Raw genomic sequence first — 49,859 nt, 5'->3', positions numbered from 1 at the left:
TCGGGTTCGGCAGGCCCTCGAGCCGCTGGGTCTGCTTGTAACACGCTGTTCGTAGGACTATCCGGTCGTTCTGATAGGGCGAGTAGTCCTACGAACGACGTGTTACATCAGGGGCGTCGCGGGATCAGGCAGCTCTCGAACGACGTACGCGGAACCGCTCCAGGTCTGAGATGTCGGTGCCGAAGGCTCGGCAGGTGGCTAGGTACTCCCGATCCAGGCGGTCCTTGAGGTAGTCGCGCTGCCGGCCGAAGAGATCGGCCCATTCGACCCGTGACATGCCGAGATGAAAGCCGTGGGCCCAGTCCTGTCGGGTCTTCTCCTCGGCGAGGATGTGGTCGATGGACCGGAGCGCCAGGCCGCCATCTGCGGTGGGCACATACTTGCTCCGGCCGTCGAACTCGAAGATGTGACGGCCCACCCGGAGATCGAACCGAGCAGTACGTACGCCATCCGTGATCTCGAACTGGGTCTCGATGCCGGTCAGCCCGAGCTCTTCGAGTACGTCCCGGGTGAGTGACTCCCCAACCGACTCGGCCCCGGCGTACGAGAGTTCGATGGCCTCCCGGGCCAGACGGCGGTTGGGCCAATGTTTCATGTGCTCGAGGACTTCCCAGAGCTCGTCGACGGATACGCCCATCCGCCGGGCGGAGTCGACGGCGACGACCCCGTACGGCCGGCCGTGCTCGCGAGCGATGTCGATCGCCGTCCGGGCAGGACCGAGCACGTTGAATCCGTTCGCCTCCACGACCTGATCCTCGGAGTAGGGCGCAAGGTGGTGCTTCACGCCCCACTTGTTGTGGGTGCCGACCACGGGCTGGCGAGTGACATGGGTCTGGGCCTTCACGGGTAGGAGGATGCCCATCTCGAGCTCGAGGGCCGCCGTTTCGTGGCTTCGTACGAACGGGACTGTGATGGCCGCGCAGGCTGCCCGATCGAGGAGGCGCCGCCTGTCTGTGGGCAAGGTGATGCCCTCGACGTAGGTGCGTTCGGCGTAGACGCCGCGGCGTACGGCCGTCCATGTGCCGCTTTCGACGAGTCGATGGAGCGTGTCGAGATCGAGGCCGGATGAAAGTGCCTGGCTGCGAGTGATGAGGCCGTGGTTGGCCGCCATGATCGCTTGGGTACGCGGGTTCATAGCCACAGCCTGTGGCGCGGATCCGACACTCGCCGGCGCTCAACGGCGCCCTGTGGATAACCCTGATACGAGGTGAGCCTGTGGAGAGCGAGTGGCCCGAGGTCGCGGACGGTCGCGTGTAACACGCTGTTCGTAGGACTATCCGGTCGTTCTGATAGGGCGAGTAGTCCTACGAACGACGTGTTACACCGAAACGGCCCCCGCGAGCAGCCACCTCCGGAGCGGCTACGCCGGCGCGGGGACGGGCTGGGTCCGACGGGCAAGGTAGCGCTCGGCGGCGCGGGCGGAGGGGTGGACGCCGAGCGCGGCGATGACGATGATCCCCGCGATGATCGCCCAGCCGAGGTGGCCGAGCTCCATGGCGAGGAAGGTGTACGCCGCAGGGGCCCAGACGGTGCCGAGGGTGTGGCCGACCTGGGCGGCGCCCTGGTAGTCGCCGCGGTGCTCCGGGTCGGAGAGGTCGGCGATCAGGCCCCATTCGCCGGCGGACTGGAAGAGCTCGGCGCCGGTGACGGTCACGTGGCCGATCCAGACGAGGGCGATCGTGATCAGGCCGACGGTGTCGTGGGTGACCGCGATGATGGCGCAGGAGGCGAGGAAGCAGAGAGCACCACGGCGCTGCGCCTTGAGCGACGTCGCCACGTCGGTCACCCCGCGGGCGGTGATCACCTGCAGCCCGACCGCCATGACGGTGTTCGTGCCGAACAGCCACGCCAGCAGCACCCGTGGGGCGTCGGTCTCCTGGACCAGCCACAGCGGGATGACGACGTTGAGCAGGACCTGGTGGGTGCCGAGCACGCCGTCGAAGAAGGTTGTCGCGAGGAACGCGCGGTTGCGCAGAGCGCCGAGGCGGTCGCGTACGTCCGGCTTCAGGTCGCCGGGCGAGGCAGCGGTGGCGAGGCGGGGGAGGCGCGAGATCCAGTAGGCGTTGACCAGCAGCACCACGGCGGTCAGCACCGGGACGGCCTTGATCAGGGTGTTCGAGTCGGCGGTCAGGGCCAGACCGCTGGCCAGGGCGCCGAGCGTGAAGCCGACGTTGCGGGCGGCACGCATGTAGGCGAACGAGCGAACCCGGGTCGCCGCGGGGAAGACCGAGATCCGGTAGGCGTCGCGACCCGACCGCTGCCAGGAGGAGGCGAGCGCGAGGAGCACCTCGACGGCGACGTACGCGGCGAAGTTGCCGACCAGCACCCATGCGCCGAACAGCAGCGCCTGAAGGACGGCACCGGCGATCCAGCTGAACCGGGTGCCCAGACGATCCGCGAGTCGGCCCAGGGGGACGGCGAACAAGAAGGTTGCGACGCCCGCGATCGTGAGACCGAGGCCGACCTGTGCGGCGGAGAGGCCGACGATCTGGGTGAAGAAGACCGCCGAGCCGGTGAGAAAGGTGCCTTCGGCGAAGGCCGACAACACCGACTGGTACGACATCGCCCGGATGAGCGGGTCGTCTGAGAGGACCTTGTCCCTCAACCGGATGAAGTGAGGGGACAAGACGACTCCAAACTATCTTGACATCGAGACAAGCGCAGTCTTGTCATCGCGGTGTTCGACGTCAAACAGTTATCTGTGCTGATCGGTCCCCAAACCGGGCAGCGAGAAAAAAGGAGTCCATCGCGCCGACGCCCGTGCGTCGGCGTACGTTGCGGTCGAGGTCAGCGGGTGGAGCCCTCGATGGTGCCGATCACGCCGCCGAAGACGTCGGTGGTGACGCCCCAGATGCCGCCGGCGATAGCGGAGATCGTGCTGGTCAGCCCTTGCGGATCGGTGAACAGCCAGAACCCGACGAACAGGGCGCCGATGACGATGAAGATCTTCTTCTTGTCCATGTGAGCTCGTCCTCCCGAGAAATCCGATTGAATGTGGAGTGAATTCGCGAATCCAGACGCAAGCGCGCGAAACTCGCGAGGTTGCCCCGGGATATAGATTCCCTGAAGTTAGCCTCCCCTCGCAAGAATTCGGCGAAGGAGACCACTGAGCGGGACAGTGTCGCGCCCAGCGGTCCAGTGTGCGGCATGACGGCTGTTGAGGCGAGTCCGACGTGCGCACCTACGCGCGCGGTGTGCACGTGTCGTCAGGTGGAACGAGGTGCGCTACGGCGGTCTGGCGACTACGCTCGTCTCACATGGCGGTGGCGTTTGTCCAGAATGCCGATGCCCGGGAGTTTGCGTCAGCCCGCGGGAGGGGCAAGGCGCCCCCACCCACCGGTGCCGCATGGGGCTGCGCCGGGCGGGACAACCGAATACTTCCGGACGTATCTGGCAATCACACCTCACCTCGGGAAAGGGAGCAGAACAATGGCACCGCACCAGCTGATTCAAAGTACGACTCAAGCCGCCGAGTATGGCACCGGCGGCCTGGCCGAGTGGATCACCGACAACATCATCACGCTCGTCGTCCTGATCTTGGGCGTCACGGTCTTGTGGGCTGCCCGCAGCGGCAACATCTCCAAGGCCGTCACGATCGTGGGTGGCCTGATCATCGGTCTCGGCGTCCTCGGCCTGGCCGTGGGTAACAACGCCACGGACCTGGGTCAGTGGATGGCTGGTCTCTTCAAGGGGTGAACTCGGTCCCGTTAGCTAACCCAGGGAGGGATCTCGGGGATGAGGCTGCCTGACGACGACGAGCTGTACGAGGTCGACCAGACCTATCTCGGTCCCCCTCGTCGCTACATCGGGGAGATGCGTTATCGCACCATCTTCCTCTTTCTGGTGATCGCACCATTGACGCTTGTGCTGCTCCGCAAGCTCGGGATGCCGGTGACGCTGCTCAGCATGGGGCTGTGGCTGATCGGCGCCTCCTACCTCTCGATGAAGGCCTCCGACTACATCAGTTCGGAGAGCTCGGCCGGCGCCTGGCTGATGACCTTCTGGCACGAGCTGACCACGCCGCGCGTGGAGACCAGCGCCCAGTACGCAGGCGGCGCGGCTGTCGCCTTCCGGCACGCCACGAGCCCACGGGGTGGCTGGGCGAAGGCCATGCGACGACCCGGCCGGCGGTTCGCGCAGCAGCCGGGCGCAACCCCCTCGCCGAGGATGCTGCAGGCGACGGTCGTGACCTCGACCCCGAGCGTCCAGAGCCAGCCCGTGCGCGGCAAGGCCGCCCCCGTGCGGCCCGTGATCGAGGCGAAGGTCGTCGAGGAGCCGCTCCCGGCCCACCTCTCGGTCCAGCCCGAGGCCCAGCCTGCGAGGCAGCAGCACCCCACTGGCGTACGTCCGGCAAAGGGCGGCTGGTCGAGCCGGCCGTCCTCCTCGCCGCGTGAGCCCCGCGACGTACCGTGGAAGGGTGGCGCGCCGTGGCAGGCCCGGCAGGAGCCGGAGCAGCCCGCGCCGCCCGCGCCCCCGGCTCCGGCCGCAGAGACCGCCGCCTCCGCAGCACCGCCGCCTCCGCCGAAAGCCCAGCAGGCCCCGCCCACTGCGCCACCCCCGCCTCCTCCTCCGCCACCGCCCTCGCCGGCCCCGGCGGCCCAGCAGCCTGCCCCGCAGGCCGCACCGAAGCCCGCCCCTGAGCAGCCCGCGCCTGAGCCCGCGCCCAAGCCGGCTCGGCAGCCGCTCTCGCACGCGGTCAGGCCGGCCGTGGTGATCGCGCCGGAGCCGACGTTCGACGACGGCGACGAATGGGACGACGCCGAAGGATGGGACGACTTCGACGATGCGCCCTCGGGACGTACGCGTCCCAGGGACAATCAGGACGAGCAGGGGATGCCTGACCAGCGTCCGCAGAGTGTGGATGACTACCGCAAGCGCCTCAACGGCGACGACGCACCCAACGACGGAGGAACCGCATGAGGCGGCCGCGAGCGGAGCGGGCCTACGGGCCTGGCTTCGAGAAGCCCAAGCCGGGACGCAAGAGCGTCTTCGGCCGGGGCGGCGACGACTCGAAGGGCGCCCGTGAGCCCAGAGGCGACAACTGGGCGCTGGAGGAGGTGCGCGGTCACCTGACCTTCACCAGCGACCGCATCATCGCCTGGTACCTCGCCGAGCCGCAGACCTGGTCGTTCCGCGCCCACTCCGACCTCGAGGCCCTGATTACCGACCAGGCGAGCCAGTTGGCCGACCTGGTCGGCAACACGATCCACGGCCGGGTCACCACCCGCCCCTATCCCGTACGTCACTGGGCGCATGCCGCGTTCGCCAACGCTCCCCACCCGCAGCCCGGGTTCGAGGAGATGATGGCGCGCAACCAGGCCCACATGGCCGCGCACAGCCAGGCCGACAAGCTCGTCTACTACGGCGTCGACCTCGGCCGGCGTGATGCGACGGTGCGGACCCTGGCGAAGTTCTCCGCGAGCGCGGCCGAGCGCGAGATGGCCGCGATCAGCGAGCGCCTCGACACGGTCAACCGAGTGATGTCGCGTCCGGGCTTCTCAGCCCGGCCGGCGCTCGGTCACGACATGGAGTGGATGATCGCCCGTTCGCTCTCCCTGGGCGCCAAGATCCCTGTGCCCGAGCCGGGCGAGGCCCAGCAGAACTTCCTCGACACCGACGACATGGCCGAGTGGTTCGAGTCGGTCGGCTGGTCGGCCGAGCCGCTGGCGCCGACGGTGCAGGTCACCAGCAGCATCGGCGGCCGCCAGGAGACCAGCCATGTGTGCGTGCTGACGGTCTCCCGGATCGGCGACATCGAGGTCCCGGAGACCCATGCGCCGTGGATGGCGAAGACCGACGCGCTCGGCTTCCCGGTGGAGTGGTCGTTCCGGGTCGAGCCCCGCTCGCCGGAGGACGTCTCCCGCGAGATGGCGTCCCTGACCCGCCGCATCGACGGCCAGGTCAGCCACTGGTCCGAGGACCACGGCAAGCGCCCTCCCAAGCAGCTCTCCCGCCAGGCCGGCCGAGCCGCCGACGTCGAGGACGAGATGCGCTCGGAGTTCACGGGCCTGTCCACCCGCACCAGGGGCTGGTACCGGATCGCCGTCACCGGCCGCACCGAGGCGGAGGCACTCGACAAGGCGCAGAAGGTCGTCGACCTCTACCGGCCGCAGATCAAGATCACCCGCCAGCTGGGGCAGTATCACCTGGCTCGCGAGTTCGTCCCGGGCGAGCCGCTCGCCTCGACCGCCCACGCCCGGAAGTTCCCGGTCCTCAAGGTCGCCGCCGGGCTCCCGGCGGTCACGGCGGAGGTCGGCGACAAGCGCGGCTTCTACCTCGGCGAGACCTCCGCGATGGCGTCGAGGGCTGTGCTGATGGACCCGTGGTACCTCACCGAGGTCATGGAGCAGGCGGGCCTGATCCCGCTCGTCGGCACGCCCGGTTCTGGAAAGTCGACCCTGATGGGCGTCGTCATCTACATGTCGATCCTGTCCGGCATCCACGGCGTCGCCATGGACCCGGCCGGCCGGCTGCAGCGGCTGATGACCCTGCCCGAGATCGGCGGCGGCGTCTTCAACGGCCGGCAGGTGCCGGCCCGCGCCCGCAGCGTGGACGTCCTCGGCGGTCGGCCGGGAAGCCTGTCGCCGTACGCCGTCGTGCCCGACCCCAACCCGGAACTGATCCGCGCCGAGGCGATGTCGGACCACGAGTTCGCCGAGCGGCTCCACCGGGAGCGGTCGGCCGCCGTACAGCAGCGCCGCGACCTGACCGTCTCGGTGCTCCGTGCCTGCCTCCCGGTCGGACTGGCCAACAACGAAGAGGTGCTCAAGCGCATCCGCGCCCGCGTGATGGAGGCGCAGGCCGACCGTGGCGCCGACACCTCGACGATCGTGAAGATGCTCTTCGAGGGCGACGGCGGTGACCACGAGATCGGCCGCGAGCTCGCCGCCGCCCGTGAGCGCGAGCTCGGCCGCCTCTTCTTCGGCAACGACTTCCTCCAGTCCGACGAGGAGCTGAAGGGCACGCCGTTCACCTTCTACAACCTCAAGGGACTCACCACCCCGCCCGAGCACGTGCCGCGCGAGGAGTGGAGCGCCGAGGAGCAGATGGCGCGCCCGATCATGACCCTCGCCGCCTGGTCCGCGCTGCACCTGATCTACCGCAGCGACCCCAACGATCGAAAGCTGTTCGCGCTCGACGAGGCCCACGAGATCACCCAGGCCTCGGGCGGCACGGGTCGCGCCCTCGTCCACAAGCTCTCCAGCGACTCCCGCAAGAACAACTGTGCCGCGCTGGTCTCCACCCAGAACGCCTCCGCGATCCTGGGCTCCGACATCAACAACTTCGTCGGGGCGGCCTTCGTGGGACGTACGCAGGACGAGTCCGCCCAGCGCGACGCGCTCAAGCTGCTCGGCAAGCCCGAGGGACTGGGCTACGAGTCGATCCTGGCGCGGCTCTCGCCGCGCACCAGGCGCGGCGACGAGCAGCTCGGCTACCGCGAGTTCATCTACCGCGACGGCCTCGGTGGCGACACCGGTCACGGCGGCATGGAGATCATCAAGGTCACCCTCAACCATCACCCGGGTCTGCAGGAGGCGCTCAACACCACCGCCGACCCCACCCGCCGCGTCAGCCGAGCCATCGGCGGCGACCCGACCGACCTTCCCAAGACCGAGCTTTCCGGGGATGGGATCGGCTGATGCCGCCGCGCCCCGCTCACCACAGGACAGCCCTGCGCCGTAGGGCGGCTGCCCTGGTCGTACTCGTAGTGGCTCTTCTGTCCGTCGCCGGACCGGCGGCGGCTGCGGGGCCGAGGGGGATCGACATTCCGATCCCGTTCGATCCGACGGGTGGGCTCTCGGGTGTGAGCGATGCGTGCAACAACCTGGATGCGCCGATGCCGGCTTCTCCGTATGGGGACGGCAGCTTCATCGTGCGGATGACGGCGTTGGGTGCGGCGTCGAAGGCGGGCACGCAGCTGAACGACCCGGAGGAGATCAACGACGAGCTGGATCCGTTCCGTAACAAGGACGAGGTCTCGTTGGAGTCGGCCTACGGGACCACGCCGCAGTGGTGGACCTATGACAACGGGTGCACGGGGCAGTTCATCGCGGGGGCGGGGACCTCGATCGGCAACATCATGTTGGAGATCTCGGGGATCCTGCCGAACTGGTCGCATGCGTTGTTGAACGCGGTGATCGGGGAGAACTCCTTCCTCAAGGCGTTGGACGATCCGATCGTGGCGGCCTCGGAGGCGGTCACCGATGGGGTGTGGGCGCCGTGGGTGAGCGTGGTGCTGCTGCTCGTGGCGGCGACGGTGATGATCCGGGCGCGTGATGGCCGGTTCGCGCGGGCGGTCACAGCGGCGGGTTGGGCGCTGGGTGTGCTGGTGGTGACCTCGTGGCTGATCCAGTATCCGGTGGAGTCGACCAAGCTGGTCGATGACGGGGTCCGGTCGGCGACGGGGATGATCGCGACCGGGTTCAACGACGGCCGTACGGTGCCCGGCGTCAACGACGACAAGTTCGGTGAGACCGATGCGGTCAAGGCGGTGGACGGTCAGATGGATGAGGTGGTGCGGTCGACGCAGTACCGCACCTGGCTGGCCGGGGCGTTCGGTGATCCGGACTCGGCCACCGCGAAGACGTACGGGCCGCGGGTGTTCCGGTCGACGCACTTCTCCTGGCAGGAGTACGACACCTACCGCAAGGACCCCAACGGCGAGGGCAAGAAGGTCCTGGAGGCCAAGCAGGACGCGTTCAAGGAGCATGCGGAGGCGGTCAAGAAGTCCGATCCGGTCGCGTACGAGTACTTCAAGGGCGAGCACTGGTCCCAGCGGGCGACCACGGCGCTGGTGAACCTGGTCGTGGTCGTGGTGGTGTGTGGGTTCCTGCTGGTGGCCGGGTTGGCGATCCTGTTGTCGTTCGCGCTGATCCGGTTGATCGTGCCGTTCGCGCCGGCCGCGGGGGTCTTGTTCATGCTGGACCACACCCGAGACGCGGCGGTGGCGATGCTGAAGCGGGTGGTTGGGCCGTTGGTGATGGGCCCGATCTACTTCCTGGTCGCGCTGTTGCTGCTGCGGCTGGACTCGGCGATCTTGACCTCGACGATGTGGTTCGTGCTGAAGCTGGGGCTGATCGCGGTGCTGACCGTGCTGGCCTGGCGCCTGACCCGACCCGCCGCCTACGGGATTCCGCTGCCGGGCATGGGCCGGCTCACCTCGATGCTCTCCTCGTACGTCGGCACCCGGACTGGCGCCGAGGCCGGGGTCCGCGACGCGGCCGGCGACCGGCCGCCTGTCCCGGGCGGTGGCCCGGCGGGCACCGGATCGGTCTCGAGTCCCGGCGGCGTCTACATGCCCGGCCACGAGCTGACCGGCAGCCGTCCGACAATGGTCGCCGAGCAGGTGCCCAACCAGGGGCCGGTCACGGCCGCCGGAGCGCTGGGTGCCGGGGCGAGTGCGAGCAGCACACCGACGTACGCCTTGGGGTCCTCGATGAGCGGTGAGGAGAGCGAGCGGGTGGCCGGCCAGTGGTTTGACTCGCGCTCCGTCGAGCGCGACGAGCCGGCCTCCCGCGACGAGGCGCGCCCAGGGTTCGCCGCCGGGCAGGTCTACAACAACGACCGCCCCGAGGCGCCGAGCCCGGTCGACTACACCTCCGGCTCCTACGCCGACCGCGAGCCGGAGCCGCCGCGACAGTCGCCGGTGGCGGAGGCCAACGTGGACTACGACGCCGACGGCAACGCGGTCTTCGTCATCTACTCACCGAACGGGAACCGCTCGGTGCCCGTCGACAACGGTCCGAGCTGGTCTGAAGGAGGAGCCCGGTAGTGCGGTCGACAACGACGCGTGGTGTGCTGTGGGAGGTCATCGCGCCGGTGCTGAGGTGGCCCATGAGGTCGCCGTTCCGGTTCTTCTCGGTGGTTGTCGGCATCGTCTTCGTCATCTGGCTCATCGCCCAGTGGAGCGACGCTCCCGACGCCGAGCCGGCCGCGCAGCCCGAGCGGGGTTCCGCGTCGGCACAGCAGAGCGCCTCCGCGTCCGGCTCGCCGGCGCCCGTCCCGGACCCGACTCCTCTGGCGGTCAAGTTCGTCGCCGCCTGGGCCCGTCCCGATCTGACCACGGACGAGTGGTGGGCCGGGATCAACGCCGCCCGCCCCGACGAGTCGCTGGCCCAGGCCCTGGGCACCACCGACCCCGCGACCGTGCCGGCGACCAAGGTGGTCGGCGCCGCGAAGGTGCTCGAGCAGACCGACGGGGAGGCACGCGTCGAGGTCACCACCGATGGTCCCAAGGTCATCGTCTACCTGACGTTGGTCGACAACGTCTGGTACGTCGCGAACATTCTTCCGGGGGGATAAGACCGTGCCTATCGACACGAAGGCGCCGGCTGCGCGGCGCTCCAGCACGCACCTGGCGGCGTTGTCGTCGGTCACCGGCCAACCCCGGGCCGTCTCCCTCCTCCGCCTTGCCAGGCACGCACCGGAGCGCCGCTCGCTCGGCGTCGTATCGATAGGCACGGTCTGACATGTGGATCTTCAAGGCGCGTCTGATCTGGGGGATCGTGGCCGGCGCGGCCACGCTCGTCCTGGTGGTCACGGGCGCCTTGGTGATCCTCATCGGTGGTTTGGCGAGCACCGAGCAGAGCACCCAGGACCAGGCCGAGTCGGGCTGCGTCGGCGGCACCAACGCGGTCCAGACGGGCAACCTGGGACCGGACGGTGAGATCCCCGAGGGCAGCATCGCCGGGTTCAACACCGAGCAGATCCAGAACGCCCGGACCATCGTGGCAGTCGGCAAGCAGTCCGGCGTACCCGCCTACGGGTGGGTGATCGCGCTCGCGACCGCGATGCAGGAGAGCACCCTGCGCAACCTCGACTACGGCGACCGCGACTCGGTCGGCCTCTTCCAGCAGCGCCCGGTCTCCGGGTGGGGTTCGGTCGCCGACATCATGAACCCGGTCAAGTCCGCCCAGGCGTTCTACGGCGTGGCCGCCCACACCGGCAACACCGGGCTCCTGGACATCGCGGGCTGGCGCAAGATGCAGGTCACCGCGGCGGCGCAGGCGGTGCAGCGATCGGCGTTCCCGCTGGCGTATGCCCAGCACGAGGACGAGGCGCGGGCGCTCGTCGCCGCCCTCGCCGACGGGGTCTCCGCCGCCGATCTGTCGGCCACCGCGACCGACGTGTCGTGCACGATCGGCATGGCCGGGATCAGCACCAGCGTCGTACGTCCCATCCAGGCCGGCCTCGCGGTCGACAACGACAACTACGGCAACTCCGGCTCCAACTGGGCCAACATGCACACCGGCAACGACTACTCCTCGCCGTGCGGCACGCCCGTGCAGGCGGCCCACGGCGGCACCATCGTGCTCGAGTCGGGCGGCAGCTGGGGCTGGTCGGGACGCTGGCTGGTGAAGGTGCAGACCGCGCCCGGCAACCTGACCACGTGGTACGGCCACATGCAGTCGCTCTCGGTGGCCGCAGGCCAGACGGTGAAGGCCGGACAGGTCATCGGGCAGGTCGGCAGCGAGGGCAACTCGACCGGCTGCCACCTCCACTTCGAGGTGCACCCGCACGGCGGCGGCTACCTGCAGGACCAGGTCGACCCCGCGGCCTGGCTGAAGAAGAACATCGGCAAGACCCTCGAGGGGACCAGGCAGGTCGGCGCGCTGCCCGGCGCGGGTCAGCCCGGCGCCTCCCCGGCCGCCGTCTCCGGCCCGCAGGTGCGTCTGGCGCAGGCCAACATCAAGGTCTCGCTGTCCCGCTCGAGATACCGCTCCGACCTGGCCAAGGTCATGAAGCACGGGCCGGACTTCGTGTCCCTGAACGAGGCCCAGTCACGGTCGGTCTCCGACCTCTCGGTGCGTGGCTACGGCACCTACCGCGCCTCGGCGGACGAGTACGGCACCCGCAGCCAGGCCCTCAGTCCTGTCGTCATGTGGCGCACCGACCGCTGGGTGGCGGTCGACAAGGGCACCGTCCAGCTCACCAAGCCGGTCACCGGCGTCAAGAACGACAACAGGTACGCCACCTGGGTGGTCCTCGCCAGCAGCGACGGCTCCGGGCGCATCTCGGTGATCTCGACCCACACGATGACCTCGCCCGCCAACAGCCCGCAGGCGCGTCAGGACGAGGCCCAGCGTGGCTTCGCGAAGCTGGCCGGACTGGCGCAGGGGCTGCAGAAGTACGGCCCGGTCCTCGTCGCCGGTGACCTCAACTCGCCCTACCCGCGCAACGGCGGCAGTGGGGATCCGTGGGGCCCGAAACCGTTGATGACCAAGGCCGGGATGACCTCCTCCTTCGAGACCCTCGGCGCGCCCCCGCAGGGCTGGGCCACCCACGACGGCGGCGGCACCATCGACTGGCTCCTCGGCTCGAGCTCCACCGCCACCTCCACCCGTCACGCGACCTTCAGGCTGGAGTCCGACCACCACGGCCTGGTCGGCGACTTCAACATCCGCGGCCAGTAGCGCCTGCGCAGCGTGTACGGACCCACCAGCCCGCCGCGAACCCACCTACCGCAGGGGATAGCGTTGACCTCATGAACGACGCGGTGGAACGGGCTGAGAGCACCGTCGCCGCGATGGCCGAGTGGCTCGCCGGAGGCGGGCCGGAGCACTGGGTTGTGGAGACCTCGGGGTCCACGGGCAAGCCCAAGCGGGTGATGCTCTCGCGGGAGGCAGTGAAGGCGTCGGCGGCGGCGTCGGCGCGACGCGTTGGGGCTAGCGGGCAGTGGTTGCTGACGCTGCCCGAGTCGTACGTCGCCGGGGCCAACGTGATCGCCCGCTCGCTGCTCGCGGGGTTCGAGCCGGTGATCGCCGCCGCCCACGAGTCCTTCGCCGAGGCAGCGGGGACGATGAAAGACGGGCCTCGGTTCGTCTCGATGGTGCCGACCCAGCTGCACCGGATCATCGAGTCGGGCGGGGACGACCTCGCCGCGCTGGCCGGCTTCCACACGCTCCTGCTCGGCGGCGGCCCGATCGATCCGTCGCTACGCGCCCGCGCCGAAGCGGCCGGGATCAACGTCGTCGCCACCTATGGCTCGGCCGAGACCTGTGGCGGGTGCGTCTACGACGCGATGCCGCTGGACGGGGTCGGGATCGCGATCGGCACCGACGGCCGGGTACGGATCAGCGGCCCGACGCTCTTCGACGGCTATCAGGACGACCCCGAGCAGACGGCGAGCTCCCTGGTGGACGGGTGGTTCCTCACCTCCGACGCCGGCACGCTGGACGAGGACGGCCGGCTCCGGATCCTCGGCCGGGTCGACGACATGGTGATCACCGGCGGCGTGAAGGTGCCTGCCGCGCTCGTCGCCAGAAGGCTCCGCGAGCACCCGGCGGTCGAGGCCGCGGAGGCCCTCGGCGTCCCCGATGAGGAGTGGGGCCAGCGGTTGGTCGCCTTCGTCGTCGGCGACATCGACGCCGCGGAAGCCCGCGACTGGGTCGCGGCGGAACATCCGCGCTCCTGGGCGCCACGACAGCTCGTCGCGCTCGACGAGATCCCGCTCCTCAGCAACGGAAAGCCCGACCGGCAGGCCCTGCTCGCGCTGGCCGCGACCAACGAGGCGGAGATCCGATGACCGACCAGCCGCACGTCTTCGCCCTCCCGATGACGACCCGCTTCCGCGGGATCGCCGAGCGTGAGGGCCTCGTCTTCGCGGGCGCAGGCGGGTGGGGCGAGTGGTCGCCGTTCCTCGACTACGACACCCCCGAGATCGAGCCCTGGCTGCGCTGCGCCGAGGAGGCGGCCGCGGGGGACTGGCCGGCGCCCGTGCGCGAGACCGTGCCCGTCAACGCCACGGTGCCGGCGGTCGGTCCAGACCGCGCCCACGAGATCGTGACCCGCTCCGGCTGCGCGACCGCGAAGGTCAAGGTCGCCGACCCGGGCCAGAGCCTGGCCGACGACATCGCCCGCGTCGAGGCGGTTCGGGACGCCCTCGGCCCCGCCGGCAAGGTGCGGATCGACGTCAACGGGCTCTGGACGGTCGACGAGGCGCTCGCCGCGATCGGGGTCCTCGACCGGGCCGCAGGCGGGCTCGAGTACGTCGAGCAGCCCTGCCCCACGGTCGAGGAGCTCGCCGACGTACGCCGCAAGGTCGATGTCCCGATCGCCGCGGACGAGTCGATCCGGCGGGCCGCGGACCCCTATCGCGTACGCGACCTCGAGGCTGCCGATGTGGCGGTGCTGAAGGTGCAGCCGCTGGGCGGCGTACGCGCCTGTCTGCGGATCGCCGAGGACATCGGGCTGCCCTGCGTGGTCTCCTCTGCGCTGGAGACCTCGGTAGGGATGGCCGCCGGGATCGCGCTCGCGGCAGCGCTGCCTGAGCTGCCGTACGCCTGCGGGCTGGGCACGGTCTCGATGCTCACCGAGGACATCGCCGCCACCCGGCTCCTTCCATCCGGCGGGTTCCTGCCGGTGCTCCCGGCCTCGCCCGTGCCCGAGCGCCTGCTCGCCGACCCGGCGCTGAGCGCCTCCCCGGAACGTACGGAATTCTGGCGCAGGCGTCTGGCCGATGTTCTCGCGTACCGAGAGACCCTCCGATGAAGAGAGCACGCATGGCCACCGCAACTGAGCTTGCCCGAGCGGTCGTCGCCGCGCTCCTCGAGGCGCGGGTCACCGACATCGTCATCGCGCCCGGATCACGCAACGCACCGTTGTCGTTCGCCGTCCTCGACGCGTCGCGAGCGGGGCTCGTACGCCTGCACACCCGGATCGACGAGCGCTCCGCCGGCTTCTTCGCACTCGGCCTGACCAAGGTCGGCTCGCGCGCGGCGGTGATGTGCACGTCCGGCACCGCGGTCGCCAACCTGCACCCGTCGGTGCTCGAGGCCGCTCACGCCGGAGTGCCGTTAGCAATCGTCACGGCCGACCGACCGGCGCGGCTCCGCGAGACCGGCGCCAACCAGGTCACCGACCAGGTCGGCATCTTCGGCCGCCTCGTGGAGACCATCGACCTGGCCGGGGCGCCCGACGAGAACGACGTCGCCGCCCTCGACTCCGCACGCGGCCCCGTCCACTGGAACCTCCAGCTCGACGACCCGCTGACCCCGCCCGACCGCTGGCAGCCGGGGAAGATCGAGGTCCGCCCGGCCCCGGTACGTCCGGAGCTGCTGATCCACGAGTCGATCGCGGCCGGCGCCGGGACGCCGCACACGGTCGTCATCGCCGGTGACGACGCCGGCCCGCCCTCCCGGGTCCTCGCCCAGGACGGCGGCTGGCCGCTGCTCGCCGAGCCCTCCTCGGGCGCCCGCACCGGCGACAACGCTCTGCGCTCCTACCGGCTGCTGCTCGAGTCACCGCTCGCCGAGCGGATCGAGCGCGTCGTCGTCTACGGCCACCCGACCCTCTCCCGACCGGTCACCAACCTGCTCGCCCGCGCCGACATCGAGGTCATCGCGGCCCCGGTCGACGGTGTCTGGCCCGCACGCCCGTTCCGGGTCGACCGCACGATCCGCACCCGGCTCCACGTCGAGGGCGAACCCGATCCGTTGTGGCTGGAGGAGTGGCGCGAGGCCGACCGCGACCTCGGTCGACGAGTGGACCGGCTGCTCCACGAGCAGCAGGAGATGACGGCGTACGACGTCGCCGGCTGTGTCGCCCGCGCCCTGCCCGACGGCGGGCTGCTGATGCTCGGCCCCTCCAATCCCGTACGCGACCTGGACCTGATGATGCGGCCCAACCGCGTCGGCGGGCGACGGAAGGTGCTGGCCAACCGCGGCCTGGCGGGCATCGACGGCATCGTCTCCACCGCGATCGGTGCCGCCGCCGGCCGCGAGTCGTCGACCCGCGCGCTCGCGCTGATGGGCGACGTCACCTTCCTGCACGACGCCGGCGGCCTCCTGCTCGGTCCCGAGGAGGTCCGCCCGGACCTCACCATCGTCGTCGCCAACGACGACGGCGGCTCGATCTTCGCCTCCCTCGAGCAGGGCGCCGACGACTACGCCGACAGCTTCGAGCGCCTCTTCGGCACCCCGCACGGGACATCACTGGAAGCGCTCTGCGCCGCCCACCGCATCCCGCACCTCGCGGTCACCAACGTGCCCGAGCTCGAGGCCGCCCTCGCCTCCCCGAACGGCGGCATCGAGGTCGTCGAGGCCGTGGTCTCCCGAGACGGCCGCCGGGAGCTCGACCTGGCCATCCGCGCCCTCGCCCGTTCCTGAGTCGTGGACCGAGCGCGACGTGGCACAGTGAGCGCGTGAGCGAACAGGCGCAGCCGCAATGGCCGACCGTGGTGCCGTACGTGGAGTCCTACTCGGGTGCGACGCGGGTGATGACTCTGGAGATGGCATCCACGGCCAAGGAGAAGTTCATCGCGACGATGCCGCCGATCGTAGCGATCGACGGGCGTGACTATTGGGTCTATTGGGGCCAGGTCAGCTTCGAGATCCCCGCTGAGCGTGCTTGCCATGTCAGCGTGCGATGCGAGGGCGGACAGAGCGGCGGACAGTATTCGCAGGATCTCGGATTCCGCGTCGCCTCTGCGCTGCTCCCGCCCGGCGCGGAGCCCGTGCGGATGCAGTACCTGTGCCACTTCGCTTCCGGCGTCGGATCGATCACCATGTCCTGATCAGCGTTCGTCGACCTGGAGCAGGTCGCCGGGCTGACATTCGAGTACGTCGCAGATGGCGGTGAGCGTCGAGAAGCGAATCGCGCGCGCACGGCCGTTCTTGAGGATCGAGGCGTTCGCCAGGGTGATCCCGATCCGGTCGGCAAGTTCGGTGAGCGTCATGCCGCGCTCCTCGAGGAGCGCGTCGAGGTGCACGGTGACGCGATGGTCGTCGGTCATATGGTCAGTGCCGCCTCGTCCTGCAGCACCACGCCGCGGCGCATCACGCGGCTGAACGTGAGCGCGGAGATGCCCAGGATGAACGGCGCCCAGTCCGGGCCGCCGATGCTGGCGACTTCCAAGGTCCACATCAGGTCGAGCATGGGCGCAGCGGCTGAAGCGATGAAGATCCCGTTGCCGATATCGCTGCCGATCGGGCCGATGATCGCCATCGCGATCAGAAACCAGCCGAGCGTACGCAGCATCCGGGCCGGTTCTGCTGTGAAGATGCCGTCCCGGCGGGCGGCCTGGATGGCCCGGCGAGCGAGCAGGCACCCTCCACCCAGGAGTATCAGGCCGAGGATCGGCCCGATCGATGCAGCCCATTGCATCGCCCAGCTCGGATGAGTGGTGCAGAACATCGTTCCCGACGACTGAACGCTGGAGCCTGGCTTGGCGAGGGGTTCACCGGTTGCATCGCCGTCCGAGCCTGTCATGAACGAGTCGGACTCGACGCACACATGGTCGGAGAACCGGAGCACCCCCGCGTTCTCGGCCTTCCCGAACAGATGAAGGACCGTGATCACCACGCAGAAGAGGGCGAACGCGACGGTCAGCGCGAAGAGGGCGTCGACCAGGACACTCAGGGGTGCGAGGGGTTCGCGTTCGCGCGTTGGTTTCGAACCATGCAGGGCCTGCGACATCTCACGCCTTATCGTTTCTCGATACTATCGAGAAACGATAAGGCATGGTGCTGCTGAATGTCACGGTTTCCAGTACGGGTCTCGGCCGATGAAGCCGAGGAGCTGCTCCTGCGGGGTGGCGTCGGCCGGGACCTTGACCCTGGGACCGAACTGGCCGGAGGCACGCATCGCGTCCTCCATAGCCGCAGCGCCGGCCAGCATCGCCGCGGCACGCTCGGCGCCGAGGTCGTAGTCGCGGGCCAAGGCGCGGGACAGGTCCCAGGAGTGCATCCAGATGTCGGGCGTGTAGATCTCGGATAGCGCCACGTCGAGCGGCTTGTCGCCCATGTGCGGGTTGGAGATCATCCGGCCGGCGGGGTCGTCGAAGAGCCCCTGGATGTCGGCGGTGTGCGTCTTCCAGGCGGCGACCGGGTCCGCGGCGATGTCGATCGGCGCCAGATCCATACCCGCCGACCCGCGGAGGAAGTCGCGTGGCCACTCGATCAGGTGGGTGACGACGTCGAGGGCCGTCCAAGCCGCCACCGGGCTGGGGCGACCCCAGTCCTCGCCGGCGGCGGAGCCGACGAGCTCGGCGAACCGGGCCGCGTCGTACGCGTGCTGCTCGCTGCTGCTCAGGGCCGCGGCGTTCACGAGAGCTCCGCGAGGAGCTCGTCGAGCTGCTCGTAACCCTGGAGGACGCCCTTCTCCATGCCGCTGGCCATGATCGCGGCCTGGGTCTCGAAGGACTCCACGACGCTGAGGCCGGTCAGCCGGGTGCGGCCGCCGGGGAGCGGCTCGAGGGTGAGGAACTCCAGCGAGGCCCCGTCGGGTGCGCCGCGCCAGGTGAAGGTCTGCACGATGCGCTCGTTCTCTCGCACCTCGTGGAAGCTGCCGAAGAACTGGGTGAACTCGTCACCGTCGCGCTCGGCGGAGTAGGCCCAGGAGCCGCCGGTGCGGAAGTCCCACTCGGTGATGGTCATGTCGATGTCGCGCGGGCCGAGCCACTTGGCGTACAGCTCCTTCTCGGCGTGGGCGCGGAAGACGAGCTCCGGGGGAGCGTCGAACTCGCGGACGATGGTGATCGTCGGGGTCTCCTTGGAGGCCTCGATCGTGGTCTCGTGCTTAGTGGTGGTCATGATGCGTCCTCTGCTCGTGATGATTGTCGCGATGGAGTGCTTTCCTGCATCTCGGCGAGGAGTGCGTCCAAGCGCTGGTAGCGCTCCTCGGCCTGCTGTTGATATCTCTCGATCCACTTGGTCATGAGGTCGAACACCTCCGCTTCGAGACGTACGGGCGCGCGGCGCGACTCGCGGCTCACCAGGCCGGCGTCCTCGAGCACCTTCAGGTGCTTGGAGACGGCCTGGAGGCTGACGTCATAGGGTGCCGCCAGCTCGCCGACCGTCGCGTCCGCGGACGAGAGCCGGGCGACCAGGTCGCGCCGGGTCGGGTCCGCCAGTGCCGCAAAGACTCGGGAGAGTCTGTCCTCGCTCATCTCGTACTCCTCAACCATTCGGTTGATAACGAGGCTAGGCCGCCGTCCCGAAGTTTGTCAACCATCAGGTTGAGTAACTTGCTTACCGGAAAGCATTCCCCGGGGGACATCGGTTGCGGCACCATGTCTGTCAGTGCAAGTCTCCTCCTCGGGAAAGGCCTAGCCCCCATGAGTCCTTCGCGCCGTAGATCCATGAGAGCGACCGCTGTAGCAGCCGGTCTCCTCCTTGCCATCTCCCTCTCCCCGACCCAGTCCGCCGGCGCCGCCGAGAAGGACGATCGCCGTCTCACCCAGACGGCGAGGGCCCACGGCGTCACGTCGGAGCACGGCGCGTACGTCGGCTGGTCGACGCCCGGCTCGAAGGCCACGGGCGGTACCGCCAACGACACCCCGATCACCGCGCAGGCTTCGGTGTCCGGCATCGACGTCTCCGGCCACCAGGGCAACGTCGACTGGGCCTACTGGTGGGGTCAGGGGAAGCGGTTCGCCTACATCAAGGCGACCGAGGGCACCTACTACCGCAACAGCACCTACTTCCCGCAGCAGTACAACGGCTCCTACAACCAGGGCTTCATCCGCGGGGCCTACCACTTCGCCAACCCCTCCGATTCGGGCGGCGCGGCGCAGGCCGACTACTTCGTCAACAACGGCGGCGGCTGGTCGGCCGACGGGAAGACCCTCCCGGGCGTGCTCGACATCGAGTACAACCCCTACAGCGGCGGCACCTGCTACGGCCTTTCCCAAGCCTCGATGCGTTCCTGGATTGCGGCGTTCCTGGACCGCTACCGCGCCCGCACCGGCCGCGACGCGGTCATCTACACGACCACCGACTGGTGGACGACCTGCACCGGCAACACCTCGCAGTTCGCAGCCGCCCACCCGCTGTGGATCGCGCGCTACGCCAGCTCGCCGGGCACCCTGCCCGCCGGCTGGGGCTACTACACCTTTTGGCAGTACACCTCGTCACCGCTGGACCAGAACACCTTCAACGGCGCGTACGACCGCCTGCAGGCGCTCGCGCGCGGCTGATCCGTTTCGGGGTGGACCCCGGTCCTCACAGACCCAGCTGGGTCTTCCAAGAACCGAGGGCCGGGGTCCACTCGAAGACCCGACGCTCCGCGATCAGCCCGACCGCGAGGAACGGGTCGTCGTCCAGAGCCTTCTCGACCGCGTCGACCTCGCCCTCGAAGACGAGCAGGCCGGAGCCGTCGGAGGTGGGGCCGGAGAGCAGCAGGTTGGGCTGGCTCGCCAGGAACTCCCGGTGGGCGCCGAGGTGCTCGGCGCGTACGTCGGGGAGGTCGTTGTAGGCGTACAGAACCACGACGAGGGCCATCAGAGGTCAGCCCCGTCCGCGAGACGTACGTAGCCGCGCTCGGCCGGGATCAGGTTGCCGGCCTGGGTGTCGAAGACCCCGGAGCCGAACTCGGAGTAGACCCGGTCATGGATCGCGACCGTCTTTGAGGCGCCGACGGAGCGGGCGAAGTCGATCAGCTCGGCCGAGCGAGCCCACGGCGCGGAGACCGGCAGGAAGAGTACGTCCACGGCCTGGCCGGGGCCGTCGAGCGCGTCGCCCGGGTGGAAGATCTTCGTGTCGCCGGCCTGGATCAGGTAGCCCGAGTTGTCGAAGTGGGGCAGGTCGGCGTGGATGACCGCGTGCTTCTCGTTGATCGCGGTGACCGGGAGTCCGGCGTCGAACGACTCGCCCGGCTTCACCACCGTGGTCCGCTCGTGGACCGCGGGAGCGCCCTTCTGGATCTGCGCCGCGACCGCGCCGATGGTGTAGATCGGGGCGTCGCTGCCCTCCAGAAGGGCGGGGTTGTAGTGGTCGGGGTGCTCGTGGGTGATCAGTACCGCCGTCGCGCCGTCCAGCGCCTCGGGCTCGGCGAACACGCCCGGGTCGACGACCACCACCGCCCCGTCGTGCTCGATCCGGACACAGGAATGGCCGAACTTCGTGATCCTCATGCCGCCGAATCTATCGCGGGTGGGTTAGACGTCGGAGCGGACCATGTTGGCGAGCCACAGGCCGAGGAAGAACGGAAGGAGTACGCCCCAGCCCATCTGCACCGCGGAGTCCTCCGGCAGCGCGACCACGCCGATCATGGCGATGGCGCTCGGCAGCGCTCCGGACACGATCGCGATGCTCGTCTCGACGGCGGGGTGGTTGCTCCGGGAGTAGGCGAGATAGAGGCCCATCGCCGCGGCCGCCACGGCGTAGAGGATCGTCAGCACCGCGGCGACGACCAGGAGCTTGTAGGCGCCCGGCGCATCGTCGGGGCGGTCGCCCAGCCAGGCGATCGCCGACCAGAAGCCGTAGCTGTCGCCGTCCTCGCTGTCGTCGTGGACGATCCGGTACGCCGGCACCGAGATCATCGCGACGATCAGGACCGGAACCACGAGCAGCTGCGTACGTGCCAGCCGGTCGGCGGTCTCCTCTCCCTCGCGCAGGGCTGAGCGAATGAGACCGTCCGAGTTGTCCATGAACGGAGGTTAAGACAAGGCATCCCGGATCGGGACGAACTTGGCCTGGGTCTCGGCCAGCTCGGTCGCCGGGTCGGAGCTCGCCACGATGCCGCAGCCGGCGAAGAGGCGGGCGGTGCGGTCGTCGATCATCTCGGCGGTACGCAGCGCGATGCCCCACTCACCGTCGCCGGTGGCGTCCATCCAGCCGACCGGGCCGGCGTAGCGGGCACGCTCCATCGACTCGATCTCGGAGATGAGCTCGACGGCGTCCTCGCGCGGGGTGCCGCCGACGGCAGCCGAGGGGTGCAGGGCTGCGGCCAGGTCGAGCGAGCTGACCCCGTCGCTGGCGACACCGGTGATGTCGGTGGCCAGGTGCATCACGTTGGGGAGCTTGAGCACGAAGGGCGCGTCGGGCACGTTCATCGAGGAGCAGTGCGGCTCCAGCGCGTCGGCGACCGACCTGGCGGCGTACTCGTGCTCCTCGAGGTTCTTCGAGGACTCGGCCAGCGACGCGGCGAGGGCGTGGTCGAGGTTCTCCTCGCCGGTGGGCCAGATCGTTCCCGCGAGCACGCGGGAGGTGACCAGGCCGCGCTCGCGGCGTACGAGCAGCTCGGGGGTCGCGCCGAAGAGGTCGTCGACGTGGAACGTCCAGCAGGTCGGGTACGCAGCGGCCAGCCGCCGCAGCACGGCGCGGATGTCGATCGGGGCGCTGGCCGCGGCCAGCAGATCACGAGCGAGGACGACCTTGTCGAGGTCGCCGTCCTGGAGCCGGGCGACGGCGTCGGCGACGATCCGCATCCAGTGCTCGCCGTCGACGTACGCATCAGCGAAGACGACGTCGCGCGGCGCCTCCGGCTCGGGCATCGGAGTCAGCGGAGGAGGGGGTGCGGCGGCCGGACCGACTGTGGTCACCCAGGCGACGTCACCGCGCTTCCCGACGACGACCGCGGGGACCTTGAGCACCGAGAATCCCGGCAGGTCCGCGAAGGCGAAGGAGCCGAAGCCGACCAGGCCGGTGCCGGGCTCGCCCACGGGATCGGAGACGGTCGAGACCGCGGCCAGCTCCTCGAACCACTTGGCTGCGTGCGCGAACCGCTCCGGTCCGGACGTACGGATCTCGGCGGCGGTGCCCCAGCCGACCAGGCCTTCGCCGTGGCGGACCCAGGACAGAACGCGCCTGCGGGCGGGCAGCAGGGCGAGCAGGTCGTCGAGCGTCTCCGACCCGGCATCGAGTGCCACGGTGGTGGCTACCAGGGACGGCTGCTCAGACTCACTCACACCCCCAGGGTATCGGCGTGGTGTCGGCGAGGACGAGTCGAAGTGATGTATGGCATCCGCCCCGGGTTGCCATATATGACCATGTGGGTTGTAGCGTGCGCTTGCGTGAGTACCAACAAAGAGCAGTCGTTCATCGCAGAGAACGGCATCACCCTCGGCATCATCGCCTTGGCCCTCTTCGTCGTGCTGGGCGTAGGCCTGCCACGGTGGGTTGGCGACTCCGAGTCCCACTCGAGTGCGAAGATCACGCTCCCGGAGACGCTGTCGGGCGGCTACAAGCCGGCGGACAAGAAGTCCTCCTACGACCTCGACGTGATCAAGAAGCAGGGCGCGTCCGAGGAGCAGCTGGACCTCTTCATCAAGCAGAACGCGGCCAGCTCGAAGACCGAGGACCGCAACGTGTCCGACGCGCTCGGGTTCTCGATGGCCTCGCGCACCTACATCACCAAGGACATGAAGAAGTCCGTGATGGTCCGTGCCTTCGCCGGTGACGGCAGCGCCTACTACGGCGGTGGCGAGGTCTCCAAGGTGGGCGACAACGTCTGCTACTCCAGCGCCGACCAGTCGACCGGTCAGACCCAGGCGACCTGCTCGCACGCGTCCAACGACCTGACCGTCCAGGCGACCGCTGCCTCGAAGAAGGACGCGGCGAAGTACGCCGACGAGATCTTCGAGAAGCTCGCCTGAGTTCGGTCCCGGACACAGACCCGAGACAGAATCAGCCCGTGACCCGAGCAGATCTGGACAAGCAGCCCGGCGAGGTTCGTCGGATGTTCGACGCCGTGGCCAAGCGCTACGACGTGACCAACGACGTGCTCTCGCTCGGCCAGGACCGACGCTGGCGACGCGAGGTCATCAAGGCCGTCGACCCGAAGCCCGGCGAGCTCGTGCTCGATCTCGCCGCCGGCACCGGCACATCGTCCCAGCCGTTCCTGGACGCGGGCGCCGAGGTGGTCCCGACCGACTTCTCGATCGGGATGCTCCAGGTCGGCAAGGAAGCCAAGCCCCACCTGCCGTTCACGGCTGGTGACGGCACCAAGCTGCCCTACCGCGACGCGACGTTCGATGCGGTGACGATCTCGTTCGGCCTGCGCAACATCGTCGACCCGGCGGCCGGCCTGCGTGAGCTGCGCCGGGTCACCCGCCCCGGCGGCCGGATCGTGGTCTGCGAGTTCTCGCACCCGACCTGGAAGCCCTTCCGGACGGTCTACGTGGAATACCTGATGAAGGCGTTGCCGCCGGTCGCTCGAGCGGTATCGTCCTCCCCGGACGCCTACGTCTACCTCGCCGAGTCCATCCGCGCATGGCCCGACCAGGCAGGCCTCGCCGCCATGCTCTCCGAGGCGGGTTGGCAGGCTCCGACCTGGACGAACCTCTCGGGTGGAATCGTCGCACTTCATCACGCAACCGCTTGATCTCTGCGAAAGTTCAACTATGACCACGACGTTGCCATGGGACGGCATCTTGATGCCTCGCGAGGCCTACGGGCCCGCAGCGGTCAAGGCCAGGGACTCACTCACCGACGCGGCCGCTCAGGGCGACTGGCGCCGCGCGCTCTCGCAGGTGCGCAACGACTACACCGTCGGCGTCAACACCTGGAAGATCGGCGGCGAGTCGATGTTCACGCCGCTCCACCACGCCGCCTACCTCGGTGCGCCGCGGGAGACCGTCCAGGAGCTGCTCACGCTGGGTGGAGTCAGGTCCCTGCCGACCGCCCACGGTGAGACGCCCTACCAGCTCGCCAAGCGGCGCGGTCACGACCACCTGCTCGACATGCTCGACCCCTACTTCCGCCCCGGCACCCCGCTCGGTGACAACCTCGAGAACGTCAACCTGCACGTGAACACGACGCTCGCGGAGCTGACCGCCGAGTTCCGTGGCGAGCACCAGTTGCGTACGTTCGACGTACGGCTCATCTCCGAGGAGGGCGGCCCCGACGAGGCCTGGTTCACCGCCCCGGGGATGTACGGCGGCATCCGGATCGGCATGTTCTGGGGTCGTGCTCACTTGGAGTACAACTCCCGCATGGGCGACTCCTACGCCGTCGTCGGCCCGGAGGGGTCGGCCTACGTGAGCCGTTCTAAGCGCGCCCTCCCCGCCCTCCCTGGTCGCTGACCAGTTCCTCGACAAACCCCTCCGGGTTTCCGGGTTTTCGCCGTACGCCGGCCCATGGTCGGTCACACTCCGACCGTGGTGCACTCATGGACCGTGACCCGGGAGGGTCAGCGGCAACTCATTCGGGCGGCGAGAAGGGTCTCGCTCTGGTCACGAGCAACGCTGGTACGGCACGTCCTGATGGCCGTTGGGTCTTGGCTGGTCCTCGTCGTCCTCGTCATCCCGTGGATGCTGAACGACGATTCCAGGACGATCGGCAGGCTGGACCGGATCGGGCTGTGCGTGCTCGGGATGGTTTCTGTCGTGCTTTCTGTCATGTGGCTGAGCGTCCACAGGTCGATCATCGCCAAACAGATCGTCGCTGCCTATCCGGTCGGCCAAGTCGCCTTCTCCGAGACGGATGACCGCGGATTTCGGATCGCCCATGCCCTCGGGGAGACATCGTGGCACTGGGACCAGATCGGCGGTGTGCGGAGCAACGCCGCTGTGCTCGGAGTCCCTGATCGGCTGACAGCACGCCCCGACCAATCCCCACCTGGGCTGATGCCACGGTTGAGCGTGTGGGTGCCCCGTGAGCTCGTGGCAGACGCTGCGCTCGTGCGCCTCAGGCTTCCGGTTGTTGGCAAGACGCCGGCGCCCTCGCAGCATGGGTTCCCGCGCGGCACTGCGGTCGCGCAGCCCCGCACGTGGGTCGTGACAGCTGACTCCCAACGTAGGTTGGCGCATGGCGCCTGGTTGGCGCTGATCCTCGAACCGCAGATCCTGGTGGCGCAGATTCTCCTCGCTGTCGCTGCAGTAGGACAGACGGCCCTCGCGGTCGTGATGACACTGGGCGGGTATGGCCCGGGTTCGATGAGCCTTCTGCTCCCTGCTCTCTTCGCCTTGAACATCTGGACACCCTGGTGGACATCGCGTCGCCAGATCCGAACTCTCTTCCCCGTCGGATTCAGCGCATCGCTGCAGATCGAGGACGTGGGCATGCGGGTGCTGACTGCACAGGACGAACAGGTGATCCCGTGGAGGATGTTCCAGACGTCCCGGATTCGGGGAACCGCCTTCACTTATCCGAACCCGGTCCAGTCGATGGCTCGCGAGACCATTCCAGCGCCGTTGGTTCCTGATGACGTCTTGAGGCGGCTCGGATGCCGTCCGCTCGGTACACAGCTTGCGGAGTCGGAAGGTGTTCCCGCAGGCCAGTGACTGCGTTTGGCGTGGGCTGGGCGTTCAGTTGCCGACGGATGAGAGGGTCAAGGCATGCCTGACGCTCGCGAAGACTTGATCATCGACCTGAACCCGCTCCCGGACGAGATCGGCGGTCGGCTGAGGGCTCAGCTGGAGTTCATCGCCGAAGCCGACAAGCTCAAGACGATCCTGCGCGCCTCGCCCTTGGCCGCGGCCGACCGGCGTGAGAACGACGCCGAGCACTCCTGGCACCTCGCGCTGATGGTCCTGCTGCTGGCGGAGTACGCCGACGAGCCGATCGACGTCGGGCACGCGATCAAGCTCGTGATCATCCACGACATGGTCGAGATCTACGCCGGCGACAGCCCGGTCTTCGACGCCGCCGCGGTCGTCGACCAGGTCGAGCGCGAGATCGCTGCCGCCGAGCGACTCTTCACGATGCTGCCGCCGGATCAGGCCGGTGAGATCCGCGCCCTGTGGGACGAGTTCGAGGCCGCTCAGACCCCCGAGGCGCGCTTCTGCAAGGCGATGGACCGCCTCGAGCCGATGCTCCTCAACTGGCTCAACCGGGGCGGGACCTGGGGGATGCCCGGCGCGACCGAGACCACGGTCCGCGCCCGCGAGGCCGGCGTCGTCGCCGCCTCGACCACCCTCGGCGCCGCAACTGACGCCATCGTCCTCGCGGGTCTAGCCAAGGGCTGGATCCGCCCCGACCCCGACTGAGCCCAATACCGCCGAGTCGGCGCATCCTGACGCGAAATCCGGCCGAGTCGGCTCGTCATAACGAGCCGACTCGGCGAGATTTCAGGTGAGGACGGGCCGACTCGGCGGATTCCTGCGTGTCTGGATCCGCCCGATCCCGGCTGACGGGGATCCGTTCCGAGTTTGCCCACATTCCCTCCCCGGTATCCGTTACGCTGCGGCGACTTTGGGCTGCGGGGACGCTGAGGGGAGCCGCTCGTGGACGTGGACGTGGTGCCGGGATCGGTGACGGACTGGACCGTCACGCTCGATGATCAGCGTCGGCTGAAGCGAGCCGCGGTGAGGGCTCAGGTGGCGAGCCCCGGATTCTGGATCACGTTGGTGGTGATGCCGCCGATCTTGACCGGGACCTACCTGTGGGCCTGGGGCACACCGATCGATCATCTTCCGTTCGATGTCGAGCTGAAGTTGACCGCGGCGGCGACGGTCGCGCTCCAAGTGCTCCTAGGGGTAACTGGAGTCCAGTCGGTGCGCAGCCGGGTCGAGGGCGATTTCCCGGTCGGATCCACGTTCACGTCGTGGGCGATGAAGACCGGTCTGGGGGTGCGTACGCCCAACCGCCTCGCCTTCTACCCGTGGTCACGGCTCACTCAGGTCGATCGGGGATCGGCGACCGTGCGGTTCCCGCAGCGGATCGGCCGGTTCACGCTGCACGTGCAGACGTCTCTTCTGGCCGGGCCCGAGGAGCTTTCGAAGTCGCTGGACTTCCCGGTTCAGTTGATCGGTCCGGGCATCGCTCGCGAGCTGACGATGAGGTCAGGTCGGTCTGCGGAGCCGGCGCTTGTAGGCGAGCCAGTCGTGATCGATCGAGCGCTTCACCAGCGTCTCAGCCGCGGCTGGATGCGGCAGCAGATGGGGTGGTCAATGTGGGGCCTTCCGGCGTTAGCGGTCTTCCAATGCACGACCACCCTGATCGACGGCTCCTACCGGCCAATGATCGTCTGGACGCTGATCCTGCTGCTCTACACAGTGAGTGGGCTGCGCGGAGGGCAGGGCCCGATCTCCGCCATGTATCCGGTCGGCGCGACCATCGCCGGCTCGGTGGGCGAATCTGTCCTGATCCAGGGGCCGTGGGGAAGTGTCGCCTGGCAACGGGGCTGGCTCCGACAGGTCCGGGTGGCCGAGCACACCGTGGCGTACGAGATCCTGCAGAGCCGACCGCGCAGCGGACTGGCCAGGTTGGACAAGCGGGTCCTCGTCGTCCCCCGAGGCTTCCTCGACACGCCGGCGCCGGCTGCCAGCGCCGAAGTCTGACCCCGCCACAACCCCGCCATGGCGTGATTCTGCAGGCGTTTGCCGCCGGATGCGGCGCGCATTTCCACCATGGCGAGAAAGTGCCGCGCGCCATTTCGGCAACCCACTTGCAATCCGCCGCAGGAGTGGCAGGATGTGAGTTGGCCCACATTGTGATTCCATTCACAAAGTCTCAAGAAGGGGTGGGTCGCTCAGGGTAGGAGGCGAGATGGAGCTCTACGTGCCGGTGCTCGCGTTGGCGGGACTGGCGACGCTCTTCGCGGTCGGTTCGGTGATCATGAGCTCGGTCGTCGGACCGAGCCGCGCCAACCAAGCCAAGGCGGATCCCTACGAGTGTGGGATCGAGGCCACGCCACAGGCGCTGGGCGGTCGCTTCCCGGTGAAGTACTACATCACCGCGATGCTCTTCATCATCTTCGACATCGAGATCATCTTTCTCTACCCGTGGGCCGTCAGGTTCGACGCGATGGGATGGTTCGGCCTCGCGGAGATGGGCCTGTTCCTGCTGACGGTGTTCGTGGCGTACGCCTATGTGTGGCGCCGCGGCGGATTGGACTGGGACTGACATGGGTCTCGAAGAAAAGCTTCCGAGCGGGGTTCTGCTCACGACCGTCGAAGGCCTGGCGGGCTACTTCCGCAAGGCGAGCCTCTGGCCGGCGACGTTCGGACTGGCCTGCTGCGCCATCGAGATGATGACGTCGGGCGGGCCGAAGTATGACCTGGCCAGATACGGCATGGAGGTCTTCCGGGCCTCCCCGCGGCAGGCTGACCTGATGATCGTGGCGGGCCGGGTGAGCCAGAAGATGGCGCCGGTGCTGCGCCAGATCTACGACCAGATGCCCGAGCCGAAGTGGGTGCTCGCGATGGGCGTCTGCGCCAGCAGCGGCGGGATGTTCAACAACTACGCGATCGTCCAGGGCGTCGACCACATCGTGCCCGTCGACATGTATCTCCCCGGCTGTCCGCCGCGTCCCGAGATGCTGATCGACGCGATCCTCAAGCTCCACGACAAGATCCAGGGCGGCTCGCTGGGCGTCAACGCCGAGCGCGAGGAGGTCGCCAACGAGACCGCGGCGCTGCGCCAGCTGCCGCTGATCGACCAGACGGGACTTCTGCGGTGAGCGACCAGAACAGCGGCCAGAACAGTGGCATGTTCGGGGTGGCGGACACCGGCGACACCAGCGGCTACGGCGGTCTCACCCGCCAGCACGCGATGCCGAGCCGCACCAGCGACGTCGGGGTTCAGCCCTACGGCGGCTGGTTCAAGGAGATCGCCGACGCCCTCGCCTTCACCGAGGCGGAGGCGGTCATCCACCGCGGCGAGCTGACCTTCCACGTACGCCGCGAGCGGCTGCTCGAGGCCCTGCAGGTGCTCCGCGACGAGCTGCGCTTCGAGCTCTGCTCCGGAGTCTCCGGCGTGCACTACCTCGCTGACCAGGGCAACGAGCTGCACGCGGTCTACCACCTGCTCTCGATGACGTACAACCGCCGGGTACGGGTCGAGACCTCGGCCCCCGACGAGGATCCGCACGTGCCGAGCGCGGTGGCCATCTACCCGACGCTCGACTGGCACGAGCGCGAGACCTACGACATGTTCGGGATCGTCTTCGACGGACACCCCGGACTGACCCGGATCCTGATGCCCGACGACTGGCCGGGCCACCCGCAGCGCAAGGACTACCCGCTGGGCGGGATCCCGGTGGAATACAAGGGCGCGACGATCCCGCCGCCGGACACCCGCAGGAGCTACTCATGACGACCACAGAGGACGAGGGACGTACGTTCACCGTCACCGGCCAGGACTGGGACGAGCTGACCGACGCCCTCAAGGACGTCAAGGACGAGCGGATCGTCGTCAACATGGGTCCGCAGCACCCCTCGACGCACGGGGTGCTCCGGCTGATCCTCGAGCTCGAGGGTGAGACGGTCACCGAGGCGCGTGCCGGGATCGGCTACCTCCACACGGGCATCGAGAAGAACATGGAGTACCGGTCCTGGACACAGGGGACCACGTTCGTCACCCGGATGGACTACCTCTCGCCGATCTTCAACGAGACGGCGTACGTCCTCGGGGTGGAGAAGCTGCTCGGCATCGGCGCCGAGGTGCCGGAGAAGGCCGACGTCATCCGGGTCCTGCTGATGGAGCTCAACCGGATCTCCTCCCACCTGGTGGCGATCGCGACCGGCGGCATGGAGCTCGGTGCCCTGACCGTGATGACGATCGGGTTCCGCGAGCGTGAGCTGTGCCTGGACCTGTTCGAGTTCATCACCGGCCTGCGGATGAACCACGCCTACATCCGGCCCGGCGGCGTCGCTCAGGACCTGCCGGACGGAACCGTCGCGCGGGTGACCGAGTTCATCGAGCTGATGAAGAAGCGCCTGGAGGAGTACGCCGCTCTCTGCAACGCCAACCCGATCTTCAAGGGCCGCCTGGAGCAGGTCGGCTACCTCGACCTGGAGGGCTGCCTGGCGCTCGGGCTCACCGGCCCGATCCTGCGCTCGACCGGCTACCCGTGGGACCTGCGCAAGACCCAGCCCTACTGCGGCTATGAGGACTACGAGTTCGAGGTCATCACCTGGGACACCTGCGACTCCTACGGCCGGTTCCGGATCCGGCTGGCCGAGATGTGGGAGTCGCTGCGGATCATGGAGCAGGCCCTCAAGAGGCTGGCCGATCTCGACGGCGCCCCCGTGATGGTGGCCGACAAGAAGATCGCCTGGCCCTCGCAGCTCTCCGTCGGTCCCGACGGCCAGGGCAACTCCCTCGACCACATCCGCCACATCATGGGCGAGTCGATGGAGGCCTTGATCCATCACTTCAAGCTGGTGACCGAGGGCTTCCGGGTGCCGGCCGGCCAGGCGTACGTCGCGATCGAGTCGCCGCGCGGAGAGCTCGGCGCCCACGTGGTCAGCGACGGCGGCACCAAGCCCTACCGGGTCCACTTCCGAGACCCGTCGTTCACCAACCTTCAAGCCACGAGCGTGATGTCCGAGGGCGGCATGGTTGCCGACGTGATCGTGGCGATCGCGTCCATCGACCCGGTGATGGGAGGCGTCGACCGATGACGCTTGCTGCTGAGACCTACGACGAGCTGCGCGAGATCGCGGCTCGCTACCCCCAGGCCCGCTCCGGGCTGCTGCCGATGCTCCACCTGGTGCAGTCGGTCGAGGGCCGGGTCACGCCCGAAGGGATCCACGCCTGCGCCGAGGTCCTGGGCCTCACCCCGGCCGAGGTGAGCGGGGTGGCGACCTTCTACACGATGTACAAGCGTCATCCCGTCGGCACCCACCACGTCGGTGTCTGCACCAACACGCTGTGCGCGGTCATGGGCGGCGACGAGATCTTCGCCTGCCTGCGCGAGAAGCTCGAGGTCGGCAACGACGAGACCACCGCTGACGGCGCGATCACGCTCGAGCACATCGAGTGCAACGCGGCCTGCGACTACGCGCCGGTGGTGATGGTCAACTGGGAGTTTTTCGACAACCAGACCCCGGAGTCGGCCTCGCAGCTGGTCGATGACCTGCGCGAAGGCCGCGAGGTCGTGGCCTCGCGCGGCGCCCGGATCACGAGCTGGCGCGAGGCCGAACGGGTTCTCGCCGGCTTCGAGGACGGGCTCGTCGACGAAGGGCCCGCGGCCGGGTCGGCGTCGGTTGTCGGGCTGGAGCTCGCCCGCGAGCGCGGCTGGGCCGCGCCCGCCGATGCCCACGGCTCCGCCGACGTACCGGAGGAGCTGCCCGAGGCCGTCGAGGTGGCCGACACCCGTCGCGCCGAGTCGGAGACGATCGCCGAGGAGGCGTCCGATGACTGACACTCTGACCCCGGTGCTGACCGCCAACTGGGGCGACGAGCGGGCCTGGACGTTGCCCGCCTACGCCGAGCAGGGCGGCTACGACGCGCTCGATGTCGCTCTCGGGATGGCTCCCGAGGACGTACAGACGATGGTCAAGGACTCCGGGCTCCGCGGTCGCGGGGGCGCCGGGTTCCCGACCGGGGTGAAGTGGGGCTTCCTGCCCGCGCCCGACCCCGAGAAGCCCAAGCCGCGCTACCTGGTGGTCAACGCCGACGAGTCCGAGCCGGGCACCTGCAAGGACATCCCGCTCATGATGGCTTCGCCTCACACTCTCGTCGAGGGCGTGATCATCTCCTCCTACGCCATCCGCGCGGAGCGTGCCTTCATCTACGTACGCGGCGAGGTGCTGCATGTGATCCGGCGGCTGCAGGCAGCCGTCCGGGAGGCCTACGCGGCCGGCCACCTCGGCAAGGACATCCACGGCTCCGGCTACGACCTCGAGCTGGTCGTGCACGCCGGTGCCGGGGCCTACATCTGCGGAGAGGAGACCGCGCTGCTCGACTCGCTCGAGGGGCGCCGCGGTCAGCCGCGGCTGCGGCCGCCGTTCCCGGCCGTCGCCGGTCTCTACGCCAGCCCGACCGTGATCAACAACGCCGAGTCGATCGCCTCGGTGCCCGCCATCGTGAAGAACGGCGCCGACTGGTTCGCAGGCATGGGCACCGAGAAGTCGGCCGGCGTCGGCATCTTCTCGCTCTCCGGTCACGTCAAGAAGCCGGGACAGTACGAGGCACCGCTCGGCATCACGCTGCGCAAGCTGATCGAGCTGGCCGGAGGCGTACGCGAAGGGCATGAGCTGAAGTTCTGGACCCCGGGCGGCTCCTCGACCCCGCTGTTCACCCAGGAGCACCTCGACGTGACGCTGGACTTCGAGGGCGTGCAGGCGGCCGGCTCGATGCTCGGCACCCGCGCGCTGCAGATCTTCGACGACTCCGTCTGCGTGGTGCGCGCGGTGCTGCGGTGGACGGAGTTCTACAAGCACGAGTCCTGTGGCAAGTGCACCCCGTGCCGCGAAGGCACCTGGTGGCTGGTGCAGGTGCTGGAGCGGCTGGAGAAGGGCGACGGCAAGCCCGAGGACCTCGACCTGCTGCTCGACCAGTGCGACAACATCCTCGGCCGCTCGTTCTGTGCGCTCGGTGATGGCGCGACGAGCCCGATCACTAGCTCGATCAAGTATTTCCGGGACGAATACCTGGCCCATCTCGAGCAGGGTGGCTGTCCCTTCGACGCCAAGAAGTCGACCGCATGGGCGGAGGCAGTTCAGTGACCGATGTGACCGTCAAGATCGACGGACATGACGTGACCGTGCCCGAGGGCACGCTGGTGATCCGGGCGGCCGAGGAGGCCGGAATCGAGATCCCGCGCTTCTGCGACCACCCGCTGCTCGCGCCCGTCGGCGCCTGCCGACAGTGCCTGGTCGACATCCCCGACGCGGGCAACGGCCGCGGCTTCCCGAAACCGCAGGCCTCCTGCACGATCCCGGTCGCCGAGGGCATGGTGGTGGAGACGCAGAACTCCACGGCCGTGAAGGCGCAGCACGGGATCATGGAGTTTCTCCTGGTCAACCACCCGTTGGACTGCCCGGTGTGCGACAAGGGCGGCGAGTGCCCGCTGCAGAACCAGGCGATGTCCCACGGCCAGGGTGAGACCCGCTTCGAGGGGACCAAGCGGACCTTCCCGAAGCCGATCAACCTCTCGCCCAACGTGCTGCTCGACCGTGAGCGGTGCATCGTCTGCCAGCGCTGCACCCGCTTCGCCGCCGAGATCCCGGGTGACCCGGGGATCGCGCTGATCCAGCGTGGCGCACAGCAGCAGATCGGCATCGCCGAGGACAAGCCGTTCTCGTCCTACTTCTCCGGCAACGTCATCCAGATCTGCCCGGTGGGCGCGCTGACTTCGGACGACTACCGGTTCCGGGCTCGGCCGTTCGACCTGGTCTCCACCCCGAGCGTCGCCGAGCACGACGCCTGCGGCGCCGCGATCCGCATCGACCACCGCCGCGGCAAGGTCATGCGCCGCCTCGCCGGCAACGACCCGGAGGTCAACGAGGAGTGGATCACCGACAAGGACCGCTTCGGCTTCCGCTACGCCGTCCGCGACCGGCTCACCTCGCCGATGGTCCGTGAGGACGGCGAGCTCCGGCCGGCGTCCTGGCTGGAGGCCGTCGCCATCGCCGCCCAGGGTCTGGCCGGTGCCGGCTCGGTGGGTGTGCTGCCCGGTGGCCGTCTGACGTTGGAGGACGCGAAGGCGTACGCCGCCTTTGCCCGCACGCTTCGCACTCCCCACATCGACTTCCGCGCGCGACCGCTGTCGGAGGAGGAGACCGGCTTCCTGCGCTCGCGGGTCGCCGGGACCAGCCTCACCTACGCCGACCTCGACGCCGCCGACCACGTCGTTCTGGTGGGCCTGGAGCCCGAGGACGAGGCCGGGACGCTCTTCCTCCGGCTGCGCAAGGCGAACAAGAGCGGTCTGCGGATCACCACCCTGAGTCCGTACGCCTCGGAGGGCTCACGCAAGCTCGGAGCCGAGGTCGTCCTGACCGCTCCCGGTGCCGAGAAGGATGTGTTGTCCCAGGTCAGCGGGGTCACCGAGGCCTCGGTGATCCTGGTCGGCGAGCGGCTGGCGACCAGCCCCGGCGCCTACTCCGCCGCTGCTGAGCTCGCCGACCGCACCGGCGCCAGGCTCGCCTGGGTGCCGCGTCGTGCCGGCGATCGGGGTGCGGTCGAGGCAGACCTGCTGCCCGGTGAAGGTGGCCTCGACGCCGAGGCCATCGTCCGCGCCGGCCTCGACGCCCTGGTGATTGCCGGCGTCGACCCCGACGACACCGCCGACCCGGCGGCCTTCCTGGCCGCGCTCGACCAGGCCGGCTTCGTGGTCAGCCTCGAGCAGCGGGTCACCGCCGTGACCGAGCGCGCCGACGTCGTACTCCCCGTCGCCACCGCCTCGGAGAAGGCCGGCACCTTCGTCACCTGGGAAGGTCGCCGCCGCCCGTTCCCGAAGGTCTTCGACAAGCCCGCCGCCTACTCCGACGCCGAGGTTCTCGGCCACATCACGACCTCGCTGGTTGAGCCCGCGAGCGCAGCGAGCGGTGTCGAAACCAACACGGCTTCATCGAGCGCGGAAGGGGACCGTGTTGGTCTCGACACGCCTCCGCCTAGCGGCTCCGGCGGCTCGACCGACGAAGGCGGCTTCCACCTGGCGACCTGGCACCTCATGCTCGACAACGGGACGCTCCAGAGCGGCGACAAGGCGCTGGCAGCGACCGCGCGACCGGCGTTCGTACGTATCCCGGCAGCGCTCCACGAGAAGGTCGGTGACGTCGTGACGATCACCGGGGACCGGGGGAGCTGGACGCTCCCGGCGCTCCCGGCGGAGCTGGCCGACAACACCGTGTGGGTGCCGACGAACAGCTTCGGCCGAGGCGTCTGGGCGGACCTCGCGTCGCCGGGCTCGACGGTCACGGTGGTCTCGACAAGCTCGACCTCCGAGGAGGACCAGTGAACGGGCTGGAGCAGTTCGGCCAGGACCCCTGGTGGATCATCGCGATCAAGGTTCTGCTGGTCTTCGTCGTCTGCGTCGTGCTGACGCTGTTCAACATCTGGTGGGAGCGCAAGGTCGTGGCCCGGATGCAGCACCGCATCGGGCCCAACCGGCACGGGCCGTTCGGTCTGCTCCAGTCGCTCGCCGACGGCGTGAAGCTGGCGCTCAAGGAGGACCTCACACCGGAGAAGGCCGACAAGATCGTCTTCATCACTGCCCCGATCCTGGCCACGGTGCCGGCGTTCGTGACGTTCTCGGTGATCCCGTTCGGTCCGGAGGTCAACCTCTTCGGCGTCCAGACGCCGCTGCAGCTGACCGACATGCCGGTCGCGGTGCTGTTCGTGATGGCGATCGCCAGCATCGGCATCTACGGGATCGTGCTGGGCGGCTGGGCATCGGGCTCGACGTACTCCCTGCTCGGTGGTCTCCGAAGCAGCGCCCAGATGATCTCCTACGAGGTCTCGATGGGCCTGGCGCTCGTCACCGTCTTCCTGATGGCCGGCAGCCTGTCCACGAGCCAGATCGTCGCGGCCCAGACGGACTGGTGGTTCGGCGCCCTGCTGCTGCCGTCCTTCGTCATCTACTGCGTCTCGATGGTCGGCGAGACCAACCGCGCGCCGTTCGACCTTCCGGAGGCCGAGGGCGAGCTGGTCGGTGGTTTCCACACCGAATACTCCAGCCTGAAGTTCGCGCTCTTCTTCCTGGCCGAATACATCAACATGGCCACGGTCAGCGCGCTCGCCACGACGCTGTTCCTCGGCGGCTGGCGGGCCCCGCTCGGCCTCGGCACCGTCTGGCCCGGCGCCAACGAGGGCTACTGGCCGGTGCTGTGGTTCTTCCTGAAGATGTTCTTCTTCATCTGGGTCTTCATCTGGCTGCGTGGCACGCTGCCGCGGCTGCGCTACGACCAGTTCATGTCGCTCGGCTGGAAGGTCCTCCTCCCGGCGAGCCTCGCCTGGATCGTCGTCGTCGCGGTGATCAAGATGGCCGCGATCCAGGGCGGCTTCAGTCCCAACTGGATCCTCTTCGGCTTCGGTCTGGCCGTCACGGTGGTCGTCGTGCTCGGCTTCCTCAACCGGCTTCCGGAGAAGGAGGCCCAGGTCACCAAGGCGACCGGCGGCTTCCCCACGCCCACCCTGCCGCAGGGCGGGGCCGTGCGGGGTGCCGCGCAGCCGCTCGTGTTCGGACCGCCGGCCGTGCAGACAGCCACCAACGGCGTACGCATTCTTCCGTCTCCTGAGGAGGCCAAGTGAGCAACGACGACCGCTCGTTCAAGGAGCGTTTCTGGGACCCGGTGAGCGGGTTCGCGGTGACGTTCGGGACGCAGTTCAAGAAGCCGGTCACCGAGCAGTACCCGCAGCAGAAGGAGCCGACCGAGGAGCGCTTCCACGGCCGGCACCAGCTCAACCGGCACGCCGACGGCTTGGAGAAGTGCATCGGGTGCGAGCTGTGCGCGTGGGCGTGCCCGGCCGACGCCATCTACGTCGAGGGCGCGGAGAACACCGAGGAGGAGCGCTACTCACCCGGTGAGCGCTACGGCCGCGTCTACCAGATCAACTACCTGCGCTGCATCCTGTGCGGGCTGTGCATCGAGGCTTGCCCGACGCGGGCGCTGACGATGACCAATGAGTACGAGCTCGCCGACACCACGCGCGAGAGCCTGATCTACGAGAAGAAGGACCTGCTCGCGCCGCTCGAGGACGGGATGGAGGCGCCTCCGCACCCGATGTTCCTCGGCAACGACGACACCTCCTACTACGCACCGGAGCCCAAGGAGCCCATCCGATGAGCTTCGTGATCCTCGCCTCGGTCATGGTGATCGCGGCGATGGGCCTCCTGTTCGCGCGCAAGCCGGTCCACGCCGCGCTGTCGCTGGCGGTCGTGATGATCGGGCTGGCGATGATGTACGCGACGCTGGAGGCGCCGTTCCTGTTCGCGGTGCAGATCGTGGTCTACACCGGCGCGATCCTGATGCTGTTCCTGTTCGTGATCATGCTGGTCGGCGTCGACACCTCCGACCGGCTCAAGGAGACGATCGCGGGGCAGAAGGTGCTCGCCGTCATCCTCGGGGTCGGGCTCGGCGCGACGCTGATCGCGGGCGTCGGCCAAGCGAGCATCGCCACGATGCGCGGGCTGGCCAGCGCCAACGAGGGCGGCAACGTACAACGCCTCGCTGACCTCCTCTTCTCGCGCTACGTGATCGCCTTCGAGGCGACCAGCGCGCTGCTCATCACCGCCGCGATCGGCGCGATGGTGCTGGCCCACCGCGAGCGGATCGATCCGAAGCAGAGCCAGACCGACCTGGCCCAGCAGCGGGTCGCCGACTACGCGAAGAGCGGCAAGCACCTCGGCCCGCTGCCTCCACCGGGCACCTTCGCGCGGCACAACAGCAACGACACCCCGGCCCTTCTGCCGGACGGGTCGCAGAGCACGAAGTCGGTCCCGGCCATCCTCGCCGGCGGTCGTGCGGACGAAGGAGAGGACGCATGAGCGAGCGTCAGCGAGCGAGTCATGGGATCAACATGCCGCCGCGTTCGTATGATGGCGCTTGCGCTACGGAGGCGGCGGCATGACAGACAACACCACGGCGTACGTCATCCTGTCCGCCATCCTCTTCACGATCGGCACGATCGGCGTGCTGACCAGGCGAAACGCCATCGTCGTCTTCATGTGCGTCGAGCTGATGCTCAACGCGGCCAACCTGGCCCTGGTGGCGTTCAGCCGGATGCACGGCAACCTCGACGGGCAGGTGACCGCGTTCTTCGTGATGGTCGTCGCGGCCGCTGAGGTGGTCGTCGGGCTGGCGATCATCATGACCATCTTCCGCACCAGAAACACGGCTTCGGTCGACGAGCCAAGGATGCTCAAGTGGTGAACCCTGTCGAGGCCAGCGGCGTCTTCTCGCTGATCTGGCTGGTCATCGCGCTGCCCCTCGCCGGTGCGGCCCTGATCCTGATCGGGCGCCCGCTGGCGCCGGCACTCTTCGACCGGATCGGGCACTGGCTCGCGGTCGGGCTCGCGGGTACGTCCTTCGTGCTGTCGCTCGTCCTCTTCATTGCCGCCCTCGGTCGCGATGAGGAGAGCCGGCAGGTCGTCCAGCACCTCTACACCTGGTTCGACACGGGTGATCTGAGTGTCGGGTTCGACCTCCTCTACGACCAGCTCTCCAGCCTGTTCCTGCTGCTCATCACCGGTGTCGGCACGCTGATCCACGTCTACTCGGTCGGCTACATGGCCGACGACGAGCGGCGCACCCGGTTCTTCGGCTACCTCAACCTGTTCCTCGCCGCGATGCTGATGCTGGTGCTGGCGGAGAACTACGTCGGCCTCTTCCTCGGCTGGGAGGGCGTCGGCCTGGCGTCCTACCTGCTGATCGGCTTCTGGCAGCACAAGCCGTCCGCGGCCGCCGCCGCGAAGAAGGCGTTCGTGATGAACCGGGTCGGCGACATGGGTCTCTCGCTGGCGATCGCACTCTGCTTCGTCACCTTCGGGTCGACGTCGTTCTCCGCGATCGACATCGGCGACACCACCACGACCACCCTCAACTGGCTCGGCATCCTGCTGCTCATCGGTGCCTGCGGGAAGTCCGCCCAGGTGCCGCTGCAGGGCTGGCTGCTGGACGCGATGGAGGGCCCGACCCCGGTCTCGGCGCTGATCCACGCGGCCACGATGGTCACGGCGGGCGTCTACCTGATCGTCAGGTCCTCCGCGATCTTCGACGCTGCCGAGGCCGCCTCGACCGCCGTCGTGGTCGTCGCCCTGGTGACGATCATCTGGGGCGCCGCGATCTCCTGCGTGAAGGACGACATCAAGAAGGTCCTGGCCGGTTCGACGATGAGCCAGATCGGCTACATGATGCTGGCCGCCGGGCTGGGCGGGCCGGGCTACGCGTTCGCGATCTTCCACCTGCTCACCCACGGCTTCTTCAAGGCCAACATGTTCCTCGGCGCCGGGTCCCTGATGCACGGCATGAACGACGACGTGAACCTCAAGCACTACGGCGCCCTGAGCCGGGCGCTCCCGGTCACGTTCCTCACCTTCTCGATGGGCTACCTGGCCATCATCGGCTTCCCCGGGTTCGCCGGCTTCTGGTCCAAGGACAAGATCCTCGAGGTCGCCTTCGCCGACAGCTGGCTGGTCGGCATCATCGCCCTCCTGGCCGCCGGTGTGACCGCGTTCTACATGACCCGCCTGATGATGCTCGCCTTCTTCGGCCGCAAGCGCTGGCCCGAGGGCGTACATCCGCACGAGTCGCCGCGGATCATGACCGGGCCGCTCGTCGTCCTCGCCGCGCTGTCGGTCCTCGGTGGTGTCTTCGCGCTCGGCGGCTGGATCGAGCACTGGCTCGAGCCGGTGGTCGCGATCGGCCACGCCGAGCACCACGGTCCGCTCCCGGTCTGGGCCACCTCCGTCCTCGCGGTGCTCGTCGTCGCGATCGGGGTCGCTGCCGCCGGGTTCGTCTTCGGGCGCCGCCCGATCACGACCGAGCCGACTCCCTACCTGCACGTCCCGCACATCGAGGACGTCGTGGTGCCGCCCGGGATGGCGCTCACCCGCGGCGCCCTCGCGACCGACAAGTACGCCGTCGACGGCCTGATGAGCGGTGGCCCGATCGCCCTCGCGGCGATCGCCGGTGAGCTCCGCAAGACACAGACCGGCTACGTACGTTCCTACGCCCTCTCCGTCCTCGGTGGCACGGTCCTCGTCGCCCTGGCGCTTCTGGTGGTCAACTGATGCTGACAATCCTCGTCCTCGTCCCGTTCGCGGGCGCGCTGATCACCGCGGTGATGCCGGCGCGGCCCAAGGCGTGGGCCTTCGGCTTCGCGATCGCCACCCTGATCGCCGGCATCGTCACGATGTTCACGGCCCCCGACACCGATCTCGTCTGGATCGAGCCGCTCGGCGTCCACTGGGCGCTCGAGATGGACGGCTTCGGCAAGCTGATGGTGATGCTGACCGTGGTCCTGGTGCCGCTGGTGATGGTCGCGGCGGTCAAGGACCACGACAAGCGCTGGTACGCCTGGGCGCTGGCCCTGGAGGCCTTCGCGCTGCTCACCTTCACCGCCGGCGATCTCTTCCTCTTCTACATCGCCTTCGAGGCGACGCTGATCCCGGCGTACTTCATGATCGGCCAGCACGGTGGCCCCAACCGGGCCCGAGCCGCGCTCAAGTTCCTGATGTTCCAGCTCGGCGGCGGGCTGGTGCTGCTCGGTGCGCTGATCGGCTTCTTCGTGGTCTCCTCGGAGGCCGGGTCGCCGTCGTACCTGATCAGCGACCTCGCCCAGCTCGACATCGGCACCACAGCCGAGCGCTGGATCTTCGTGGCGATGTTCATCGCGTTCGCGGTCAAGGCGCCGCTGTTCCCGGTGCACACCTGGCTGGCCGACACCACCGAGCAGGCCACCACACCGACCTCGGTGCTCCTGGTCTGCGTCCTCGACAAGATCGGCACCTTCGGCATGATCCGGCTCTGCCTGGGTCTGGTGCCGGAGGCGTCCGCCTGGGCGACGCCCGTCGTCGTGGTGCTGGCGCTGATCTCGATCGTCTACGGCGCGGTGCTGGCGATCGGGCAGGACGATCTGCTCCGCCTGATCGGTCTGACCTCGCTCTCGCACTTCGGGCTGATCACCCTCGGCATCTTCGCGGCCACCCGCGAGGGCCTGGTCGGGTCGATCCTCTACATGGTCAACCACGGTGTCGCTACCGCGGCGATGTTCCTGATCGCCGGGTTCCTGATCGCCCGCAAGGGCACCGCCTCGATCTCGTCGATGCGGGGGATGGAGAAGGCGACCCCGGTGCTTGCCGGTACGTTCCTCATCGCGGGTCTGGCGACCGCCGGCCTACCGGGCCTGAGCCAGTTCGTCTCCGAGATCCTGGTCCTGATCAGCGCCTTCGACTACCACTGGCTGGTCGGTGTCATCGCGGTCACCGCGATCGTTCTCGCCGCCATCTACGTGCTGTGGGCCTATCAGCGGATCTTCACCGGGCCCGCTCAGCTCTCCAAGCCGGTCCCCGATCTCGATCGGCGGGAGGTCGGCGTGCTCGTTCCGCTGCTGGTCGCCCTTCTCTTCTTCGGCTTCGTCCCCGGACCGCTGATCTCAGCGGCCCAGCCGGTCGTGGCTCCTCTTGTTGATGTCATCCAGGCAGGTGAGTGACGCGATGTTCGAGTCCCCCGGAATTTCGTACGCCACCCTCTGGCCCGTCCTGCTGGTGCTCGGCGTCGCGTGCGCCGGTGTCGTGGTGGAGGCCTTCGCGCCGCGTGCCGCACGGTTCAACGCCCAGGTGTCGCTGGCATTGGCAGGCTTGGTCGCCGCGCTCGCCGGGACCGTCGCCGTCGGCGCCGGGTCCAGCCTCGGCGCCTCGACCGGTGAGGGCGCCCTCATCGTCGACGGCCCGGGGGTCTTCTCCCAGGGGCTGGTGCTGCTGGTCTCGCTCGGCGGCGTCGCGCTCTTCGCCGAGCGACGGCTCGACAACGGCGTGAGCGCCTTCGCAGGTCAGGCCGCGGCCCTGCCGGGCACGCCTGCTGAGCGCACCGCCTCCCAGCGGGGACTCGAGCACACCGAGGTCTACCCGCTGATGATGTTCGCGGTCGGCGGGATGATGCTCTTCTGCATCTCCGGCGACCTGCTGATGCTCTTCGTCGCCCTCGAGGTGCTGTCCCTGCCGCTCTACCTGCTGACCGGGCTGGCGCGCCGTCGCCGGCTGCTCTCCCAGGAAGCGGCGCTGAAGTACTTCCTGCTCGGCGCGTTCTCCTCCGGCATCTTCCTCTACGGTCTCGCGCTGGTCTACGGCTTCGCCGGGTCGATGTCGCTGGCCGAGATCGGTGAGGTGGCGGCCGAGGACGGCTCCAGCCCGCTCCTGCTCCTCGGCATCGGCCTGATGGCCGTCGGCCTGCTCTTCAAGACCGGCGCCGTGCCTTTCCACTCCTGGACCCCTGACGTCTACCAGGGCGCTCCGACGCCGGTCACCGCGTGGATGAGCGCGGCCACCAAGATCGCCGCGTTCGCCGCGATGCTTCGGCTCTTCTACGTCGCCTTTGGCGCCGAGGGCGACATCTGGCGCCCGGCGATCGGCGTCATCGCCGTGCTGACGATGCTGCTCGGCGCCTCCTTCGCGGTGGTCCAGACCGATGTGAAGCGGATGCTCGGCTACTCCGCCGTGGCCCACACCGGCTTCCTGCTGACCGGCCTCCTCGGCGTACAGACCGACGCCTTCGGCTCCACCCAGGCGGTGCTCTTCTACCTGACCGCCTACGGGTTCGCGACCCTCGGCGCGTTCGCGATCGTCTCCCTCGTGCGCGGGCCCAACGGTGAGGTCAACTCGCTGGACCGCTGGGCCGGCCTGGGCCGCTCCAACCCGTGGGTCGCGGCGACCTTCGCCGTCTTCCTGCTCTCGATGGCCGGGCTGCCGCTGACCGGCGGGTTCATCGGCAAGTGGGGCGTCTTCGCCGCCGCGCTGGGCGCCGGTCAGTGGCCCGTCGTCGCGGTCGCGATCTGCTCGAGCATCATCGCGATCTTCTTCTACGTACGCGTGATGATGCTGATGTTCTTCACCGATCCGCGCGAGGACGCGGCCGCGGTCGTGACCCCGTCGTACGCCACCACCGTCGTGATCGCACTGAGCGCTGTCGCCACCGTCTTGTTGGGTGTAATTCCGGGCCCTGTGCTCAGCCTGTTGGTGGATGCGGGAGGATTCATCGGGTGAGCACCAGCGCACCCACCGACCGAGCCCCTGAACTCGCCCTCCCGATCACCGATCCCGAGCTCGAGCAGCGGCTGCGCGCTCGGCTGGCGATCGTGGAGGAGAAGCTGGCGGGCTACGCCCGCAGCAGCTCCCCGTTCGTCACGGAAGCGGCCTCCCATCTGCTGGAGGCCGGCGGCAAGCGGTTCCGGCCGTTGCTGGTGCTGCTGGCCGCCGAGTACGGCCCGGACACGCTCGCCGACGAGGTCATCACCGCCGCCTGCGTCGTCGAGCTGACCCACCAGGCCTCGCTCTACCACGACGACGTCATGGACGAGGCGCTCGTGCGCCGCGGTGAGGACACCGCCAACGCCCGCTTCGACAACCACGTCGCCATCCTGACCGGCGACTTCCTCTTCGCCCGCTCCTCGGAGCTGACCGCCCAGCTGGGCCCGGAGGCCGTACGCATCCAGGCGGCCACCTTCGCCAAGCTCGTCGAGGGCCAGATCCTCGAAGGCGTTGCGCCTCCCGAAGGTGTCGACCCGGTCGACCACCACCTCGAGGTGCTGGCCGGGAAGACCGGCGTCCTGATCGCCACCTCGGCTCTCTACGGTGCGCTCTTCGCCGGCGCCGACAAGGAGATCCAGGAGGCCCTGCTCGCCTACGGCGACATCGTCGGCGTCGCCTTCCAGCTCTCCGACGACATCCTCGACATCGCCTCCGACGAGTCCGGCAAGACGCCGGGGACCGACCTCCGTGAGGGCGTCCCGACGCTCCCGGTGCTGCTGGCTCGCCGCTCCACCGAGGCTGGCGACGCCCGGCTCCTGGAACTGCTCGACAGCGACCTCACCGACGACGCGGCTCTGGCCGAGTGCGTCGGCCTCCTCCGCGCCCACCCGGCGCTGGCCGAGGCTCGCACCTACGTCCAGTCCCGCGCCGAGGAGGCCAAGGCCGCCCTCGCGCCGCTGCCCGAGGGTCCCGTCCGCAAGGCCCTCGAGGCCTTCGCCGACGTCGTCGCGGTCCGCTCCGTCTGAACCGAGGCGCGATATTCGGTAAAGGGTATCCGGCCCTGGGCAGTACCGTTGCGACGTGAATGAGCAACGGCGTGGAGTGATGTTCGGCGCCGCTGCCTACATCATGTGGGGAGCGTTCCCGCTCTACTTCCCGCTCATGGAGCCCGCCGGGGCCTGGGAGATCCTGGGACACCGGATCCTGTGGTCGCTGGTCGTGGCCGGAGCGCTGGTGCTGATCGTGGGCCGCCGCCAGCAGGTGGCCGCGATCCTGCGCGACCGGCGAAAGCTCGTGCTGCTGGCTGCGGCTGCGGCGGTGATCTCGATCAACTGGGTGACGTACATCTGGGGGGTCAACAACGGACGGATCGTGGAGACGAGCCTGGGCTACTTCACCAACCCGCTGGTCACGATGTTGATGGGCGTGATCATCCTGCGCGAGCGGATGCGGAAGCTGCAGTGGGTGGCGCTCGGGATCGCGTTCGTGGCCACCATCGTGCTCACGGTCGACTACGGCCGGCTGCCGTGGGTCGCGCTCATCCTGGCCTTCTCGTTCGGCACCTACGGGCTGCTCAAGAAGAGCGCGGGGGTCGGGCCGTTCGAGTCGCTGGCCGTCGAGACCGCCGTGACGGCGCCGTTCGCGCTGGCCCTGATCATCGCTCTCCAGGCCACCGGCAACGGCACACTCTTCGGCCACGGTGCCCTCCACGTACTCCTCCTGATCAGCCTCGGCGTCATCACCGTCGTGCCGCTGGCCTGCTTCGGCGCGGCCGCCATCCGGGTGCCGATGGTCACGATCGGGCTGCTCCAGTACCTCGCGCCGATCCTGCAGTTCGCCGTCGGCGTCTTCATCGCCCACGAGGCGATGCCTCCCGGCCGCTGGGCCGGCTTCGCGATCGTCTGGATCGCCCTGGTCATCTTCAGCGCCGAGGCCATCCACCACCGCCGCAAGGTTCTGCGGACGCTCGTGACCCCGCCGAGCACGACGACCGTCTAGACCCCGCCGAGACGTCGCCCCCGCCGGCCGAGGCGTCACTCAGGTCGGCCGAGATGGCACCCAGCTGCCATCTCGGCCGACCTAGGTGTCGTCTCGGCGACTGGTTGCCGTCCAAGGAGCGGACCGATCGTGTGTTTTCACATCCACTCGACTAACTCGAGTATTGTCCTCGACATTCGTAACCCGATCGACCTTGACTCGGCAGGGCAGAAGTGAGGAACCAGATGAAGAAGATCAAGGTTGCAGTGGCTTTGGCCGCTGCGAGCATCCTGACCTTGACCGCGTGCGGTGGCTCCGGCGGCGACAGCGACGCGGAGTCGATCTCCATCGTCGGCTTCGCCGTCCCCGAGACGGCAAACAAGGCGATCGCCAAGGAGTTCAACAAGACCCCCGATGGCGAGGGCGTCACCTTCCAGACCTCGTACGGCGCCTCGGGCGACCAGAGCCGTGCGGTCGAGTCCGGCCTGAAGGCCGACTACGTCCACCTGTCCGTCGGCACCGACGTGCAGCGCCTGGAGAAGGCCGGCCTCGTCGACGCGTCGTGGGACGACGGCGACAACAAGGGCATCGTGTCCAGCTCGGTCGTCGTGCTCGGTGTCCGTGAGGGCAACCCGAAGAACATCCAGGGCTGGGAGGACCTCGTCAAGCCCGGCGTCGGCGTGGTCACCGCCAACCCGGCCTCGTCCGGCGCCGCCCGCTGGAACGCGCTGGCCGCGTGGGGCTCTGTGGTGAAGAACGGTGGCACCGAGGAGGAGGGCAAGGCGTACCTCGACAAGCTCTTCAAGAACGTCGTCACTCTGACCAACTCCGGCCGCGACGCCACCACTGCCTTCCTCGGTGGCACCGGCGACGTGCTGCTCGCCTACGAGAACGAGGCCATCCTTGCGGCCCAGCAGGGCGAGGGCTTCGAGTACATCATCCCGGACTCCACCGTCCTGATCGAGAACCCCGGCGCCATCCTCAAGGACTCCTCCAAGCCGTCTCAGGCCTGGCTCGACTTCGTCCTCGACCCGCAGGGCGGTCAGAAGCAGTTCGCGCTGACCGGCTTCCGCCCGGTCAACACCGCCGAGCCCGGCGTCGTCGACTGGGACGCGATCGGTCTGAAGCCCGAGGACATCAAGGGTGCCAAGGACCCGGCCGACCCGTTCCCGGCTCCGAAGCAGCTGCTCACGCTGGAGAACGACTTCGGCGGCCGCGACTGGTCGGGCGTCAAGGAGAAGCTCTTCGGCACCGGTGAGGAAGGCGAGGCCCTCGGCATCGTGACCGACTCCATCGCCAAGTCCGGCAAGGCCTCGCAGTAGTCCGGTCATGACGACAACCATCCCTACAGCCCGGCCGGCTGCCCGTCGCAGCCGGCCAGGCAACACTCTGACAAGGACCAGCGGCATCGGGCTCGGCATCACGATGCTCTGGTTCAGCCTGCTCGTCCTCATCCCGCTGGTGGCGGTGATCATCACCGCCTCCAGCGGCGGCTGGTCCGCGTTCGCGAACCAGCTCACCAACGAGCAGACCGCGTCCGCGATCTTGCTGACGATCCGTGCGGCGATCGTGGTCACCCTGATCAACGTCGTCGTCGGCACCGTCATCGCCTGGGTCCTGGTCCGCGACAAGTTCTGGGGCAAGGGCCTGCTCGAGGTGATCATCGACATCCCGTTCGCGCTGCCGACGATCGTCGCCGGTCTCGTACTGCTCTCCCTCTACGGCGCCGAGTCACCCCTCGGCCTGCACTGGGCGAACACGTCGACGTCGGTCTACCTCGCGCTCGCGTTTGTGACGCTGCCCTTCGTCGTACGCATGGTGCAGCCCGTCCTCGAGGAGCTGGACACCGACGTGGAGGAGGCCGCGGCCTCCCTGGGGGCCTCCCGGTTCACCACGTTCTGGCGGATCATCCTGCCCTCGCTGGCACCCGCCATCGCGGCGGGCGCGGCGCTCTCCTTCGCGCGCGGGATGGGGGAGTACGGCTCCCTGGTCCTGCTCTCGGGCAACCTGCCGTTCAAGTCCGAGGTCGCCTCGGTGCGGATCCTGTCCGCGATCGAGAACGACAATCCGGAGGGTGCGGCGGCGATCGCGGCGATGCTCCTGGGCGTCTCTCTTCTCGTGATCGTCGTCCTCGACCTGGTCCAGAGGAGGATGGTCCGCCGTGGCTGAGACCCGTCGCGCTCCGCGCACCCCGCTGACGTACGTCCTCCGCGTCATCGTCATCGCCTACCTCGGGCTCCTGGTGGCCTGGCCGGTTGTCCTGGTCGCCTGGAACGCCTTCCACGTGCCCGATGTCGGGTTCACGACCGAGGCGTTCACCGAGATCTTCAACGACCCGCAGATGATGCACGCGATCAAGCTGACCTGCGTGGCTGCCGTGGTCGCGACGCTGATCAACCTGCTCTTCGGCGTCTCGATCTCGCTGCTGCTGGTACGTACGGAATTTCCTGGCAAGCGCCTCCTGAGCGCGATGATCGACCTGCCGTTGTCGGTCTCGCCGATCGTCGTGGGACTGGCGCTCGTGCTGGTCTACGGCGGCCGCGACGGCTGGTTCGGGCCGACCCTCGAGTCGGCCGGGATCCAGATCATCTTCTCGACGCCCGGCATCATCATGGCGACCGCGTTCGTGTCGCTGCCGCTGGTGATCCGCGAGGTCATCCCGGTGCTGGAGGAGATCGGCACCGAGCAGGAGCAGGCCGCCGCGTCGCTCGGCGCGAGCAGTTGGCAGACGTTCTGGCGGATCACGCTCCCGGGCATCAAGTGGGCCGTCATCTACGGCGTCGTGCTCACCCTGGCCCGGTCGCTGGGCGAGTTCGGCGCGGTCAAGGTCGTCTCCGGCAACGTGCTCGGCCAGACCCGTACCGCCACCCTCGCGGTCGAGGAGAAGTACCTCAACTTCGACCAGCAGGGCGCGTACGCCGTCGCCTTCCTCCTCGCCAGCGTCTCGGTCATCTGCATCCTCATCGTCTTCGTGCTGCGCGCCCGCGGTGCGCGCGTGCGGTGAAAGGACCACATCCCATGAGCATCGAAGTAAGTGGTGTCAACAAGCGTTACGGCGACTTCGTCGCGCTGGAGGACATCAACCTGACCATCCCGACCGGGCAGCTGACCGCCCTGCTGGGGCCCTCCGGCGGCGGCAAGACCACCCTGCTGCGGGTCATCGCCGGGCTGGAGACGCCCGACACCGGCACGATCAAGATCGAGGGCGTCGAGGCGACCTCGCTGCCGGTCCAGAAGCGCAACGTCGGCTTCGTCTTCCAGCACTACGCCGCGTTCAAGCACCTCTCGGTGGCCAAGAACGTCGCCTTCGGGCTGGAGATCCGCAAGCGCCCCAAGGCGGAGGTCGCGAAGAAGGTCGAGGAGCTGCTGGAGCTCGTGCATCTCTCGCAGTTCGCCAACCGGCTGCCCTCCCAGCTCTCCGGCGGCCAGCGGCAGCGGATGGCGCTGGCGAGGGCCCTGGCCATCGAGCCGTCCGTGCTGCTGCTCGACGAGCCCTTCGGGGCCCTGGACGCGAAGGTACGCAAGGAGCTGCGTGACTGGCTGCGACGCCTCCACGACGAGGTGCACGTGACCACCGTCTTCGTGACCCACGACCAGGAGGAGGCCCTCGAGGTCGCCGACGAGATCGTCGTCGTCAACCAGGGCGGCATCGAGCAGATCGGCACCCCCGAGCAGCTCTACGACGAGCCCGCCAACGACTTCGTGATGTCGTTCCTCGGTGACGTGACCACCCTGGGCGGGTCCTTGATCCGGCCCCACGACGTCGAGGTCACCCCGTCGCCGATCTCGGAGCACTCGCTCGAGGGCACCGTCTCGCGCGTCCTGCGGATCGGGTTCGAGGTGCGCCTCACGGTCCTCACCGACGACGGTGAGGTCGTGACCGCCGAGATGACGCGTACGCATGCCCGGGCTCTGCAGCTCGAGGAGGGCGTCAACGTCTTCGTCACCCCGTCGCCCGGAGCTTACACGATGCCGGCGCCGGCGGCGTAGGGGCGTGACGGGATACCCGGTTAACCGGTGAAACCTGCACTTCTCAGGTGTTGCAATGCCAGAGAAGTGCAGGAATACCCGGTTAACCGGGTATCCCAACGGCTCAGTGAGGCAGCCAGGCCTCGTCGCGCGCGGTGCGGGTGGTGACCTCGTCGGGGAGCTCGCGGGAGGCGAGCTCGGCGATCGAGACCTTCTCGAAGACCTCGCGCAGCGAGTCGCGGGCGGCGATCCACACGTGCTGGAGGACGTCGGCGCGCTCGTTGTAGGTGACGCCCTCGGGGCGCAGTCCATAGACCGAGACCAGCGGGCCGTCGACGGCGCGGATCACATCGGCGACGGAGACGTCCGACGCCTTGCGGGCCAGGCGCCAACCGCCTGACTGGCCGCGCTGTGAGATGACGACGCCGGCCTTGCGGAGGTCGGCGAGGATCGCCTGCAGGAACCCGTGAGGGATCTCCTGGGCGCGGCCGAGCTCCTCGGCGCTGACAGCTTTTCCGTCCTCGCGCGCGGCCATCTCGATGAGGGCGCGGAGGGCGTAGTCGGACTTGGCAGATACTCGCACGGCCACATTCTTGCAGATGAATGCAGAATTTCGCTCAATCTAGTGGTCAAGTCCACTTTGATTCACGAGCGTCTCGGCCCGCGCCTTGAGAGCCGCTGCATGCCGCCGGAACCCGTCCGCAACTCGCTCCGGCCCGGCCAGCCCGACCAGCGGACCGGAGAACTCCTCGACCGTCTCGTAGCGCGTTGGCCCGCCGGACCGCTGGGTCAGCCGCTGGTGACGTACGCCCCGCACCAGGCCGAGCCGCGCCGGCCAGCCCTCGTAGACATAAGCCAGGTACGCAGCCTCGACTCCGTCCTCGCCGACCACCGGT

52 protein-coding genes (1 of these 52 cut by a window edge) are annotated in these 49,859 nt (G+C 68.7%); 38 read left to right on the top strand and 14 right to left on the bottom strand.

Annotated elements, in window-relative coordinates; translation table 11 throughout:
• Window positions 1-124 precede the first annotated feature (124 nt).
• The 3 genes from AB0F44_RS11135 to AB0F44_RS11125 form a co-directional block, all read right to left on the bottom strand.
• Window positions 125-1,135, bottom strand: coding sequence for a type IV toxin-antitoxin system AbiEi family antitoxin domain-containing protein (locus AB0F44_RS11135; protein WP_357355329.1), 1,011 nt, complete (start codon window positions 1,133-1,135; stop codon window positions 125-127).
• Window positions 1,136-1,360: 225 nt separating this feature from the next.
• On the bottom strand, window positions 1,361-2,626 hold the full coding sequence (locus AB0F44_RS11130; RefSeq protein ID WP_357355328.1) for an MFS transporter: 1,266 nt from the start codon (window positions 2,624-2,626) through the stop codon (window positions 1,361-1,363).
• 161 nt (window positions 2,627-2,787) lie between these two features.
• On the bottom strand, window positions 2,788-2,961 hold the full coding sequence (locus AB0F44_RS11125) for a hypothetical protein (RefSeq protein WP_160025706.1): 174 nt from the start codon (window positions 2,959-2,961) through the stop codon (window positions 2,788-2,790).
• Window positions 2,962-3,429: 468 nt separating this feature from the next.
• Here AB0F44_RS11125 and AB0F44_RS11120 point away from each other — a divergent pair, with 468 nt between their 5' ends.
• The 11 genes from AB0F44_RS11120 (at window position 3,430) to AB0F44_RS11070 (ending at window position 16,513) form a co-directional block, all read left to right on the top strand.
• Window positions 3,430-3,696, top strand: coding sequence for a hypothetical protein (locus AB0F44_RS11120; RefSeq protein ID WP_091043078.1), 267 nt, complete (start codon window positions 3,430-3,432; stop codon window positions 3,694-3,696).
• Window positions 3,697-3,735: 39 nt separating this feature from the next.
• Complete coding sequence (locus AB0F44_RS11115; protein ID WP_357355327.1) at window positions 3,736-4,920, top strand: hypothetical protein; 1,185 nt, start codon at window positions 3,736-3,738, stop codon at window positions 4,918-4,920.
• Complete coding sequence (locus AB0F44_RS11110) at window positions 4,917-7,640, top strand: ATP-binding protein (RefSeq protein ID WP_357355325.1); 2,724 nt, start codon at window positions 4,917-4,919, stop codon at window positions 7,638-7,640. The genes AB0F44_RS11115 and AB0F44_RS11110 overlap by 4 nt, the downstream gene beginning before the upstream one ends.
• Before the next feature lie 197 nt (window positions 7,641-7,837).
• Window positions 7,838-9,772: a hypothetical protein gene (locus AB0F44_RS11105; protein WP_357355323.1), complete on the top strand. Its 1,935-nt coding sequence runs from the start codon at window positions 7,838-7,840 to the stop codon at window positions 9,770-9,772.
• Complete coding sequence (locus AB0F44_RS11100; protein WP_350665813.1) at window positions 9,772-10,302, top strand: hypothetical protein; 531 nt, start codon at window positions 9,772-9,774, stop codon at window positions 10,300-10,302. The genes AB0F44_RS11105 and AB0F44_RS11100 overlap by 1 nt, the downstream gene beginning before the upstream one ends.
• Before the next feature lie 4 nt (window positions 10,303-10,306).
• A complete protein-coding gene (locus AB0F44_RS11095) occupies window positions 10,307-10,468 on the top strand; it encodes a hypothetical protein (RefSeq protein WP_357355321.1) in 162 nt (53 codons plus the stop codon).
• Between the two features lies 1 nt (window position 10,469).
• Complete coding sequence (locus tag AB0F44_RS11090) at window positions 10,470-12,413, top strand: peptidoglycan DD-metalloendopeptidase family protein (protein ID WP_357355319.1); 1,944 nt, start codon at window positions 10,470-10,472, stop codon at window positions 12,411-12,413.
• Between the two features lie 71 nt (window positions 12,414-12,484).
• Window positions 12,485-13,525, top strand: coding sequence for an AMP-binding protein (locus AB0F44_RS11085; protein ID WP_357355317.1), 1,041 nt, complete (start codon window positions 12,485-12,487; stop codon window positions 13,523-13,525).
• Window positions 13,522-14,490, top strand: a complete 969-nt coding sequence (locus AB0F44_RS11080; RefSeq protein ID WP_357355315.1) for an o-succinylbenzoate synthase — start codon at window positions 13,522-13,524, stop codon at window positions 14,488-14,490. The genes AB0F44_RS11085 and AB0F44_RS11080 overlap by 4 nt, the downstream gene beginning before the upstream one ends.
• An 11-nt stretch (window positions 14,491-14,501) precedes the next feature.
• The gene (gene menD, locus AB0F44_RS11075; protein ID WP_357355313.1) at window positions 14,502-16,106 is read left to right on the top strand and encodes a 2-succinyl-5-enolpyruvyl-6-hydroxy-3-cyclohexene-1-carboxylic-acid synthase; all 1,605 of its coding nucleotides are present in this window, start codon (window positions 14,502-14,504) and stop codon (window positions 16,104-16,106) included.
• Between the two features lie 35 nt (window positions 16,107-16,141).
• Entirely contained in the window at window positions 16,142-16,513 is a 372-nt protein-coding gene (locus AB0F44_RS11070; RefSeq protein WP_357355311.1) for a hypothetical protein, read from the top strand.
• Here AB0F44_RS11070 and AB0F44_RS11065 read toward each other — a convergent pair whose 3' ends face one another.
• Genes AB0F44_RS11065 through AB0F44_RS11045 form a run of 5 tightly spaced genes read right to left on the bottom strand, consistent with a single transcriptional unit; the run spans window position 16,514 to window position 18,886 of the window.
• Window positions 16,514-16,732 (bottom strand): helix-turn-helix transcriptional regulator, encoded by a 219-nt coding sequence (locus AB0F44_RS11065; RefSeq protein WP_357355308.1) that lies wholly within the window; start codon window positions 16,730-16,732, stop codon window positions 16,514-16,516.
• Window positions 16,729-17,415, bottom strand: a complete 687-nt coding sequence (locus tag AB0F44_RS11060; RefSeq protein WP_357355306.1) for a DUF2975 domain-containing protein — start codon at window positions 17,413-17,415, stop codon at window positions 16,729-16,731. The genes AB0F44_RS11065 and AB0F44_RS11060 overlap by 4 nt, the downstream gene beginning before the upstream one ends.
• 60 nt (window positions 17,416-17,475) lie before the next feature.
• A complete protein-coding gene (locus AB0F44_RS11055) occupies window positions 17,476-18,045 on the bottom strand; it encodes a maleylpyruvate isomerase family mycothiol-dependent enzyme (RefSeq protein ID WP_357355304.1) in 570 nt (189 codons plus the stop codon).
• Window positions 18,042-18,530 carry an SRPBCC family protein gene (locus AB0F44_RS11050; RefSeq protein WP_357355302.1) on the bottom strand — a complete coding sequence of 163 codons (489 nt, stop codon included), beginning with the start codon at window positions 18,528-18,530 and terminating at the stop codon, window positions 18,042-18,044. Before AB0F44_RS11050 ends, AB0F44_RS11055 begins: the two co-directional genes overlap by 4 nt.
• The gene (locus AB0F44_RS11045) at window positions 18,527-18,886 is read right to left on the bottom strand and encodes a metalloregulator ArsR/SmtB family transcription factor (protein ID WP_357355300.1); all 360 of its coding nucleotides are present in this window, start codon (window positions 18,884-18,886) and stop codon (window positions 18,527-18,529) included. Before AB0F44_RS11045 ends, AB0F44_RS11050 begins: the two co-directional genes overlap by 4 nt.
• Window positions 18,887-19,078: 192 nt before the next feature.
• On the opposite strand from AB0F44_RS11045, the gene AB0F44_RS11040 reads away from it, so the two are divergent.
• On the top strand, window positions 19,079-19,915 hold the full coding sequence (locus AB0F44_RS11040) for a GH25 family lysozyme (protein WP_357355298.1): 837 nt from the start codon (window positions 19,079-19,081) through the stop codon (window positions 19,913-19,915).
• A gap of 25 nt (window positions 19,916-19,940) precedes the next feature.
• Here AB0F44_RS11040 and AB0F44_RS11035 read toward each other — a convergent pair whose 3' ends face one another.
• From AB0F44_RS11035 to AB0F44_RS11020, 4 genes are read right to left on the bottom strand one after another with little or no spacing between them, the layout of a single operon-like run.
• A complete protein-coding gene (locus AB0F44_RS11035) occupies window positions 19,941-20,219 on the bottom strand; it encodes a YciI family protein (RefSeq protein ID WP_357355296.1) in 279 nt (92 codons plus the stop codon).
• Entirely contained in the window at window positions 20,219-20,851 is a 633-nt protein-coding gene (locus tag AB0F44_RS11030) for an MBL fold metallo-hydrolase (RefSeq protein ID WP_357355294.1), read from the bottom strand. The genes AB0F44_RS11035 and AB0F44_RS11030 overlap by 1 nt, the downstream gene beginning before the upstream one ends.
• A gap of 24 nt (window positions 20,852-20,875) precedes the next feature.
• Window positions 20,876-21,367 (bottom strand): hypothetical protein, encoded by a 492-nt coding sequence (locus tag AB0F44_RS11025; protein ID WP_357355292.1) that lies wholly within the window; start codon window positions 21,365-21,367, stop codon window positions 20,876-20,878.
• Window positions 21,368-21,376: 9 nt separating this feature from the next.
• Window positions 21,377-22,627 (bottom strand): isochorismate synthase, encoded by a 1,251-nt coding sequence (locus tag AB0F44_RS11020; RefSeq protein WP_357355290.1) that lies wholly within the window; start codon window positions 22,625-22,627, stop codon window positions 21,377-21,379.
• 105 nt (window positions 22,628-22,732) lie between these two features.
• Between AB0F44_RS11020 and AB0F44_RS11015 the strand changes: the two genes are divergently transcribed.
• The 26 genes from AB0F44_RS11015 (at window position 22,733) to AB0F44_RS10890 (ending at window position 48,984) form a co-directional block, all read left to right on the top strand.
• Entirely contained in the window at window positions 22,733-23,314 is a 582-nt protein-coding gene (locus tag AB0F44_RS11015; protein WP_357355288.1) for a hypothetical protein, read from the top strand.
• 38 nt (window positions 23,315-23,352) lie between these two features.
• The gene (locus AB0F44_RS11010; RefSeq protein WP_357355287.1) at window positions 23,353-24,042 is read left to right on the top strand and encodes a demethylmenaquinone methyltransferase; all 690 of its coding nucleotides are present in this window, start codon (window positions 23,353-23,355) and stop codon (window positions 24,040-24,042) included.
• 19 nt (window positions 24,043-24,061) lie between these two features.
• A complete protein-coding gene (locus AB0F44_RS11005) occupies window positions 24,062-24,742 on the top strand; it encodes an ankyrin repeat domain-containing protein (protein WP_350665777.1) in 681 nt (226 codons plus the stop codon).
• Between the two features lie 228 nt (window positions 24,743-24,970).
• On the top strand, window positions 24,971-25,942 hold the full coding sequence (locus tag AB0F44_RS11000; RefSeq protein ID WP_357355285.1) for a hypothetical protein: 972 nt from the start codon (window positions 24,971-24,973) through the stop codon (window positions 25,940-25,942).
• A 54-nt stretch (window positions 25,943-25,996) separates the two neighbouring features.
• Complete coding sequence (locus AB0F44_RS10995) at window positions 25,997-26,647, top strand: HD domain-containing protein (RefSeq protein ID WP_357355283.1); 651 nt, start codon at window positions 25,997-25,999, stop codon at window positions 26,645-26,647.
• Window positions 26,648-26,884: 237 nt separating this feature from the next.
• Window positions 26,885-27,940: a hypothetical protein gene (locus tag AB0F44_RS10990; RefSeq protein WP_357355281.1), complete on the top strand. Its 1,056-nt coding sequence runs from the start codon at window positions 26,885-26,887 to the stop codon at window positions 27,938-27,940.
• Window positions 27,941-28,148: 208 nt separating this feature from the next.
• Window positions 28,149-28,505 carry an NADH-quinone oxidoreductase subunit A gene (locus AB0F44_RS10985; RefSeq protein WP_008356428.1) on the top strand — a complete coding sequence of 119 codons (357 nt, stop codon included), beginning with the start codon at window positions 28,149-28,151 and terminating at the stop codon, window positions 28,503-28,505.
• A 1-nt stretch (window position 28,506) separates the two neighbouring features.
• Window positions 28,507-29,061: an NADH-quinone oxidoreductase subunit B gene (locus tag AB0F44_RS10980; RefSeq protein WP_160025681.1), complete on the top strand. Its 555-nt coding sequence runs from the start codon at window positions 28,507-28,509 to the stop codon at window positions 29,059-29,061.
• Entirely contained in the window at window positions 29,058-29,696 is a 639-nt protein-coding gene (locus AB0F44_RS10975; RefSeq protein WP_357355278.1) for an NADH-quinone oxidoreductase subunit C, read from the top strand. The genes AB0F44_RS10980 and AB0F44_RS10975 overlap by 4 nt, the downstream gene beginning before the upstream one ends.
• Complete coding sequence (locus AB0F44_RS10970; protein WP_350665767.1) at window positions 29,693-31,006, top strand: NADH-quinone oxidoreductase subunit D; 1,314 nt, start codon at window positions 29,693-29,695, stop codon at window positions 31,004-31,006. Before AB0F44_RS10975 ends, AB0F44_RS10970 begins: the two co-directional genes overlap by 4 nt.
• On the top strand, window positions 31,003-31,749 hold the full coding sequence (nuoE, locus tag AB0F44_RS10965) for an NADH-quinone oxidoreductase subunit NuoE (protein ID WP_357355276.1): 747 nt from the start codon (window positions 31,003-31,005) through the stop codon (window positions 31,747-31,749). The genes AB0F44_RS10970 and nuoE overlap by 4 nt, the downstream gene beginning before the upstream one ends.
• Window positions 31,742-33,055: an NADH-quinone oxidoreductase subunit NuoF gene (gene nuoF, locus AB0F44_RS10960; RefSeq protein WP_357355274.1), complete on the top strand. Its 1,314-nt coding sequence runs from the start codon at window positions 31,742-31,744 to the stop codon at window positions 33,053-33,055. Before nuoE ends, nuoF begins: the two co-directional genes overlap by 8 nt.
• Window positions 33,052-35,289 carry an NADH-quinone oxidoreductase subunit G gene (locus AB0F44_RS10955; protein ID WP_357355272.1) on the top strand — a complete coding sequence of 746 codons (2,238 nt, stop codon included), beginning with the start codon at window positions 33,052-33,054 and terminating at the stop codon, window positions 35,287-35,289. The genes nuoF and AB0F44_RS10955 overlap by 4 nt, the downstream gene beginning before the upstream one ends.
• Window positions 35,286-36,581 carry an NADH-quinone oxidoreductase subunit NuoH gene (nuoH, locus tag AB0F44_RS10950; protein ID WP_357355270.1) on the top strand — a complete coding sequence of 432 codons (1,296 nt, stop codon included), beginning with the start codon at window positions 35,286-35,288 and terminating at the stop codon, window positions 36,579-36,581. The genes AB0F44_RS10955 and nuoH overlap by 4 nt, the downstream gene beginning before the upstream one ends.
• On the top strand, window positions 36,578-37,117 hold the full coding sequence (nuoI, locus tag AB0F44_RS10945; protein ID WP_357355268.1) for an NADH-quinone oxidoreductase subunit NuoI: 540 nt from the start codon (window positions 36,578-36,580) through the stop codon (window positions 37,115-37,117). The genes nuoH and nuoI overlap by 4 nt, the downstream gene beginning before the upstream one ends.
• Entirely contained in the window at window positions 37,114-37,818 is a 705-nt protein-coding gene (locus AB0F44_RS10940) for an NADH-quinone oxidoreductase subunit J (protein ID WP_350665755.1), read from the top strand. Before nuoI ends, AB0F44_RS10940 begins: the two co-directional genes overlap by 4 nt.
• A 79-nt stretch (window positions 37,819-37,897) precedes the next feature.
• Window positions 37,898-38,203, top strand: a complete 306-nt coding sequence (gene nuoK / locus AB0F44_RS10935) for an NADH-quinone oxidoreductase subunit NuoK (protein ID WP_008356449.1) — start codon at window positions 37,898-37,900, stop codon at window positions 38,201-38,203.
• The gene (nuoL, locus tag AB0F44_RS10930; protein WP_357355266.1) at window positions 38,197-40,062 is read left to right on the top strand and encodes an NADH-quinone oxidoreductase subunit L; all 1,866 of its coding nucleotides are present in this window, start codon (window positions 38,197-38,199) and stop codon (window positions 40,060-40,062) included. The genes nuoK and nuoL overlap by 7 nt, the downstream gene beginning before the upstream one ends.
• Window positions 40,062-41,483, top strand: a complete 1,422-nt coding sequence (locus AB0F44_RS10925; RefSeq protein ID WP_357355264.1) for an NADH-quinone oxidoreductase subunit M — start codon at window positions 40,062-40,064, stop codon at window positions 41,481-41,483. Before nuoL ends, AB0F44_RS10925 begins: the two co-directional genes overlap by 1 nt.
• Before the next feature lie 4 nt (window positions 41,484-41,487).
• Window positions 41,488-43,032 (top strand): NADH-quinone oxidoreductase subunit NuoN, encoded by a 1,545-nt coding sequence (nuoN, locus tag AB0F44_RS10920; RefSeq protein WP_357355333.1) that lies wholly within the window; start codon window positions 41,488-41,490, stop codon window positions 43,030-43,032.
• Window positions 43,029-44,042, top strand: coding sequence for a polyprenyl synthetase family protein (locus AB0F44_RS10915; protein ID WP_357355262.1), 1,014 nt, complete (start codon window positions 43,029-43,031; stop codon window positions 44,040-44,042). Before nuoN ends, AB0F44_RS10915 begins: the two co-directional genes overlap by 4 nt.
• Window positions 44,043-44,097: 55 nt before the next feature.
• On the top strand, window positions 44,098-45,015 hold the full coding sequence (gene rarD, locus AB0F44_RS10910) for an EamA family transporter RarD (protein ID WP_357355260.1): 918 nt from the start codon (window positions 44,098-44,100) through the stop codon (window positions 45,013-45,015).
• 224 nt (window positions 45,016-45,239) lie between these two features.
• The gene (locus tag AB0F44_RS10905) at window positions 45,240-46,316 is read left to right on the top strand and encodes a sulfate ABC transporter substrate-binding protein (protein WP_357355258.1); all 1,077 of its coding nucleotides are present in this window, start codon (window positions 45,240-45,242) and stop codon (window positions 46,314-46,316) included.
• A 7-nt stretch (window positions 46,317-46,323) separates the two neighbouring features.
• A complete protein-coding gene (gene cysT / locus AB0F44_RS10900) occupies window positions 46,324-47,163 on the top strand; it encodes a sulfate ABC transporter permease subunit CysT (RefSeq protein WP_357355256.1) in 840 nt (279 codons plus the stop codon).
• Window positions 47,156-47,998, top strand: a complete 843-nt coding sequence (locus AB0F44_RS10895) for a sulfate ABC transporter permease subunit (protein ID WP_357355254.1) — start codon at window positions 47,156-47,158, stop codon at window positions 47,996-47,998. Before cysT ends, AB0F44_RS10895 begins: the two co-directional genes overlap by 8 nt.
• 14 nt (window positions 47,999-48,012) lie before the next feature.
• Complete coding sequence (locus AB0F44_RS10890) at window positions 48,013-48,984, top strand: sulfate ABC transporter ATP-binding protein (RefSeq protein ID WP_357355252.1); 972 nt, start codon at window positions 48,013-48,015, stop codon at window positions 48,982-48,984.
• 103 nt (window positions 48,985-49,087) lie between these two features.
• On the opposite strand, the gene AB0F44_RS10885 is transcribed toward AB0F44_RS10890, so the two are convergent.
• Window positions 49,088-49,546: an Rrf2 family transcriptional regulator gene (locus AB0F44_RS10885; protein WP_091044275.1), complete on the bottom strand. Its 459-nt coding sequence runs from the start codon at window positions 49,544-49,546 to the stop codon at window positions 49,088-49,090.
• Window positions 49,547-49,585: 39 nt separating this feature from the next.
• A protein-coding gene (locus AB0F44_RS10880; protein WP_357355250.1) for an SRPBCC domain-containing protein crosses the window boundary here: on the bottom strand, window positions 49,586-49,859 show its 3' portion. Its footprint extends 221 nt past the window's final position; the window shows 274 of its 495 coding nt (coding positions 222-495); its start codon lies off the right edge, out of view; the stop codon is at window positions 49,586-49,588.

This window comes from Nocardioides sp. NPDC023903, assembly GCF_040639295.1.
In the GTDB taxonomy this organism is placed as follows: Bacteria; Actinomycetota; Actinomycetes; order Propionibacteriales; family Nocardioidaceae; genus Nocardioides.
Note: the sequence above shows the minus strand (reverse complement) of the source record. Positions and strands in the feature narration are given on the sequence as shown.

Bases quoted from the DNA above. Each gene is read 5' to 3' on its own strand.
- AB0F44_RS10940 (WP_350665755.1), top strand. From the start codon at position 37,114: ATGAGCTTCGTGATCCTCGCCTCGGTCATGGTGATCGCGGCGATGGGC.
- AB0F44_RS11060 (WP_357355306.1), bottom strand. From the start codon at position 17,415: ATGTCGCAGGCCCTGCATGGTTCGAAACCAACGCGCGAACGCGAACCC.
- cysT (WP_357355256.1), top strand. From the start codon at position 46,324: ATGACGACAACCATCCCTACAGCCCGGCCGGCTGCCCGTCGCAGCCGG.
- AB0F44_RS11115 (WP_357355327.1), top strand. From the start codon at position 3,736: ATGAGGCTGCCTGACGACGACGAGCTGTACGAGGTCGACCAGACCTAT.
- AB0F44_RS11045 (WP_357355300.1), bottom strand. From the start codon at position 18,886: ATGAGCGAGGACAGACTCTCCCGAGTCTTTGCGGCACTGGCGGACCCG.
- nuoK (WP_008356449.1), top strand. From the start codon at position 37,898: ATGACAGACAACACCACGGCGTACGTCATCCTGTCCGCCATCCTCTTC.
- AB0F44_RS11005 (WP_350665777.1), top strand. From the start codon at position 24,062: ATGACCACGACGTTGCCATGGGACGGCATCTTGATGCCTCGCGAGGCC.
- AB0F44_RS10890 (WP_357355252.1), top strand. From the start codon at position 48,013: ATGAGCATCGAAGTAAGTGGTGTCAACAAGCGTTACGGCGACTTCGTC.
- AB0F44_RS11000 (WP_357355285.1), top strand. From the start codon at position 24,971: ATGCTGAACGACGATTCCAGGACGATCGGCAGGCTGGACCGGATCGGG.
- AB0F44_RS10985 (WP_008356428.1), top strand. From the start codon at position 28,149: ATGGAGCTCTACGTGCCGGTGCTCGCGTTGGCGGGACTGGCGACGCTC.
- AB0F44_RS11120 (WP_091043078.1), top strand. From the start codon at position 3,430: ATGGCACCGCACCAGCTGATTCAAAGTACGACTCAAGCCGCCGAGTAT.
- AB0F44_RS11025 (WP_357355292.1), bottom strand. From the start codon at position 21,367: ATGGACAACTCGGACGGTCTCATTCGCTCAGCCCTGCGCGAGGGAGAG.
- AB0F44_RS11035 (WP_357355296.1), bottom strand. From the start codon at position 20,219: ATGGCCCTCGTCGTGGTTCTGTACGCCTACAACGACCTCCCCGACGTA.
- AB0F44_RS10970 (WP_350665767.1), top strand. From the start codon at position 29,693: ATGACGACCACAGAGGACGAGGGACGTACGTTCACCGTCACCGGCCAG.
- AB0F44_RS11030 (WP_357355294.1), bottom strand. From the start codon at position 20,851: ATGAGGATCACGAAGTTCGGCCATTCCTGTGTCCGGATCGAGCACGAC.
- nuoE (WP_357355276.1), top strand. From the start codon at position 31,003: ATGACGCTTGCTGCTGAGACCTACGACGAGCTGCGCGAGATCGCGGCT.
- AB0F44_RS10980 (WP_160025681.1), top strand. From the start codon at position 28,507: ATGGGTCTCGAAGAAAAGCTTCCGAGCGGGGTTCTGCTCACGACCGTC.
- AB0F44_RS10925 (WP_357355264.1), top strand. From the start codon at position 40,062: ATGCTGACAATCCTCGTCCTCGTCCCGTTCGCGGGCGCGCTGATCACC.
- AB0F44_RS10995 (WP_357355283.1), top strand. From the start codon at position 25,997: ATGCCTGACGCTCGCGAAGACTTGATCATCGACCTGAACCCGCTCCCG.
- AB0F44_RS11105 (WP_357355323.1), top strand. From the start codon at position 7,838: ATGCCGGCTTCTCCGTATGGGGACGGCAGCTTCATCGTGCGGATGACG.
- nuoN (WP_357355333.1), top strand. From the start codon at position 41,488: ATGTTCGAGTCCCCCGGAATTTCGTACGCCACCCTCTGGCCCGTCCTG.
- nuoF (WP_357355274.1), top strand. From the start codon at position 31,742: ATGACTGACACTCTGACCCCGGTGCTGACCGCCAACTGGGGCGACGAG.
- AB0F44_RS11125 (WP_160025706.1), bottom strand. From the start codon at position 2,961: ATGGACAAGAAGAAGATCTTCATCGTCATCGGCGCCCTGTTCGTCGGG.
- AB0F44_RS11110 (WP_357355325.1), top strand. From the start codon at position 4,917: ATGAGGCGGCCGCGAGCGGAGCGGGCCTACGGGCCTGGCTTCGAGAAG.
- AB0F44_RS11090 (WP_357355319.1), top strand. From the start codon at position 10,470: ATGTGGATCTTCAAGGCGCGTCTGATCTGGGGGATCGTGGCCGGCGCG.
- AB0F44_RS11040 (WP_357355298.1), top strand. From the start codon at position 19,079: ATGAGAGCGACCGCTGTAGCAGCCGGTCTCCTCCTTGCCATCTCCCTC.
- AB0F44_RS11080 (WP_357355315.1), top strand. From the start codon at position 13,522: ATGACCGACCAGCCGCACGTCTTCGCCCTCCCGATGACGACCCGCTTC.
- AB0F44_RS10905 (WP_357355258.1), top strand. From the start codon at position 45,240: ATGAAGAAGATCAAGGTTGCAGTGGCTTTGGCCGCTGCGAGCATCCTG.
- AB0F44_RS11065 (WP_357355308.1), bottom strand. From the start codon at position 16,732: ATGACCGACGACCATCGCGTCACCGTGCACCTCGACGCGCTCCTCGAG.
- AB0F44_RS11085 (WP_357355317.1), top strand. From the start codon at position 12,485: ATGAACGACGCGGTGGAACGGGCTGAGAGCACCGTCGCCGCGATGGCC.
- AB0F44_RS11135 (WP_357355329.1), bottom strand. From the start codon at position 1,135: ATGAACCCGCGTACCCAAGCGATCATGGCGGCCAACCACGGCCTCATC.
- menD (WP_357355313.1), top strand. From the start codon at position 14,502: ATGGCCACCGCAACTGAGCTTGCCCGAGCGGTCGTCGCCGCGCTCCTC.
- AB0F44_RS11050 (WP_357355302.1), bottom strand. From the start codon at position 18,530: ATGACCACCACTAAGCACGAGACCACGATCGAGGCCTCCAAGGAGACC.